Genomic DNA, 57671 nt, shown 5'->3' with positions numbered 1-57671 from the left:
GCCCGTTTCAACGCATGGCAGATACCTCTAGCGCTCACTCCCATACGTTGGGCTCGCTCGTATTGAGACGCGTCAGGGTAGGTTTCCACATCAAGAATCAACGCCGCTCGAGCTATTTTACTGGCGGGTTTATCACGTGTCAGACAAGGTTCTATTCGTTTAGCCCAGCGCATCAGACTTGCGGTCCCAATACAAAAACGTGTGGCCGTTTGGGCATATGTAAGCTTTTCTTGCTCTTTAATAGCCAATACATGTTGGCGAAATTTTAATGGATAAGTCATCTTGAAATTATACATCAATTTATACAGCCTACGCTATATCCATTGATAAGTGGTATTGAACGCTGTCAGGCTCGCACGGATCGGACGCAAAGAAATTATATTTTTTTCTCTATTGCTGCTTGGTTTGACCAGCATAAGTGTCGCCTATCGGAAAACATCACCCTTTACCAACAAAATTGGGATGTTATTAAAGGATCTATTGCTAGCCATATAAAATTGCTGTTGGTTTATCCTAGCGCTGGGTAATTTTCTACGAAACTCGTGGTCTATTGTATTCTTTGATACTCAGTCAAAAATGCGCTCAACATATACGTTCACTGCCTTTTGTTACATACAAAAAAAAGTAACTACGCTTTCTCACCCATTTTTCCTTCACCTGAGCTTCACTCACGACGATTTCGAATAGGCTCTCAAAACTAAATTAGATTAGATTAACCTGAGTTCGGGATAAGGAATTGACGTTTATTTTCTCTAATTTTTTGCTCAAGAATAGATAAGTGCCTCGTACTTCAAGATAATGATGTTTGCGGACATTATTCATCACGAAATAGCGAGACATTCATGAACGATATTACCGAACTTTATTGCTTAATGGATGATTTTTGCAAAAAATTTGGAGCCTGTCCTGAAAATTGTGTAATTGCCTATATTTAAACAATTTGTGAATAGGATATAGACAATGGTAAGAAAGAATAAATTACCGGATACCCCGCAACAATCTCAGCTACGTCAGGTAGCTCAGGCGCTGGTAAAAGACATTAAAACTGAATCTGATCTAAACAAGATACTCAATGAATTCGTTAAGATGACAGTAGAAGCGGCATTAGGTGCTGAAATGGAACATCACCTAGGTTATGCCAAAAATGCGGCTGAAGGACGTGGCAGCGGTAATAGTCGTAATGGCTATTCTGCAAAAAATATTACCTCTCAGTACGGTGAATTAGCGATAGAAACGCCCCGTGACCGTAACGGCGAGTTTTCCCCGATAATGGTTGAAAAAGGGCAAACTCGGCTGACCCATTTTGACGATCACATTTTAGCGTTTTACGCTCAAGGCATGACCACACGGGAAATTACCGAAACCTTTAAAAAAATCTATGATGCTGAGGTATCGCCAACCTTGATATCTAAAGTCACTGATGCGGTAATTGACCGAGTAACCACCTGGCGTAGTCGCCCACTGGACAATCTGTATCCGATTGTTTATCTGGATTGTATTGTCGTTAAAGTTCACCAGGATAAGCGGGTTATCAATAAATCTGTCTATATCGCGCTAGGCATCAATATGGAAGGACATAAGGAATGCCTTGGCTTGTGGATAGCGGAGACGGAAGGAGCAAAGACCTGGTTATCGATTCTGACCGAGTTAAAGAATCGGGGCTTAAATGATATATTAATTGCTTGTATGGATGGTTTAACCGGGTTTCCTGAGGCTGTCAACACGGTCTATCCTGAGACAAAAATCCAGCTTTGCATTGTCCATTTAGTCCGTAATTCGGTCAAATACGTCAGTTGGAAAGATCGACAAGCACTCTGTGCCGACCTAAAACTCATTTACCGTTCCGCTACAGAAGAAAATGCTTTGCAAGAGCTTGATAGTTTTGAAGGACGCTGGGGTGAAAAATACCCAACACTGGTACAAATTTGGCGCAGAAATTGGGATAACCTATCCACATTTTTTACTTATCCCGACGAAATTCGCAAGGTGATTTATACAACAAATGCGATAGAATCACTCAATAGTGTGATACGTAAAGCCATAAAAAAACGCAAAATATTTGCACATGATGGGTCTGCATTAAAAGTGATTTATCTGGCAATAGAATCTGCATCAGAAAAGTGGACAATGCCGATACCAAACTGGCGTCAGGCTCTCAATCACTTTATGATCGAATACCCTGAACGGTTATCAGTGTATTTATGAGGAATCGGCAGTTACACAGAATCTTGTACAGGCTCAAAATTTGAGCCACTACTCAATGCAAAGCTCCTAACGGACGGGTCCAAGCGGCGTATCCGTGCCAGTTCTCTTTCTTTGGCAGAGCTGATGACGCTATAGCGGTACAGTGTAGTTTTGATTCCACGCCGCTTGCCGTCTGTGATAACCTGCGTATTAAGCGTCATCGTGTTTTTCAAGGCTTGGCAGAACGGGGGAAAAGTTCAACCGGCTGGTTTTTTGGCTTTAAATGACATGTGCTCATTAAGCATCGGGGAGAACTACTCAGTATTCGTCTAACCCGTGGGAATGGTGACGATAGAAAACCCCTTCCTGACTTGGTCACAGGGCTTTTTGGCCAGCTTTATGCAGATAAAGGAGATATTTCTAACACATTGTTACAACAGCTGAAAGAAAAGGGAGGCGCCTTGAACACTCGAGTTCGTCGCAACATGAAGCCTTATATCTTGATTATTAGCTTTGAAAGGATAATGATCCCCAACTGATCATTGGGATGTCAGCGGTGAGTTTGAATGAAGCCTTAAGCTTTAAAGCTTGTAAGACAGATAAAACCCCGGTGACATATTCATCATCGCCTTCAAGACCGAACGGTATCTTGTGCTTCGAGCACGTATTTATAAGGATGATCTTGGCGAATTCTCTGATTTTTACTGTCATGTCTGGAGTGTATCTGATGGACAAAACCCCCGTCGGTATTGATATAGCAAAATTAAAGTTCGATGTGGCTGTCTGGATTGAAAGAAAAAAATATAAAACAAAAGTGTTTAACAATACCCCATCCGGTTTTAGCGACTTGCTGAAGTGGCTACTTCCTTACGGTGACTGCCACATTTGCCTGGAAGCAACCAGCCATTACAGTGTGCCACTGGCCACTTTTTTGGTGGATAACGGGATTGAGGTCAGTGTGGAAACCCCCGCCCGCATTCATGCCTTTGCTCAAAGTGAGCTGAGTCGTAACAAAACGGACCAAGGGGATGCGAAGATGATTGCGCGTTATTGCGCGCTTTATTCGCCAGCACGCTGGTTTCCCGCCCCGTTAAATGAACGTCAGCTTATGGCACTGATACGTCGTCTTAATCATTTAGTCGAAATGAAACAGATGGAATGTAACCGAAAAGAGGGGGCAGATGAAATAGTCCAGCCTTTTTTGACAGACAGTATCTGTGCATTAGAAAAACAAATTGTCGAGATAAAACAGAAAATTAAAGAGCATATTAATAACTCCCCCGGGCTGAAAAAGAATAAGCATCTCTTGGAGAGTATTCCTGGTATAGGCGAAATATTGAGTGCCACTTTATTGGCGTTTGTCGGTGATGTATCAAAATTTACTAGCAGCAAGCAAGTGGTCGCCTACGCAGGGCTTAATCCGAAACTGTGCGAATCAGGTGCATTTAAAGGGCGTAGCCGCCTCTCAAAAGTCGGGTGTACAGAACTCAGAAAAGCGCTATATATGCCAGCCCTTAGCTCCATCACTTACAACCCAATAATAAAATCTCAATGGAAACGATGGGTAAAACGAAATAAAGGGGGAAAAGTCGGTGTCTGTGCTGCAATGCGTAAATTACTCCAACTGGCCTATGGCGTGCTGAAATCAGGTCTCCCTTTTGATACAAAAATAGCGCTTGCAAAGACGTAATCAAGACGGTATCTGTCGAGCACACGGTGTTTGATAACGCCCTTTTGCGTAAACGGTCATTGGTTGAAACCGTTTTTGAACAACTACAAAATATGTGACAAATAGGGCAGATTCGTCACCGCCCACCACAGCATTTTATCGTCAATTTACTCGGCGGCATCGACGCTTACTGCCTTACACCATCCAAACCAAAATTAGCTCTACATTAGACCTCTTCGGAAACTCTGATTTATCTAATTTCCATGTTATAAATTGCTGCAATCAGATTAAATCGTAATCCAAAACGTTTTCGCCTGTTTCGATAACGATCTGATACGATTTTAAATCGTTTAATCATACCAAGGACATTTTCGTTTAATACACGCTGGCTTGATAACTCACGATTGTTGCGTTTATCTTCTTTTGTTAAGGGATTTTTCTTTGTCTTTTTCTTAGGCAACGCCGAGTTTGAATGGATCTTGCCAAGCCCTTGGTAACCTGTATCTGTCACTGTTTTGATTTCAGGATGTATTCGCACGCCAGACTCTTTGAACAACCTAAAATCATGACGCCTCCCATGAGTAAAGCTTGTACAGATGACTGCTTTGCTTTTTTTATCGACGATCACTTGGGTTTTTAAGGTGGGTCGTTTCTTTTTTCCTGAGTAAAACTGCTTTTGTTTTTTTGGGGACGTTCAATCGGCGTTTCTGTGGCATCAATAAGAACGAGCTCATACTCCCTATCACTTTTTAATAAAGCTTTGCGTCCAGAGAGTGCAAAATCAGGATGCTTTATTAGCGTATTTTCTATCCATTTAATCGTTTCATAGCAGGTGCTCTCACTCACCCCATCGCTTCGGCTAACATGAAAATAAGTGCGATATTCCCGTAGATACTCAAGGGCCATTAATAAGCGATCTTCTAAACCCAGCTTGGGTTTCCGACCTCCTTTCCCTTGCTTACATTTATCTGCTTCATTCAATATCTTTATCACCTTTTCAAATGTACTGCGTTTAACTCCGGTTAAGCGCCGAAATTTTTCCTCTTCCAATACCTTTATTTGTTCATATTTCATGGGGGCTCCTTGTTCAGGAGATTTTTAACAACATTCCTACATGAATGCTATAGCAGGCGCCGTATCAGTTGATTATGAAAATTAGAAATAACATATTGATATTAATTAATATTTATTAACAAAAGTGATCACGTTACATGGCGCCTGCTATAGTTTCCGAAGAGGTCTATTGTGCAAATATCGTCACATTATAAAATAATCGGCTTATCCCGAACTCAGGTTAGATTAGATTTCATTTGTAAAACCGTATTTGATAACACTATATTTTATAGCAAAAAATCGACCCGCAGGGGATTGTGATCAGAAGCTCGAGTCGCTAACACCAATGCCTCAGCCACATATAGATCACGAAAAAAAACAAAGTCTAGTGGACGCCCAAATACTCGACTGCGGTTATCAATAAGAAACTCGACTTCCTGTAACTCCATCTTGTGTGCAAATAGACGTAGTGCATTTACCCGTTGACGGCTCCATGCGTTAAAATCTCCTGCTAATATTAATGGTCCTGGATGCAGCGCGATTTGTTCACCTATTGGCCCAAGCTGTTTACTGTAAACATCCACACCCAAGCTGAAATTTACTGCATGAATATTCACTACCATCAGTAGACGTTTGTCATGAATGGGATAAACAGTGATTAGTGCAGATTTAGATAAACGTAACAGCGGCTCTCGTTCGCGTAGCGGATAACAATAGACAGGATGAGCTGCAGCTAAAGTCATTACACCAGAGGGATGATGCGGAAACTTAAAAGCAGGAACCTGATCTGCAGCCAGATAGTTAGATGTAGCGAAGCGTACCATTTCAGGTGTAGTCCGTGCTTCTTGAAGCAATATAAGTTGAGAATCCTTGCCAAATTTTTTAAGTATAGAGAGCCAATTGGTACGCTGCTGCTTAAAAATGTTCCACACCATAACACGTAAAAATTTTGATGTCCGTAAAGGCTCACCCAATGGCAACTCCCGTCCCAGCGGACGAGCCGAACCCGGAAAAATTTGTTCAACGGGTCGACCTGCCACATACCTCATTGCATAAGTTCGTTTCGGCACGCTACTTGTCTGTTCCGTTACCAATAATCGTGATCAAAACTATACCACAATCAAGACATACACTCATATCAGAGGATTGTACGACGGTAGCATAGAGTAACGGACGGTGACTCATGATCTCAGCTATCCGGGTTTGCTTTGTCGTTTACAAACAACGTCAATTCTAAACCTGGCCGTAAACTGTTTGACTGACTGACTACCGAATTCCATCGCATTACATCTTTGGCGTTGATGCCATGACGTTTGGCAATACTAGCAACTGAATCACCTCTACGAACCTGATAGGTAACGCTATTGCCACCAGTACTGTTTGCAAGCTGTAGTCTTTTTCTTACCTTCAAAGAACTGGTACTGTTTTTCGCCAACTGAGTGGACTGAACTCCTGTAAATCTAGCCTCTGCCAGTGAATTTCTAAATTGTACAGCATGGGACTTAGGCAACATAATGTAATAGGGAGAGGCTGTCACATTGCGTTTATATCCCGCGTTATAGGATTTCAGACGAGCCAGCGATAAACCTGACATCTCAGCCGCTCGAGTGAGCTTCATCTGTTGTCCAACATCAACACGGGCTAACCCATTTTTTTCACTCGTTTCCGGCAAATTGAAACCGTACTCTTTATGGTTTTTGATGATGTCACTTAGAGCAAGCATTTTGGGCACATAAACAGAGGTTTGACGAGGAAGTGATAACGCCCAAAAATTAAGCCGTTTACCCTGTGCCTTATTGGCTTTTATTGCTTGTCGAACCCGACCTTCACCACTGTTATAAGCAGCCACAGTGAGCAACCAATCACCATTAAAGGTATCGTTCAAATTCTGCATCAAATCAAGCGCAGCGTTGGTCGAAGCCAATACATCACGGCGACCATCGTACCCCTGATTTTGTTTCAAACCATAATACAACCCAGTACTAGGTACTATTTGCCATAGCCCTGCAGCATTGGCAGATGAGGTAGCCCTTGGATCAAAAGCACTCTCCACTATGGGTATCAGCACCAATTCCATTGGAATATTACGTTTCTTAATCTGCGATACAATCAGGTGCAGATAAGGCTCTGCTCGTACCATTACATCGTGGAGATCGCTCTTACTTTTTAAATATTTTTGTCTTTGCTCAAGGATCAAAGCATTGTCCTGAACTTTTATCTTCAGCTCGTTACTAATAAAGCCCCACAGATTCTTTTGCGAAAAGCTATTGTTAGCCGATCGTACCGAGCTCTCTCGGCTGGTATCTGTATATCTTCCTGCTTCATTTTCTATATTTGCTGAAGACAAACTCTGTGCATGCTGTACGGGAACCTGTTTGCCAAGCTTGGACGTTTGGCACCCTACAAGCAAGACCGAGGCGAGAAATATCGCTTTAGTCTTCATCGACGTCTTAATACCTCTATCTAGTTGGTTAAAAGGTGAGCGATAGTACTTTACTCTGACAAATAACACAACAAAAAGCTTCAAAAACGATCTTTCATGACTCGTAAGGCAGAAAAAATTGAAGAAAAGGAAGTGGAATACGGTGTAATCCCCACTTTTTTTTGTAACTCAATGTCACTACAGCGTAAAAAAACATTTATTTCACGTTCTAGCTGTAAAGTTGTCGGCAAACTGGGTTGATTTTTCGCCCGTAATTGCTCAATGTGTTGTTGATATGTTTCAATTTTTCGATCTTGAGGTAAAATTGAACGAGCAAAAGCCAGGTTTGAGAGCGTATACTCATGTGCTGAGCAGATTAGAGTATCGTCAGGCAATTGCATGATTTTTTGAATCGACGCATACATTTGATCGCAAGTGCCTTCAAATAAGCGGCCGCAACCCGCAGAAAACAGCGTATCCCCACAAAAAAGATAAGGAGCGTTATAATATGCGATATGACCTAGAGTGTGCCCTGGAACGGCGATAATCGAGAAATTCTGACTGCCAATAGTCAGGTCATCCCCTTCCTTAACCAGAACAGTCGCACCTTTATCGGCGGTTTCTTGTGGTCCGTATACTGGTAAGCCCGGAAAACGTCTAAGCAACTCGACGACACCATCAAGATGATCATAATGATGATGTGTCAGTAAAATCGCATCAGCTGTTAGCTGTTGCTCAGTTAATGCCGTGAAAACAGGCGCCGCTTCTCCCGGGTCGATAATCACACAATGTGCTTGCGTATCTGCTAATAACCAAATGTAATTGTCTTGTAATGCCGGAACACTAATAAGATCCATACGATACTCACTAACCTTTTGATAGAAGATAATAAAACATGAAGCCTGCGCAATTATGCCTGAAGATTCATGCACCCGAATCCTGGAGCGAACTCCCGTGGGGAGAATATTACCGTTCTGCTATTGAACAGAAAATGCAGCCTTGGTGGCCAAAATTTTTTGGTTTTCATTTGCTAAAAATCGGCAATCTCAGTACTGAGATCACCAGTGACCAATGCACTATCACCCATCAAGTCAGTATCGCTGAACAAGGTCGGGCTGTACAAATACTTGCCAGTCCCTATCAATTACCTTTTGCTGAAAAGTCAGTGGATGCTATTCTGCTGGCACATACTTTAAACTATTGCATTGATCCTCATAGTATTTTACGCGAGCTTGATCGTGTACTAGTCGACGATGGCTGGTTGGTAATCAGTCATTTTAACCCGTTAAGTTTATTAGGAATGGGTAAATTACTGCCGATATTACGTCAGCGTCAACCTTATACCAGCAGAATGTTTACGCAAATGCGCGTGCTTGATTGGCTTGGTTTGCTTAACTATCAGGTGATGCATCAATCCCGTTTCCACGTGTTGCCATGGCATAAACAGGGCGGAGGTTTTATCAATACTCATCTCCCCGCATTAGGTTGTGTTAGCCTGATTATTGCCCGTAAACGCAGGTTGCCACTCACATTTAATCCGATGAAATTCGCCACAGCTAAACCTTGGTTTAATCGGGCACTAGGCGCCACGAAAAGTTATCGTAATCCACCTTAATTTAGCGGCTATTCAGGTCGATAACCAATATCGTCTTCAGTTGGGGTATTGGCTGCGATCCGGGCTAGCTCATCACAGCGTTCATTTTCTAGATGACCGGCATGACCTTTTACCCATATCCAAGTCACTTGATGATGTTGAATCGCACTATCTAGCCGTTGCCATAAATCGACATTTTTTACCGCGGTACGGTTAGTCGTTCTCCAACCACGTTTTTTCCAATTATGGATCCATTGGCTGATGCCTTGACGGACATATTGACTGTCGGTACTGAGCCTCACTTCACAGGATGATGTCAACGCTTCAAGAGCGATAATGGCTGCCATCAACTCCATACGGTTGTTCGTGGTCAAATGATAACCGCCACTGAAAGTTTTTTCATACTGTTTATAACGCAAAATTGCGCCATAACCACCACGACCTGGATTACCAAGACATGAACCATCGGTAAAAATTTCTACCTGTTTACGCATTTCTGATAGACCTTGACTCTCTATTTAAACCTTAAGTCTGACATAAGTACCTACCATGAGCACCTGCAATTACCCGAAAAATTGTTTTGGATACTGAAACCATGAGTCTGAATAATTAAGTTTTGTATAAATAAGTAAAGAAATTTAATTATTTAAAAAGTTAAGACTTGTTTTATTTAATGAGCGTTTTTTAATATTGTAAAAATAAAACAAAAGATAATATTTTCGCCGGTAAAAATAATCTATTTAACCCAATTAATTATTCTTAATAATCACAAGGTAATATTTATGAATACAGGCGTTCAGAATTTCGGCCAGGTATTGAACATTTGGAAGACCCGGATAGGGAAAGAGCTATCTCCTCAAGAAAAAAAATAGCACAGGCACAAGCTACTAATACTTCATTCAGCCCTACACAAAACATTACTCGTGTAAATCCGAAGGCTCTAAAGAAATTTCAAGAAAAACTTGACGCTAGACTAGAATCCTTCACTTCGGAACCCACAAAGACAGATAAGTATGGAAGGCCCGTTCTGCCTAGGCACGAAATGGTAATCAAATCCTCAATTTCTACTGCAGCAGCCGCCAAAGGAAGAGGCCTTATTGCAAACGGAGTTGTCACACGTATTAAAGAATATCTTAATACTCTAACCGAACAAGGACGTACTCCTCATGCAAAATCAGTCGCCGAGGCAAAACAACTGGCTGAATTAGCCAATAAACATGCCAAATCAGCCGATGAACATGGTGTTCGTGCTCAAAATAGCTCCGCAAATATAGAAATAGAAAAGAAAAGATTGGTAAATGAAGAAGCGGCAGATAAAACAATGGTAGATAAATACTTAACTACTAAAGACAACATTCAAAAATATAAAAATATAATCACCAAGTCAGCTTCAAACAAAAAAGACGCAGAGAAACGCTTGAAGACAGATAGCTGCTTAAAAGCGCTTGAAGGTAATATGCAAGAACATAGAAGTAAAATCATCGAGTCAGCTTCAAACACAGGAAACGTAGAAAAAATATTGGACAAGATAGGTGAACATTTAGAGGATCTTAAAAATAATATTCAAAAAGCAGAAAGAGAGAGAGAGTGCCACCATATTCTCTGAAAAAGTTGAAAGAATCGGGGAAGAAGTTGAAAAAATCAGGAAAGAAACTGTGTCTAAAAGAACGTTCAGGTCCTCTCCCCGATACAGCAGGGGCGAGTAACCAGAAGTGAAAGTTCATTCTCCTAGTAATAGAATCAGTATCACAAAAATGGATCATACTGGTACAAAACTGGCGCATGGCATTAAATCACTTTATGATTGACACCCTGAACGCTTGACTCAATCTACGACAAACGGGCAGTTACACAGAATCGGGTATAAGCTCGATTCTTACTGTCTATTTAGAACCTTAAGTCTGACATGAGTACCTACTATGAGCACTGCCATTACGCGACAAATTGTTTTGGATACTGAAACCACGGGTTTCAATAAACTGGGAGTTCACTACAAAGGGCATCGAATTATTGAAATTGGTGCCGTTGAAATGATCAACCGGCGTTTGACAGGTAACAACTTCCATGTTTATCTAAAACCAAATCGACAGGTAGATCCTGAAGCCTATGCCATTCATGGCATCAGTGATGAGTTTCTGGCGGATAAACCTACCTTTGCTGATACAGCCAAAGAGTTCCTCGATTTTATTCGTGGTGCCGATCTCGTCATCCATAATGCAACCTTTGATATCGGCTTTATGGATTACGAATTCAGTATGTTAAAGCAGAGTATTCCAAAGGTCGAAACCTTCTGTACCATCACCGACAGTCTAGTAATGGCACGTCGTTTATTTCCCGGTAAACGTAATAATTTGGATGCCTTATGCGATCGTTATCATATCGATAACACCAAACGTACATTGCACGGGGCGTTACTCGATGCCGAAATTTTAGCAGACGTTTATCTGGCGATGACCGGTGGGCAAACATCGCTCTCTTTTTCGCTGGAAAGTGATCAGCAACCGCAGTCGCAAAATACAACAGAAGATATCAAACCGGTTATTCGCCCAACCTCGGCACTAAAAATTATTCATGCAAGTGCTGATGAATTGGCTGAACATGAAACACAACTCGATGCAGTAGCGAAAAAAGGTAAATGTTTGTGGCGTGATCCTTCATTTGATAAAGATGCTGTCAAATAAGTGAGGAGGATCTGTTTCAGTAAATAATATTCACTTGCCTAAATACAGCCGATGATATTCGCGACGAGCTTATTTTCGCTACCGATCTGCTAATTTAAAACACCGGCTGAGCAAATTGCATCAATGAAATCAAAGGTTGCGGATAGACACCCAGTAAAAGCACCGCAATGGCACAGATCAGCACTACAATTCCCGCAGCAGTGAATGCCCAGTTGTGTACAGTATCACGTTGTAATTCCTGCGGCGGACTGAGAAATAGACTGACGGTGACACGCAAATAGTAATACAAACCAATAGCACTACCCAACACGACCGCGCCAGTCAGCCACCATAAATGAGCACTGACACCCAAGATAATAATAAAAAACTTACCGATAAAACCGAGCGTTAGCGGGATGCCTGCCAGTGATAACATCATCACCGTCATCACCGCCGCCAGAATCGGCTTATGCCAAAATAAACCACGGTAACAAAATAACGACTCTGCATCCGCCCCTTTATACGGGCTGGACATCAGACTAATTACACCAAACGCTCCCAGATTGCTGAATAAGTACCCTGTCATATAGATGCCGATAATACCCGATGAGGGTTGGGGCTGCACCACCATCAATGTAATCAGTAAATATCCCAAATGTGCGATCGATGAATAACCCAGCAACCGTTTGATATTGCTCTGCGTCATCGCCATCAGATTACCGAACAAAATAGAACCAATTGCCATTATCGTTAACAATACATCCATCGCCTCATCATCAGCAGCAGGGGCATAAAGAAGCAAACGCATGACTACCACAAAGATGGCGATTTTACTGGCCGTCGCCAAAAAGGCCAAGACCGGGGCTGGTGTGCCCTGATAAACATCCGGCGTCCACAATTGAAACGGTACCAGTGAAAGTTTAAAACATAAGCCAATCAACATCATGCTCAACCCCGCCATGACCAGCGGTCGATGTATGAGACTATCGTTTAGGCTACTGCCCAATTCACTAAAAGATAAACTACCCGATTCAGCGTATAACAGCGCCATACCAAATAATAAAAATGACGATGCTGCTGCCGAGAGCAACATATATTTGATACTCGCTTCCAATGAACGATTTTGGCGATAGGCATAACCGATCAACCCAAATAAAGGCAGTGAAATCAGCTCGATACCGAGGAATAGTGTAGCTAGATGATTAGCACTCACCAACAAAATACCGCCCAACGTAGCGATCAATAACAGCAGGTAAAATTCTTCGCGATTATCAGGATAACCCGCTAACCACGGGTAAGCAAAAGTGGCACTTGCCAGACCTGCTAGCAATACCAAACCTGTGTAGAACATTGAATAGCCATCAATACGCAATAACAAGGTCACATCCAGTGGTACGATCTGCCAAACAAAATAGAGAGAAAATAACGCCACATTCAGCCCGATAACCGTCAGGGTAGCGTTAACAAAGTGATCACGGCGCCACGCAATGGACAGCATCACCACCACCACCGTTAATCCGACGATCAACAGCGGTAGCATGGCAATCAATTGTTGTAAAGTTATTGTCATCGCGAATTACGACCCTGTAGTTGAAATTAATGACGTTGAGATTAAGGGCGCTGAAAACCATCGCTGTACATCATTCATAGTGGCATAAGAGGTATCAAGAATGGGTTGTGGATAAAATCCAAGCAGCACTAATAGCACCGCCAACAGAAGGATAATTGACCATTCTCTTATCGTCATATCCGGCAATGCTTGTTTTGATTTTACTGCTCCATAATAAGTACGTTGCATCATCACCAAAGAATAAACCGCAGCAAACACGAGGCCAAAAGCCGCCACTACAGTGATCAGCGGCACTACCTGGAAGCTGCCGAACAAAATCATAAATTCACCGATAAAATTACCGGTTCCTGGCATACCGAGGGTCGCCATCGCAAAAAACAGCGATAACGCCGGCAAATATTTTATACGCGCCCATAGGCCACCCATCTGGCGCATATCGCGCGTGTGTAAACGCTCATACAATTGACCACAGATGATGAACATACCCGCAGCAGATAAACCGTGCGCAATCATTTGGATGACCGCCCCTTGATAAGCGAGTTGGCTGCCGCTATAAATCGCAATCAATACAAAACCCATATGTGACACACTGGTATAAGCGATCAAGCGCTTAATATCGGTTTGGCAAAACGCCATCCAGGCACCGTAAAAAATCCCTATCACACCAAGCCACATGGCAATAGGCGCAAAATCATGAGAAGCCTGTGGAAACAGTGGCAAACTGAAACGCAATAAACCATAGGCCGCCGTTTTTAACAGAATCCCAGCTAAATCGACAGAACCCGCAGTCGGAGCCTGACTGTGCGCATCCGGTAACCAGCCATGTAATGGCACCACCGGCATTTTTACCGCAAAAGCGATAAAAAAACCGAGCATTAACAGGTATTCTACGCTTTGCGACATCGGTGTTTGCAACAATAATGTGTAGTTGAACGTCCAGACCGCCATCGTCTGATAATGCACTAACACCAAAGCGATGATCGCAATCAACATGATCAAGCCACTGGCCTGGGTATAAATAAAAAATTTAGTCGCCGCAGTGATCCGTGTTTGACCGTTTGATGCCTTATGTCCCCATAACGCGATCAGAAAGTACATTGGCACCAACATCATTTCCCAAAAGAAAAAAAACAGGAACATGTCAATAGCAAGAAATACCCCGATCACAGCACCGAGGATCCATAACAGATTCAGATGGAAAAAACCCAGGTTGCTCTGAATTTCACGCCACGAGCAGAGAATGGCTAACAGACCAAGCAAGCCGGTTAGCATCACCATCAACAACGACAGACCGTCAAGAGCCAAATGAAACTCAATGCAAAAACTTGGGATCCAGGGTAAGGTAAATTCTGATTGCCATTGAGGCAAACCTGTCGGCTGAATCAATGTATCACCGCTTGACAAGACTTCCGACAAAAAGCGCTGTAAAAACAAATGTACTGTCAATGCCAACGTCAGCCCCATGGCGACCAACGCTATCACACGCGGCGCTTTAGTCCCAAAGCGCTCACACTGCCAGCATAGTAGGCCACCGATAAAGGGAATAAGAATTAGCCAAGGTAACAACATGGCGTTTTGTGTCCCTCAATAAGACCTTTGTCAAAATCTGATACAGTTTTGCCAGAGGTCTGTTAAATAAATAGCAGTATCAGTAATACAGCCACTGCCCCTAAACCCATCGATGCCAGGTACCAACGCATTTTGCCATTTTCACTGACAGACAGAGCACGATTAGCCAAACGAGCAAACGATGCAGAAAGATTCATCAATGAATCAAGTGGATCACGTTGCAAAATTTTTGCAATCCACAGGTAAGGCCGTACAAACAACTTATCGTATAGCCAATCAAAACCCCAGGCATGGAACCAGCAAAGGGTCAGAAATTTTCCTGATGTACTTCGCGCGATGCTGCTCACTCTTTGCCGTTTGCCCAGATACAACAGTGATGCCAGGAGAATACCGCTAATGACCAGCACCCCAGAGAAAACTTCCAACGCCATTTTGCCGCTTTCAGCAACATGGTTTTCAGGTAACACACCCGCGAGCGGCGGTGTAATGAATGCGCCGATAAAAGTGGATAACACGAGCAAAACCAGTAGAGGCAAACTGTGGCTTATCCCTTGTACAGGCTGTACATGTTTTGATGCATCATGAGCGGCCTCACCATGAAAAACGATAAAAATCATCCTAAAGGTATAAAGTGCCGTGAGAAATGCGCCGATCAGACCTGCAATCAACAAATTGATATGACCACTGGCTAACGCACCCCAGAGAATTTCATCTTTGCTGTAAAACCCCGCAGTGACGATAGGTAATGCCGCTAAGGCCGCTCCTCCCACTAAAAAACAGATATACACCAGCGGAATAGTTTTACGTAATCCACCCATTTTGAAAATATTTTGCTGATGATGACAGGCGATGATAACCGAACCGGAAGCCAAGAACAGTAACGCTTTAAAAAATGCATGGATCATCAGATGAAAAATCGCCGCATGCCACGCTTGTACTCCCAATGCGAGGAACATATAACCAATTTGACTCATCGTGGAATAAGCCAGTACACGTTTAATATCGGTTTGCACCAACGCCGCAAAACCAGCCAGTAGCAAAGTAATAGCCCCGATGATCCCTACAAGGTGTAACACTTCCGGTGCCATCAAAAACAAACCGTGGGTACGAGCAATCAGATAAACCCCCGCAGTCACCATGGTCGCAGCATGAATAAGCGCGGAAACAGGCGTAGGACCAGCCATCGCATCTGCCAGCCAGGTTTGTAACGGCAATTGTGCCGATTTACCCACTGCGCCACCCAGTAGCATCAGCGTCACCCAAGTTATGGCGTTCGAACCTGTTGCCAGTTTTTGCGGCGCTAGCACCATTAATTCATGAATATTCAGCGTCCCTAATTCCTGGTATAGGATAAACAAAGCAAAAGCTAAAAACACATCACCGATACGAGTAACGATAAAAGCTTTCATTGCTGCGGCCCCGTTGGCCGGATTGCTGTAATAGAAACCGATTAGCAAATAGCTACACAGCCCGACCCCCTCCCAGCCTAGATACAGCAATAGCAGGTTATCGGCCAATACCAACACCACCATACTGGCAATAAATAAATTGGTGTAGGCGAAAAAACGTGAGTAGCCTTCCTCAGCACGCATATACCAAGAAGCATACAGATGAATAAAGAAACCAACACCGGTCACCACAGATAACAGGGTCAGAGATAAACCATCCAGCCTCAGAGTCAACGGGATGCTAAAACTATCTACTACCATCCAATGCCATAACGTTTGGCTAACTACCTGAACCCCGGTTACCTGTTGGCTGAGAAAATCGATCGCAACATAAAGCGTGACCAATGCGGTTAAGCCCATCGACCCCACGCCGATAACGGCTGATGTATTTTCCGGGTAACGTCCAGCAGAGAACGCCAGCAACAAGAAACCCAGCAACGGCAGAAGAATAGTTAGAAATAATAGGTTCATCCACGCATCTCACTGAGGGTATCGATATTCAAGGTATGACGACGACGGTAAAGCTGTAGCAATAATGCCAAGCCAATACTGGCCTCAGCCGCTGCCAAACTGATTGCAAGAATATACATGACCTGACCATCTGGCTGATGCCAACAGCTACCCGCCACCACAAAAGCCAGTGCCGCTGCATTGATCATCACTTCCAGACTAATCAACATAAACAACAAATTGCGACGTATTAGCAAACCGGTTAGTCCGAGTACAAAGAGTACTGCCGCTAAAATTAAACCATGTTGTAGCGGAATCATTGAGAGGCCTCTTCACGACCAAGATGAAAAGCCACCACCAAACCCGCCAGCAGCAGCATTGAAGCTAACTCCACCGCTAATACGTAAGGAGCAAATAAACTGATACCTACCTGTTTGGCATCGACCACAACACCACCTATCTCACAACCAGAGACACTACGAAAAGAGATAATCAGTATGATCAGTAAGGTGAGCGACAGTAAACCAGGGCCGATCCACAAACTGGGTTTCAACCAGGCACCTTCTTGCTGCTGTACGGTGTCGCCCAGATTCAGCATCATCACCACAAACACAAAGAGCACCATAATGGCACCGGCGTACACAATGATTTCCAACGCACCGGCAAAGTAAGCACCGAGTGAAAAAAATACCGCGGCAATTGCCAACAGAGAGACAATCAAATACAGCAAAGCATGTACTGGATTGCTATGAGAAATCACCCTTAGTGTTGCCAACACTGCGACCACTGCTGCACTATAAAAGACAAATTCCATCGAAAACGCTTCCTTAAGGCATCAGACTTTTAACATCGATCGGCTTAGCTTCATTTTCGGCTTCGCCTTTTTGTTTACCTTCAATCGACATGCCCGCCATGCGGTAGAAATTGTATTGTGGGTATTTACCTGGTCCCGAAATCAATAAATCTTCTTTTTCGTAGACTAAATCCTGTCGCTTAAACTCACTCATTTCAAAATCCGGTGTCAACTGAATGGCCGTAGTCGGACAAGCCTCTTCACACAAACCGCAAAAAATGCAACGAGAGAAATTAATACGGAAAAATTCAGGATACCAACGACCGTCCTGCTTTTCAGCTTTTTGCAGCGAGATACAGGCCACCGGACACACCACCGCACATAAATTACAGGCAACACAGCGCTCTTCTCCATCAGGATCACGCGTTAACACAATACGCCCTCGGTAACGCGGCGGTAAATAAACCGGTTCTTCAGGGTACATTTTCGTCTCACGCTTATGAAAAACATGCAGAGCCATCATCCACAGGCTACGCACTTGAGTGCCGAAACCCACCACTAACTCTTTTAATGTCATAGCTATTACCCCTTTTATTGAGGGCTATATAAAATGACTGCGGCGGTCGCCAGCAGATTCAGCAGAGTCAACGGCAAGCACACTTTCCAGCCGAACGACATCACCTGGTCATAACGTGGACGTGGTAGCGCAGCACGGATCAGAATAAACATCACCATAAAAAAAGCCGTTTTCAGTGCAAACCAGATAAACGGAGGCAAAAACGGCCCTTGCCAACCACCGAAGAACAAGGTCACGATCAACGCAGAGACAGTCACAATAGCAATATATTCACCAACAAAAAATAAACCAAATTTCATACCTGAGTATTCAATATGATAACCATCCGCTAACTCTTGTTCCGCTTCTGGCTGATCAAACGGATGGCGATGACAAACCGCTACTCCGGCGATGGCAAAAGTGATAAAACCAAAAAATTGTGGGATGATGTTCCAAACATGTTGCTGGTGATTGACAATATCCTGCATATTGAAGGAACCAGTTTGTGCAACCACGCCCATCAATGACAAACCAATAAACACTTCATAACTCAGGGTTTGTGCGCAAGCGCGCATCGCACCCAATAAGGAATATTTGTTATTACTCGCCCAGCCGGCAAAAAGGACGGCATAAACCGCTAGGCCTGCCATCATCAGGAAAAATAAAATACCGATATTGAGATCCGCCACCACCCAACTCGGGCTAATCGGTACGATAGCGAAAGCCAACAATAGCGAAGTAAAAGCGATCATCGGTGCCAGCGTAAAAATGATACGATCGGAGAAATGTGGCACCCAATCTTCTTTAAAAAACATTTTAATCATATCAGCAACGAGCTGTAACGATCCTCCCCAACCAACACGGTTAGGCCCATAACGGTTTTGAAACAAACCTAATAAGCGACGTTCACCAAAGCTCATAAAAGCGCCACAGATCACCACCACCAACAAGATGACCAGCGCTTTTAAGATCGAGATTAAAATGGTACTCAAATCAGGAGTAAACCAGTTCATCATATGATCGCCTCTCGTAGATCCTCAACGCGCTCACCGAGCAAAACAGGTGGAATACCCGGTAAACCTAACGGCAAACCAACCTGCCCCTGAGCCAAATTCTCACTGTAACGTAGCGGCAACCGTAATTGTTGACCGGCGCAACTAAACTCGATGAGAGTACCTACAGCCAGTCCAAGTTGCGCGGCATCCCCAGGGTGAATCATTAAATAGGGCGTAGGCATCCGCTGTTGAATAACATCGGCACGTTGTGACATCTCTTCACTGCCAAATAAATGATAATAAGGAGCGACCAGCCAGCTACTGGATGCAGGGTGAAAAGCAACCGGTACTTGATCAAAATAAGCCAAATTTCCTGCGCTAGCTTCAATTAAACGCACACCGGGATCACCAAAACGCAAAGTACCCCCCACTTCCGCCTGAAATTTATTCCACGCTTGAGGAGAATTCCAACCCGGCGCCCAAGCGAAGGGAATTTGCTGGCAATCGGCCAACGGACCGCTATTCCCTTCCATAGAAAAGGCAAAAGACGTGTCGATATCCTGTGGCTGACGCGGCTCATGCACACTGATATCAGCACGCATCGCAGTACGACCACTGTAACGATGCGGAGAACGCGCTAATTTTTGACCATGGATACGGAAAGTGGCATCTGGTGCCGCATCAACAATACCTTGCAACTGTGGCAAAGCGGTGACACAAGCCTGAATGACATCATCAAGTTGTGTCCAATCAACCGGACGGTGGTGATAAACCGCCGTTAGGGCGTGCAGCCAACGCCAGCTTGCTTGCATTAGTGTTTTGTTATCCGGTGTATCATAGTAAGCCGGATCATAAACCTGGAAAAAACGTTGCGCACGGCCTTCTTGATTGACCACAGTACCATCACTTTCGGCAAAACTCGCCGCAGGCAGGATCAGATTGGCTTGGTCCATAATGGCAGTGTGTTGGTGATCTAACACCAACACATTTTTTACCGATGTTAATGCCGTATCCACCTTATCGGCAATAGCATGACGATACAGATCATTTTCTAGCACAATAACACTGTCTGCGATACCCTGGGTTAACTGCTCTAAAGCCTGATCCAACGAACCACCATCCATCATCGCTAAGCCAAAGCTATTCGCCTCAGTGGCAACAAAACTGATGCCAACGTCAACACCTCGACCTTGCAATGCCTTAGCAACATTAGCAGCTGCAGCAATGATCGCCTCACTGCCTGCGCTACTACCGCTAATAATCAGTGGCTTTTTTGCACCCGCCAACGCTTGCACAATAATATCAACTTTGACTTGCAAGCCATCGGCTAAATCACTGACCGCAGGGGCGGAGGCATCTAATCCATGCGCGATGGCAAAACCTAAGCGTGCTTGTTCGTCCACAGGTGCATGATAATTCCAAGCAGCAATATCATCCAGGCGAGTATTATCAACATTAGTGATAAATAAAGGATGTTTAGCGTGCTGCCCGATATTCAACACTGCGGCGATCTGCCAATCGGCGACTTTTTGCGCCGCAGCCATCGCCCGCGCTTTGCCTTTCACCGCCTGACGAACTGCCAAAGCAATACGTGCCGCTGTTTGCGTCAGATCTTCTCCCAACACCAGTACCGCATCATAACTTTCCATTTCGCGTAATGCTGGTGTATGGATCCCTGCTTCACGCAACACCTTCAGCATCAATTGCAAACGGTTCTGCTCACCAGCAGCAATACCAGTATAGAAATTTTCCACACCGACCAATTCACGTAACGCAAAATTGCTTTCCAAACTCGCCCGTGCCGAACCTATGCCGATGGTTTTTTTCGTTTGGTGCAACATATCAGCCGCAGCCTGTATCGCACGATCGGCATCCAGAGTGATCCAAGCATGAGCACGCCGTTGTTGCGGCCGACGCGGCCGATTTTTTAAATTGACATAACCGTAGCCAAAACGGCCACGATCACACATAAAATAGTGGTTGACGCTGCCATTGTAGCGGTTTTCAATGCGACGCAATTCGCCATAACGTTCGCCCGGGCTGGTATTACAACCAACACTGCATTGCTGGCAGATGCTCGGTGCAAATTGCATATCCCATTTACGGTTATAACGTTCGGAATGGGTTTTATCGGTGAAAACACCTGTTGGGCAGACTTCCACTAAATTGCCGGAAAATTCGCTCTCCAGGGTGCCACTTTCTGGACGACCGAAATAAACATTATCATGCGCGCCATAAACGCCAAAATCAGTGCCATCCGCATAATCTTTGTAATAACGCACACAGCGATAGCAAGCAATACAGCGATTCATTTCGTGGGAGATAAAAGGACCAAGCTGCTGATTTTCATGTGTCCGTTTGGTAAAACGATACCGTCTGACATTATGCCCAGTCATTACCGTCATATCTTGCAAATGACAATTTCCCCCCTCTTCGCATACCGGACAATCGTGCGGGTGATTAGTCATCAACCATTCCACCACACTGGCACGGAACTCCTTGGCTTCGTTGTCATCGATAGAAATAAAGCTGCCATCGCTAGCTGGTGTCATACAAGACATGACCAAACGGCCGCGGGTATCATCCGCATTTTGATATTGTTTCACCGCACATTGACGGCAAGCACCTACGCTCCCTAACGCCGGATGCCAGCAAAAGTAAGGAATATCCAGCCCAAGGGAAAGACAAGCCTGCAACAGGTTGTCAGCCCCGTTGACATCATATTCTTTGCCATCTACATGTATCGTCGCCATAAGCATGCTTCCAAGTCGGCTATTAGACTTCTTACAAAACCCACTGTGGTATGCATTCCGGTTACCTGGTGCTCGCAATCCTCATGTACTCGTGTGTACACTGTGGTTGCTGTGTTCCAGCCGCCTTGACTCCACACCACTCGCTATAGTTTTGCAAGAAATCTATTTTTTTATCTACCAGCGGACATTCAACAAATTGTTAGCTTGAATACCCTCGATAGCCGCTGTATTACCAAAATCAGTATCACCTCTGTTGATAACATCAGGACGGCTATAATCTTTTTTCGCTATGCCAGCGGAAAATTCGGCGCGAAAATATTTAATCGCACTTTGTAGCGGTTCAACCGCACCCGGTGCGTGAGCACAGAAAGTTTTTCCCGGTCCCAATAAACGACACAACTGTTCTAGCGTTTCAATATCGCCTGGTTGCCCCTCCCCACGTTCCAAGGCTTGCAGAATCTTCACACTCCACGGCAAACCATCACGGCAAGGGGTACACCAACCACAGGATTCACGGGCAAAAAATTCTTCCAGATTACGAGTCAGAGAAACCATACTAATTTGATGGTCAACCGCCATTGCCAACGCAGTGCCCAAACGGCTACCGGCTTTGCCAATATGTTCAAAATCCATCGGTAAATCAAGGTGTTCTGCCGTTAAAAAATCGGTGCCTGCTCCCCCTGGTTGCCACGCTTTGAATTTCAATCCATCACGCATTCCGCCCGCGTAATCTTCCAGAATTTCCCTCGCTGAAATACCAAAAGGAAGCTCCCATACCCCAGGGTTTTTTACCCGACCAGAGAATCCCATCAGCTTAGTACCTGCATCATTGCTTTTACCCGCGGTGATCCCTTGGTACCAGTCAACACCATGCTCAAGGATGGCCGGCACGTTGCACAGCGTTTCCACATTATTGACGCAAGTCGGTTTGCCCCACACACCCGATGATGCCGGAAACGGTGGTTTAGAACGTGGGTTAGCACGACGGCCTTCTAACGAGTTAATCAGTGCCGTTTCTTCACCGCAGATATAACGCCCCGCACCAGTATGAACAAACAGCTCAAAATCAAAACCACTACCCAGAATATTTTTACCCAACAGTCCCGCGTCCCTGGCTTCACTAATCGCCTGACGCAAACACACTGCCGCATCAATGTATTCGCCACGCAAGAAGATGTAACCACGGTAAGCTTTGAGTGCAAACGCGCTGATTAACATGCCTTCTATCAATAGATGAGGCAGTTGTTCCATCAACAGGCGGTCTTTGTAAGTACCCGGTTCCATTTCATCGGCGTTACACAACAGATAGCGGATGTTGATACTCTCATCTTTTGGCATCAAGCTCCACTTTAAACCGGTGGAAAATCCCGCGCCACCACGCCCTTTCAGACCCGCGTTTTTCACTAAATCGACCACATCTGACGGTGCCATGCCGGTTAACGCAATCTTTGCGCCCTGATAACCGTTTTTATTACGGTATTCATCTAACCATAGCGGTCGTTTATCATCACGCAAACGCCATGTCAGCGGGTGAGTTGCCGCAGTTACATGACGATTCATGGATATCGCTCCAATAACTGTTCGATGTCTTCAGGCTTCAGATAACTATGTGTATCTTCATCAATCATCATCGTCGGCCCTTTATCGCAATTACCTAAACAGCAAGTGGGCAACAGAGTAAAACGACCATCAGTCGTGGTTTGACCCGGTTTAATGCTAAGCTTTTTTTCAATCGCCGCCTGAAGCCCTTGATAACCGGTGATATAGCAAACCACACTGTCACAATAACGGATCACATGACGACCAACAGGTTGGCGAAAAATCTGGCTATAAAAAGTGGCGACACCTTCAACATCGCTGGCTGGAATAGCCAGCACGTCAGCGATAGCATAGATGGCACCATCCGGCACCCAACCCCGCTTCTTTTGCACAATTTTCAGTGCCTCGATTGAGGCCGCGCGCGCGTCTTCGTAATGATGTTTTTCTTGCTCAATAGCGGCATATTCTTCGGCACTCAGTACAAAAGCAGGTTTGGTAGCAAGGGAAACCACATCAAGCGGATTTTTATGATGCTGCCTCTCTTTTTGATCATTCATAATTAGCGATCCACATCAGACATAACAAAATCGATACTGCCCAAATAGACAATCAGATCAGAAACCAAACTGCCACGGATCACCGATGGGATCTGCTGCAAATGAGCGAAACTCGGAGTACGTATCCGCGTACGATAGCTCATGGTGCTGCCATCACTGATCAGATAGTAACTATTAATTCCCTTGGTCGCTTCAATCATTTGAAAAGATTCATTGTGAGGCATCACCGGCCCCCAAGAAACTTGCAAAAAGTGAGTGATAAGCGTTTCAATATGTTGCAAAGTACGTTCTTTTGGCGGTGGCGTCGTCAACGGATGATCTGCTTTAAATGGACCTTCCGGCATATTTTTATAGCATTGTTGCAAAATACGCAGACTCTGGCGGATTTCTTCAACTTTGAGCATCACCCGAGTGTAGCAATCACTATTACCATCGCCCACGGGAACATCAAAATCAAAGTTCTCGTAGCCAGAATAGGGACGCCATTTACGCACATCAAACTCAATGCCGGTAGCACGCAGGCCGGCACCGGTCACTCCCCATGCCAAGGCTTCTTCAGCATTGTAGGCAGCCACACCGATAGAACGCCCCTTTAGAATACTGTTTTTCAGCGCGACCTTAACATAGGAATCAAGGCGTTTTGGCATCCAGTTAAGAAAGTCACGTAGCAAATGCTCCCAGCCTTGTGGCAAATCATGCGCCACACCACCAATACGAAACCAGGCCGGATGCATACGAAAACCGGTGATCGCCTCAACCAGATCGTAGATTTTTTGTCGATCAGTAAAAGCAAGAAATACCGGACTCATCGCCCCCACATCTTGAATAAAGGTGCTGATATACAACAGATGACTGTTAATGCGAAACAGTTCCGATAACATCACACGAATGGTATTCACCCGATCTGGCACCACAATACCGGCCAGTTTTTCTACCGCCAGAACATAAGGCATTTCGTTAACACAACCGCCTAAATATTCGATACGGTCAGTGTAAGGGATATAGCTATGCCAAGACTGGCGTTCAGCCATCTTTTCCGCGCCGCGGTGATGATAGCCGACATCCGGCACACAATCGACAATTTCTTCACCATCTAATTGTAAAATAATGCGAAAAGCACCATGCGAAGAAGGATGATTTGGCCCCAGATTAAGGAACATAAAATCTTCATTTTTGCGCCCAAGTTTCATGCCCCAGTCTTCCGGCTTGAAAGTCAGCGATTCCATCTCCAAATCTTCTTTTTGTTTGGTTAGAACAAAGGGATCGAATTCTGTGGCACGCGCTGGATAATCTTTACGTAACGGATGCCCTTGCCAACTCTGTGGCATCATAATACGCGTCAGGTGGGGATGACCATCAAAGGTAATACCGAACATTTCCCAGGTTTCACGTTCATACCAATTAGCATTAGGAAAAATGCCGCAAACACTAGGAAGCCACAAATCCTCCTCAGACAACGCCACTTTCAGGATGATATCGCGATTACGTTTAATGGAGAGTAAATGGTAGAAAACAGAAAAATCCGCAGCAGGCAATTTCTCGCGATGAGAACGTTGACGTTCATCAACACCATGTAGATCAAACAACATTACGTAAGGCTGTGGCTGTTTTTTTAACCACGACATCAAATCGAGTAATTGCTCTCGTTTTACCCATAATACCGGCATACCCATACGGGTTGCTTGCAAGACAAAAGCCCCGGAGCCCAAAAAGCACGACAAGGGTTCAATTATCGGATCATCCAAATGATCACAGGTATGATATGCTGGCCGGGTGCTGCCGAACGCCGTCAAATCTGTCATAATTTTTAAGCTCTAAATTTTATCAGGCGTACGTAGATTAGTCACCGCAATACGTTCACCCCGCTTGCGCTCTCTTTCTGACTGCATATTAGCACGATAAACCCCCTGATCACCCACCGCCCAGGAGAGGGGACGACGTTCTTTACCAATGGATTCTTGCAATAACAGTAAGGCCTGCATATAAGCTTCTGGGCGGGGTGGACAACCAGGAATATAAACATCAACTGGCAAAAATTTATCAACGCCCTGCACCACCGAGTAAATGTCGTACATGCCACCCGAATTGGCACAGGCTCCCATCGAAATCACCCATTTCGGCTCAAGCATCTGCTCATATAAACGCTGAATAACAGGTGCCATTTTGGTAAAACAAGTACCCGCCACCACCATAAAATCAGCCTGACGTGGTGAAGCGCGCAACACCTCAGCACCGAAACGCGCCACATCATGCACCGCAGTGAACGACGTCACCATTTCGACATAACAACAGGAAAGACCAAAATTGTACGGCCACAAAGAATTTTTACGCCCCCAATTCACCATGCCATGCAACGCATTTTCCAGCTTTCCCATGTAAACACTACGATGAACATGCTGCTCAAGAGGATCGCCGCTGATGGTTTCTTGAGATTGCAGGGGATAACGGTCGTTTTCACCGTTCGGCTCTACCCGTGTGAGAGTATAATCCATGTTAGTACCTCGCTACAGTTTCTGAAGAGATCTACTGCTAATAGTAGTGATGGTACCTGGTTTCACTCGACGATGAGATTGCCCCGGTGTCCAATCCAAAGCACCGATACGTACCAGATAAATCAATCCAGCCAATAGCACAAAAATAAAAATGCTGGCTTCGATAAAACCTATCCAGCCACTTTCACGAATAGAAATTGACCATGCATACAAATACAGTGCTTCAACATCGAAGATAACGAAAAACATGGCGACCAGATAGAATTTAGCAGACAGCCGCATGCGCGCCGAGCCAACAGAGTCGATACCAGATTCATAGGGAATATTTTTAGCACGGGCACGGGCTTTGCCACCGAGAAAAAACGCCGACAGCAGCATTAAACTACACAGCCCCATCGCTCCAATACAAAATACCGCGAACGCCCAATGATGAGCGATAACTCCAGTCGTTATTGGCATATTATTTACTTATCAAAAGTAGTTTCGAACAGTAGACTTCTAGCGAAACCGGCCAGGTAACACAAGCCTGTGTTGCCCACAAAATGTATTGATACCTATCGTTAATAACTTATACCGTACAATGTATAAACAAATATTATATCTTCCGCCCTACTATAGCATTCTCTTGGAAAAAATCGGGGACTTCTGCTTCCAGCCAAACGTATTTTTTGATCTAGGACACATTTTTACTACTCTTTGAGCAGGTTAGAGAGAGCAGAATCAGGTATACGGGAATTTTTTTATTTTTTTCACAGCAAGAGGCCAACCTTACCGGTCAGCACATGGACTTTATCACATTAAACTATGCCAGATAAGGCTATTATTGGTCATAAAGACTTCATGAATACGATCTTTTTCCCGGGGAGCACGGAGCACTGGGGTAAAAAACAATCGCAGATATCATCTCCTATCAATACCTGCGATTGTCCAACATCAGAAGCTTGTCCAGTAGTGATAACAAACCCCAACGGCATTCCGAAAACATCAACACTTCCATGAATTTTTGAAGAGAACCCACCACAACATCTACCTAATCCTTCTTTTTACCTCCTCTTACTCCTGCTATATGCCGATAACCTGGAAATACAGCCTAACAAGCGACAAGTAAAGTATTTAATACTCTATTCGCGCTAAGCTTTGGATCGAAAGGAGCGATTTTTTCATCGCTCGTCCAATTGTGGACCCTTGTAATTAATGAATCAATCACGCTAGCTTCTTGCTGCTTGAAATCATCGCTAATAAGCGATTTCTCTTGATTAAGATTGTATTTAAGGCGGCAACAACTCACCCACTTGCCATTCACGTCGTATGTTTCTTCAACACTCTGCTGCGGTACGCAGTTAGAAGTATAATCAGTACGATAGAACATTTTGCCAGCAACGCTGCGAACCATTTTTATACTGTACAGCAGAGTGCCTTGTGTGCCGCCATTAGCAACAGTTTGATAGCCAAATTCATTAACTTTACGAATAATAAATTCGCCATCAGCGGTGTATCGAGAATAAACCTGGCTATTACTTGTTACCTGCCCTTTAGTGTCATATTCGTATTTATTATGAATGCCCTTAAACACCTTGCCATTCATATCGAAGAAAAACTTACTGCTACTAACAGTTTGATTCTCAGCGTTAGATTCAACAACGACCACGGTCTTATCATGCAAATCTGATGAGTTGTTTTCCGCTTTAGATCCATTAGCATCATTTACGAAGATCCTTATACCCTTTTTATCGTGGCTTAATGGATCAGCTGTATATTGGTAATGCCTAGCTATTGTAGATTCGTGTGAACTGACCGACAGATCGTACATCTGTGCTACTGAAGCTTCATTAGATGCGGCATCAAGGGTACTACCTGTATGAGTTAACGATTCACTTACTAACTCACCATTGGCATTATAATTGGAGACGCTTTCTTGACACAATTTGCCATCAGCATCATAGCTAAAAAAAGTGGAGCTTTTACCCAGGAGTTCTCCTTGCGGATCATATTCTGAGGTATTTTTATTGCGTAAAAGATTATCGGTGTCATAGTGGCTACTGATTTTAATATAGCGATCTGGCTTGCCATGAGCATCGTAATTTATCACGCTTTCCATGAGCAAACGGCCGTCTACATCGTAATCAAACTCGCTATTGCTTTGACTAACCTCTTTTCCATCAGAATTACATTCTGACTCAACACGGTAAATCAATCGTCCCATAGCATTATAATATTTTTTACTACTGCTTATCAGCAATCCCTTTGTATCGAAGGTAGATTCTTCACGGCGATGTACCTGACCATTTTCATGATATTTATTTTTTATTTCATTGTGGATAATGAAATTACCGTCGATATAATTAAATGTGATCGTGCTGATTACTTTATCACCGTTATATTCCTTTACCTGAATGTTTTTATTACCTTGTTTATCAACAAGATAATGCACTCTTATTTCACCAAATTCGCCAAAAATAAATGAACCATCGTTAGCACGCTTAGGGACCTCTTCTTGTAAACAAGAAAACGGGAAAATTATTGAAGATTTATTTGTACTATTTAACAGACCAGTTAGAAAATCATTTACTTTCATAACTGAACTTTGATCCCTAACATAGTGAGTTGACACATATTTTTCGTTTTGGAATGAATTTGGAAATGAAGATGTATTCATATTAAATATCTCACCTTTTAATTAATAAATAAAACCGTATACTACCAAACGCCAATAATAAATTATTATGGATATAGTTTATTAATAACAAAGTAATACAGAAAATTATTTTTGCGTCACTAACGTGTATTCATTACTACAACTATGAAATATAGATAACTTTAATTTTAATGCAAGAAAATTGTTAGAATTTTTGCGAGTGGTTTTAGTTCAATCCCTCCGTTACCGATTTTTTAAAGAGTATCCTGATACAATACGCTCTTATCGGCTTGCTAATTAACCAACTCAAATTTACGGTAGATATCCATCAATATTTCATCAAAATTATAGGTCTATCCACTACCATGATTAGCGTTAATAGTTAGAAAAAGAAAAGTCCTGAATTACACTTTATAATTAGGCAGTGGAATAATGACATGACCATCAGTCGTTTCATTACCCACAGTATGAATATAATAATCTTTCATTTCTTGGATTGAAATAATCTGTTTAATAGCATGATCATGTAATAAAATATGGCTTTTATAGTTGAATATTAATTTTAATTCATGATGGAGAATATCGCCTTTAATTTTAGATTGCGAACGTTCGAAAACGTCATCAATGACCAGCAATTTATTTTCAATAAAGACAAAAAGTGCATCATAATTTCGCGAAATATTAATATTTTCTGGCATTACGTCAATTGGAAGAGAACAATGTAATGAGCCATTACCAACATGAGAAAGGTAAATCACTGGGTAGTTAAATAACTCTATCTCAAAAGTAAAGGCCATATCTTCTATCTGATCAAGCGATGTTGTTATCAATAAGGCAGATACATCAGCATCGATATGTTCATCAGGAGCTAATGTTGTCAACCGCCCGCTGTTTAGGATCAGTACTTCATTCCGGCGTTGATAAAGAGCACCCAAATTGTTTATACGTCCCACCTCACCTCCGCGGTTAACCTTGATTAAATCTTGCTTGTTACTGATAAAATAAGCTTCTTCTTTATTACTATTAAAACCAAGATAGTTTTCCAAACTATTTAAGGTACTAGACATAAACAATATTTTTTTCATCGGCTGATACCAAGCCTGTAGATTATTCTTTAAGCCAATCTGAATTATTTCAGCACAAATACATTGATGACACAAATGCTCAATAGCATTTGTTAAGCTGTTAACATTTAAATAAGTGGTATCACTATAGTGATCCTGAGAAAAGGCCGTGGTGACACCTATTAGTGTTACTGTAAATATATCATCATCTGTCCTGCCAATATTTAGATGAATACCATTATTTGTTAAACCTTCTATATTCCCTTGAATTAACATAACGTTCACAAAATCTGTGCCTAATGCTTCATTTAATACCAGCGTACTTATTTTTGGTATTTTATTTTCATCGTGTAGAACACCACCAGTAAAAATATTTCCGAGAAGAAAGGTATTGATTTTTGCTACGTAGCCCAATTTGCTATTATTTAAGATCCAGGCACCTTGATTATCGCTAGACATCCCTAAATTAATCATATTTTGACCAAGATCCATTTTACAAATAATAAATTGTTCACTGTTAATATCATACCAAGCAGACAAAGGAAGAGGCGGATTTTCATCGCCATATAATAAGCCCCATATGCTAACATGAATAGCTATTTCAATGGCTTTGGTTTGTCCAGGCTCCAATAAGGAAGCATCGGCTAACTTGTTACGTAGTTGACCAATATACGTTGTTAAAGAAAGAGCCCAATCAGGATTGCCTATAATAAACGCATTTTCTACCGCGAATAATGTTAGTTTTTTATCATCAGAAAGGCGATAAATAAACCCTTTTTCGGTGGTAATCAAAGCATTCCTTATGTTTACCACATCATGGTTATTTAACCCGAACTCACGTAAATTCATTACTTTAGCATCATCCCCCTCTTCTTGAACGTAAAGTCTATAAAGCCAATTATTACCATTTTGTTTATATTGCCGTGGAGTCACACTCCAAAAAAAATAGTTATCATCTCCAGCTTTCATTCCCTTAACTATTCCAGCTGGACTAATCAAAAAATCAGAATCTTTAAGGATATTGGTATACATTCTGGCCGAAATATGTCCCTTAACATCAATACTATTTTTCAGGGGCCATATCAGTCTGTCTCCTATTAGTATCGTCGTATCAGTTTTAAAGTTGATCAATCCTTTGATGTTTTTACCCGACATTTCCCACGGATTAATACCACTTGGCGTAAGTACCTGCTGGCTCCTGTTTTTTATAAAAGCGGCCAGGCCAGTTAAGTGACGTTTTTCAATTAATTGACTCTTTACCTCGGCCGGTAAACCATAGAGTTCTGTGAGCGCTAATGCCTGGTACGGATCCAAAGTATCAATCATATATTTTAGCCTTATCTTTTCGCTGCCATAGTGGTATTCCTGCTCAAAAGTGATAGCTTGAGCAAGCACATTGACATTGTTAAGTGTTGATAGCGATGTATAACTTTGACGGCCATTTTCCATCATACTTGGTAAATGTGCGAGGGGGAGATAAACCTGTAAAAGGTTGCTCGTTCTGATCTCTGATACCCAAATTATTTTTTCGTATTTAAACAGAATACGTGCATACTTTGGCATGGGTACCATAGGTATAATAAGATCTCCCTGATACCAAGCATATTCTTTCGAGAGAAAGAGTAGCTGGACATTTTCACGCCGAGTTTTTCTAAACAGTGTGTCTTGATGATTAGCCGTATAGAGAAAGGTCTCGTGACTACAAAGATAAAAACAGAATTCACTCTGTTCGTTAGGATCGGGGCTAAATTTATTAATGCGGAGATATTTAATCGTTTGTCCTACATTTTTAAGATGCTGAGTGATATAGCGCTTCACGGCATTAACTTCATCACCTCGCTGGTTAATATTGGGTATGCTGCTAGCATCAATAAACAACGGAATCAAACGAGGTGACTCCCAATTTAATTGGGCCGTAAAAACACCCTCTGGTAATTGAACCGTCAATGTAGTAGTAGAAAAATGAGGGATAGTGAGAGTTATTCTATCTTCAATCGATTGAGTCACTTTTATTCCATTTGAAATATATTCTGAATTGGCGCTTTTGACAAAACGATGAAAATGGAGCCGAATAAATATATTATAATCAAGCCGCATAAATCTATTATCCTGCGGTTCGTCATGAATAACATCGAAAGAGGTCGTGATCCCAGACAAATGACGAGCATCAATAATCCACTGTACTGCTGAGTTTTTGCAATTAATGGTCATATCTGCTTGTGCTTTATTCAATATTAATACCACATCTGCCTTTCCGGTTATCGGGGCATAAAATGTATAATTAAGATATTTTTTATAAGTATAGTTGGTAAGTAACTGAGTTTCACTCACCCCTGGTGCAATTAGATTATATTTGGCATTCCCTAAAAAAATTTCCACACTAGTATATTTATAATCAAATTTTAAACCCGTCATTGCTCTATAATAAGCATCGTCCTGAATCGGTATCTGCTGTCCATAAATATTTTCATATTTCCCTATACCAGAAAATACAAACCCAGCATCAAGTTGTTTTTCAAACCAGCGCACAGTATCAAATTCAGCATCGCCTCTCAGACGAATGAAGGGAACAAAATCATATATTGGCTCTATTTGGGCTCTCGGTGTAATAGGTAAAATCAAGGTGGTTGATTGAGTACCGTTTTGCAACGCGATACTATGTTTCCTAACGCTGTCACCATTCATTTCACGTAGATTAATATAGGCTTCAGGTTCCATCTGAGTGTAAGTATCGTGCATTTTACGCATTTGTTGCCCATATCGATCGAAGGTAACAACGGTTTGCTGAGGATCTGTAAAATTTATTTCGCTAATAACTGTTCCCTGACAAGGGATCAAGGTATCTTTAATAATCAGGATCCCACCTTGATCCCAACCTTTTTTCATGCTATTAAAATAACGTCCAATAGCTTTAGCTTTTTCTATATTTTCAAGCATGTTCATCACTTCATCTGAAACACAATTACTTGCAACAGCCAGTGCAATACCGACGACAAACATCGCCACCACAGTAAAGGGTGAAGAGAATATTAAACCCACTATTCCTAAAGAAATGCTCACCAGATCTAAAGCGATTTTTACTACGATAATACTACGTTGCATTTCATTTCTTTCTTGAATCAATTGCAACGTATTCAACCCAAGACTAATGAATCCCAGTAAAACTCCTCCCTTTGCTAAACGAGTATTAAATTTTCCTACAGCATTCAGTGCCTGTCTAATACTGCCAGTTTTTAGATGTTTACACACTCTATGTAAATAAAATTCGGTAATTGTACCTTTTGTATTTATTACATTATGAAAATCTGCTAACAGGGATAAATAAATATGTGCCTGTATCGTTTTAGCGAGTATAGAATTACCTTTTACCTGATTAACACCATATTGTAGAAAATCATATAAAGATAAAACTGAATCAAAAACGCTTCCCATGCCTCCTGCTTTACCAACTAATTTAATCTGACTCTGTCCAGAGAAAAATTTAGGATAATGACTATCTATTTGCAATTGTCTCCATAAATATTGACGTAATTCTTCAAAAATTTTATCAGTACTCTCTAGTTCTTTGACAAGGGTAAAGTCGTTCATATTAAGAAGCCGGATTTTATATTTGCCACTGTTCGAATCGTATTTTAAGCTGGTCAATAGAGGTAACCATTCATCCACATTAATTGAGTGATCGGCTGCTGCCATTACACGTCGATATTCCTGTTCATTATTATAACTACTCACAACCATAAAAGTGGAATGTGGCATCGACCCAGAAAAATTTAATTGTTCAATGCGCTGCATGTAATTAATATCTAAATGATTTTCTATTATCAGTTCAGTACCTTGACTGCTACTAGATTGCTGTAAATGGTTTGATCCATGTGTAAAACTTAACAAAGAATAATAGTAAATGGGGATTGTTCTATAGTATCCGCTTAAAATATTAAAGGTAGTATTAAGCTGTTCAATAGTAATCGTAGACGGCTTAACCTTGATTTTATTTTCTGCATCAGCAAGTAAAAAACGATCTATATTACCCAAATAAATAGCCTTAATCTTTTCTTTACTGTACTTACCGAGAAAAATAGTCTGCGCACTATTATATTCACTCAAACTAAGGCGATAAAAACTAAATAAATTGCGTATGATTCGTTTCTTCAAGCGCTGAAAACCTGCTTCAACATCACCAACAATTTGCGGGATCAACGCCTGTAGCTGCAGCTTTCCACAAGTACAATCTAGCCCATCAAACCAGCTCTGATATGAATTTTTCTCTAGCACCTGTTGCAATACTTTTATCAGCATAGTAACGCCAACATCGTTCGCATCGACTATCAAAATTTCATTTGTACTATTATACATACCTACTATTAATGCCATGCTATCAGCATTAATCAATACGGCTCCCCGCAAAATAGCCTCTTTGAGGCCGGTAGCCATATTTGCATCTATCCATCCGTCTAATTTTTCAGGATTAGGAAGACGTTCAGGAAGTATTTCGTTATTAACCAGACGGGACTGCAATATATCACCCAGGCTAAACTGGTTTTTATCAAACTCAGTGACCACACGGATACGTACAGCGAGATCTTGCTCAATCGGCTGATATTCACGTTTTACTACCGTATTGCGGAGGGTAAATTTGATCTTTTTATCACAGTTACTCGCTACGACCCAGTTTATTTTTTGTCTAAATCCCTGACGCACAGCCTTCGGCTTACCAAGCCATCGCTGTCCCATGGCATCAATAGTGAACAGGTTTTCCTGAACAAGAATATGATTAATGAAAATATGATTGCTCTCTAAAAAGAGATATAAGCGTTCAATAAAATCGATGGCAAATACGTTACGCGAATCAAGTGTCTCACTAAGTTCGTAATTCCTATCTGCTGTAGAACATTCTGCTTTAATTCTACCCCACTCATCACGGTTTCTTAACAAGTCTATTGCTGATTGCATTAAACCACAGCCAATAAATATGAGCTGTTCCCTTTCTACATTCTCATTTCCCCATTTTATAGAATGTTGTACCAATAATTGAGTGACATCCTGCACTGAAAAGTTTATTGGGCTACCGTCACCCACCAACAGAATACGGGTTTCTTTTTTAAGGTGAAGATCAGGTGCTTCCTTTACTTTTATAAGCTCTTGAGTTCTCTTATTATACTTATACCAAGCATTCAATTCCGTGTTTGTGTGATAGAGAAATTTAGCGGTTTCCTCACAAAGCAGATCATTATGAGAAAGTTGTATAATGCACTGAGCATAATATTGCGGGCAACAAGTAAAAACCTCGTGATAGCGCATTTTCCCTAGGAGGCGAGACTGTTCGGATTGCTCAGTGATCCAGGAAACACTAATAAAAGAAGAAAAAGTAAATTGTTGAAATTTATATTTATTTTCTACTACCGGTATCGCATTAATCTGCAACAATTGATAAAAATAAAGATTATCATAAGCACGAATGCCCGCCAGTCCAGAGGTCACGCGATCATACCGTGCCATAGCCGTATGCCGATAACCAATAAGCGCTTCAATATCAACAATAACATTTTGATTGGCAAGCTGTTGTTCGAGCGCTGGATTGACCTTCTCCGGTAAAAGTAGGATCTCGGAAAGGCCGTTAATGTTGTGTTCCGGATTATCAATAATTTTATGAATGCATTGCAAATTTTCTAATATCTGATCGATAAAATGGCTTTTTTCCTCTGCTTTTGCTTTTGCTAGAACCACACCATCACCGTAGAGGGTATAGCTAAACTGAAAATAAGGGTCTACCTTCAGCTCTTCAAGTGGCATGAACAACGGTGTGCCACTTTTTTGTGCTAATGCGACCAGTTGCTTAATGACCCGCTCAATTTTGGGATCGATGCTCGCCAACTGGTAGCTTTCCAGCAAGGTTTCTCGCGTTGGCATCATATCCTGCTCCATCAATTCATCAAGAATGACTCTAAGAATAATAGCTTGGCTTTTTATACCTTCTGGATCGCTAAGCGTTCTTTCAATTATATCGGCAAATAATTCCTTATTAACAGCAGGCAATAGATCGGGATTAATGCATACGCCACCGTATTGTCTTAATACTAAAAGACGAAAAATATCGGTAGCCGCATCAAAATTTCCACGTAGTGCCAATTCTTTAATATACAGTTTTCGTTCTTCCTGTATATTATCCAGTTCGTCTATATTTTTTATAGCGATAACAATATCAGGGTTATCTTTTTTTAATTTAGCCAAGGCATCCGTAAAACTTTTGTGATTATCGTTCCAAATAGTTAGCAATTCTTCTGGATCACCCAATGTATGTCTAATCAAAAAATTTTTAGCTGCCATATCGAAAGAAATGTGAGTATTTTCTTGCATATATTGATAGATTTCGTTTTGCAATCCAATAACATTGCTCTTAAAGAATGTATAAAAATCATTGTTATCTGTATTGGTATCATCAAACGTCTCTTGGCTCGCTTTTTTTTGTATACGTACAAATATCTCACGTGATAAATAAGTATTGTTGTCCGTCCAAATTTTTATTTTATAATGAGAGTGTTGTTGTATCCACAGATTAATATATTCCCTTTGAATATTTTCTATCTTACCCAGGATAATAAAGTGTAGGGTCTCACTAACCGTTTCCATCATGGTTTTTTTACGTGATAAAAGTAAATTTAAGGTTAATTATATATTGAGGAGTTGTTCATCTTTATCAACAACAATCACGCCATCTTTAATACATCTCATCATTCTCAATAAAAGTTCCATTTCCTTTTTTGGATCCGTCGAAGGAATCATCTTAACGTATTCTTCTTTACTATCAAAAAAAGTTTTATATAGAAAATTTTTCTTGTAATAGTTTTCGTTTTTATTGATGTTTTTTAATTTCTCAACAATATCTAAACGTTCCATAGGATTTACCACCTGATAAAAAATTTATTAAAATATTTTAAGCGTTGCCAAATAGCAATCTTGAATTTATGCCAATCTCCGAGCAAGCGTAGCTTTCACCAATAATATATTTCCTTTGTCTAATATAGTTTTTTTAATTTGCTTAAATTATTCTATAACCTGATCGTGCTCCGCTCCTGGAATAGCCATCCGATCCGCCCACATTTTCTTAAATAAGAAGATCCTTTTTTTGTAAGATAAACAATAGTCCCCCGATTAGATACTACCAGCACCAAGTGTAGGATCCCTTAAATTCAACAAAATATGCAGCATTTCATGCAGGTAAATTCGGATCGCAGAAAAATTTTCAGGTTGCCCGGGTAGACTAAGATACTGAGGTATTAATAGCATGGTACATACATCAGGAAATTTTATAACCTTTCCAACAAAATCAGAATAAGGTTGAATTGTCGATGCAATTTTAATTTTATGTTTTTCAGTTAGAGAAGGGACAGCATAATTAAACAAACGCCTAAAAGTAGGACTTCGACGATATATATTATGATAACTGTGTATTAGAATAACAGTTTTTTTCCCTGTTTCTAGTATTAAAGTAAATAAAAAATTAAACAGCTAATCAAACTGAGGAGAAAGCGTGGTATCTGTTACCTTACGTAACAAATCAGATACTTCTCTGACAGTGATCCTATAGCGGTACGGTGTAATTTTGATTACATAATGAATACTATTCAGTATAAATATACGACACGATTCATCTTTATGCTGTAATTATAATAGAATCGTTCTGCTATATGCTCTAAATTCGGGAAGTAGCTGTCTAAATAGAAAGATTGCATACCGTCTTCAATACTCAATTCCCCTTTGCCTCCCTTTAAATTCACTTTAGTGTAATATTTTTCTCCTGCTTTATGGGTAATCATTCTGGCATAATTTGGTTCTGTTGTGTGCCAATCAATTTCATAGCCCCCTCCACTGTTTTTAACCGGCATTACACGATCCTCATTGATGACATAAACGACAGAATAACCTTTCCATTTTATATTTTTCGCTCCCTGGCACCCTTGCACGCGGCAATGCCAGATTATGAGGATTAGACTTAACGGTAAATGCATCATATTATCTATCCAAGATGTAATCGGTAAATCCGTCGTTTTGCCAGCCACCTGCATCACTGCTGTAATAATTTTTTTGTCACGTTTTTGTGAGGTAGCAAAATGTGGTCCAGCTTCGTTCATACCATTTTTTAATCCATTAAAAAATAAGCTCGCCGCATCAAAACCAAGCGCAATCGTGCCAAACAGTGTTTGTATCCATTCATGGTGGCGGATACCTTCCTCTATGTTTATAATCTGCACCAACCACAGGTATTAGGGTTAATCAACTCTTCAAATACGCTGACAACATCAAATTGTGTGACCGTACTAAATTTCAAACGACACTGTTCTTGCATACAATCTGCACGCAGTTTGGTTATGTATTCAATAGATTATTCAAGTATTAAAAGTAATATTCCCTCTCAATGAATGTCTCAATAATCTTATCGTGCATTTTTTCAGATTTTGAGTAGCCTATCGTTTTACGATTCAATCGGTTAAGTCTCGTTCTCAGTGTTAAATTTTCTCTTTCTATCCTTTGTGTATAAAGCTTGCCAACGATGTGATTTGCGGAAGGTAAGATCGAATAAGCCGTAAAATTATCTGTACAGAAGAAGGCAACGTGAAAAGGGGCTAACAGCTCAAGGAGGCTCTGAAGCGTTGGGATACCTCTCCTCCCAAAAACATGGGCTATGATCCGCTTAAATCGAAGTTCCCTGAAGCCTTGGTCAAAGATGTTGAGCTTTATCCAGATGCTTACCAACGGGAACACGCGGCCCCTTTTAAGGTGTGCACGAAATCCATTTGGCAAGCCTTGAAAAAATGGGGCATCACCTATAAAAAAAACCTGCGTCATCCCAGGGCAGACGAAGACGTACGGTGTACCTTCCAGGAAAAGAGAGACGGCTATAAAGAGCAGGGAAAATCGTTGGGTTATCTTGACGAAAGCGGTTTCGCAAAAGATATGCCACGAACCCATGGATATTCTCCGCGAGGTCAACGCTGTTCTGGCCTCCAAAATGGGCAGGCCAAGAGGCGAACGAATGTTATCGGTGCGTTATTGGGCACGGTGTTGATGGCGATTGTCCTGTTTTCCAGCCCGGTTAACAGTGATGTCTTTTACGCCTGGGTCACACAGCTTCTCCAGCCTTCTCTCCCTCCTCATTGTGTCATCGTCATGGACAACGCCAGTTTTCACAAGCGTCAGGACATTCAACTCGCGATTATCAACGCCGGGCATCTGATTCAATACCTGCTTCCTTACCCTCCTGACCTCAATCCCATTGAACATAAATGGGCACAGGCTAAAAGTAAGAGAAGAGACCTCAATTGTGACATCAATACCTTATTTTCAGAATATATGATGTGATTATTATGTCGTTCATATATAGTACATCGGTATCTAAACACACTACACCCTGTTTTTTTAATATTAGCAAGCGCAGAATATCATTTGCAGCGATGATATTCCCACGCAGAGCAAGTTCTTTAATATACAACTGAGGTTCTTTTTGCCTATTATGGATCTGATCTATATTCCCAACATAAATAAAAGTATGAGGATTATCTTTTTTTAATTGAGTTAAAGCAGCTTGAAAGCTATAATAATTATTATCCCAGATCTCTGATAATTATTTTGACTGGCCTAAATGATGCTCGATTAAAAAATTTCTGACTGCCATATCAAAAACCATTCGATTATTTTATTGTATGTACCGGTAGATTTTATTTTGCCATTTCATTATTTGGCTTTCAAAAAGTGCATAAAAATTATCCTGGACAATAGAAGTACTCTCAAGCACTTCCTTGGTGGCTTTTTTTGTATACGTATAAACAGCTCTCGTGCCAGATAAGCATTGTTGTCTATCAAAGTTTTATTTGATAATGAGGATTTTGTTGTATTCATAAATTAATGTTTTCTCGTTGAATATCTTCTATTTTATTTAAACAGATAAAATGTAATATTTCATCGACTGATTCCATAATAGTTTTCTTACGGAATAACAGTAAATTTTGTAGCACATAATTATTCTGTCGCTGCCCATTTTTATTGGTCAAAACATCGGATAAAAAGTACTGTTAATCATCCCTAATAATAACGCCATTTTTTGTTGTGCACTCATTTTTTGGGACATGAGCTGGTATTTGTTCTTGGTATCGATAAATTTTCTATAAATAAAATTTACATTACAATAATTATTATTCTTGATAACACTGACTAATTTTTTAATAATTATTGAGCGTTCCATAGTATTTATTTATCTGTTATTTTTTTGCTATTGCTATCGGAGTCTTATCAGAATAATAGTTTAAATTCAGGTTACATTTTAATTAACAAAGAATATTTTTTAAAAACATCTAATTTTATGAAGATAATTTGGGGAGAGGAATAATGACATGTCCATCTTTTGTGTTCTCATCTGCTTGCTCAATATAATATTTTGTTAATTTTTCAACGGTAATAAAAACATCAAAAAGAAGCGTATCTCTATCCGTTATAACATCACCTGGAATCACAGAATAATGATTAGAAAAATTTGATGCCGGTTTTATAATACCTTTGAATAATAATTGTAGACGTGAGCTAGAGTGATTACCGGTAGCTCTAAAAGAATGATTAATGATAAATAAATTATTTCTTACAAATAGGCAGAGAAAATTAAATTTTCTCGAGATCAATACAGTCTCAGGTATGGCATCAGGCATTATACATCGCATACTCCCTTCGTTTGCATGCTCAAGATATATCACTGGATAATTGAATTTATCTTGCGTAACTGGCGTAGTTATCAGTAAAGCAGGCACGTGAATATTAACATATTCATTATTAGCAAGGGTGGAAACACGCCCACTATTTAAAATAAGCAGAGCATCCGTACGTTCGTAAAGCAGCTCTTGGTTAGAAATAATTTCAGGTTCTTTTATTGCACCATTCTGCTGATCATTTTGATACATTTTAATTAAAACAGATTGATGATTACTATTACTAATAAAGTATGCGCAGTGGGTTTGCTGATTAAAACCAAGATACTGATTTAAATTATAGATATTCTTGATAGTCGCTTCATTTTTTTTAATCGGCATAAACAGTATATTTATTTTTGGATAATACCAACCTTGCTGATCATTAGATAACATAATTTTTATTATTTCGGGGTAAGTATAAACTTTATTTAGTTCGGAAAGTTCATTTTTCATACCTGATAAATTATTAACATAATGATCAGTAAACGCCGGTGTAACTGCTAATAATATGATTTTAAAGGTTCTGTTTTCTCTACTAATTTGCAATAACAGACCATCGGTGGTAGTCCCTTTTATATATCCATTATTTTCTGCATTGACCTGTGTAAAGTAGAGAACAGTACCTCGCTCCCTTTTTGAAATGACTTTGATCAAATCCGGTATTACCGCCATTTTTCTTAAGACTGTTTTATGAAAAGAGTGCATCACTTCATCGCTTGTCATAGTATTGATATAACCAATTTCTTTACTTTTATCTTCCCTAATATTCATTAGCCAGGCACCTTTTTGGCTGTTTCTATCTATTCCTAGGTAGCTTAACTGTTGGTTGTTATCACGTTGACAAATAATAAAGCTCTTACTGTCTCTGTCATACCAAACGGCCAATAATCCTGCCTCATCATTCTGTTGTAAACCAGAGAGAGTAAGATAAGAGGAAATTTTAATCGTCTTTGTTTGTCCGATTGATAATGGAACCAAACCTTCCATTTTATTTGTCAGCTCATCGATGTATTCTCTAAAATAAACCCACCAATCAGCGTGTTCTCTTAACCAATTTTTACCCATGCCAACAAATGAGAGACTCTGATCATCATATAAAGCATATAACAGACCATCAGTCGTGGTAATAATCGTTTCTTTTATGCTTAACACCTGATCATTCTGAATATTAAAATCAATCAATAACATTTCTGTCGCAGTATCATCATCCTGTTGAACATACAATTTTTCAAATTTTTGTTCCCTATCAGTAGTACTCCAAAAATGGTAGTAACGGCGATTAGTAGGTTGATTAACAAAATTATTTTCATGTATTTCTACCATCGTTGTGCCAGCATAGTGAATGTTATCAGTGTGGCCACTCAGAATAAGAGGAATACGCTCAATAATATACCCCTTCTTATGAATACTGTTCTTTAATGGCCATATAAATCGCCTTTTTATCGAAATAATTGTATCTGTTATCCCATTGAATAACGGCTTTATATTCTTTCCAGCACGCGTCCAAGGATCAATTTTTCTGAGAAACTCAGGTATTTTATAAAAATCAGAATGCGATTGTGCTTGCATAAAACGACTGAAAGCCTCTACGCTAATTGTCTCAATTATTTCATTTTTTATCTTTGCCGGTAAGCTACGCGCCTCAATCAGTGTCAATCCTTTTTCAGGATATTGGCTATCAATACAATATTGCAGAAAAAAACATTCATCAATATCACGTCGCTTATAAGTATAGCTTTGTTCTAAAAAAATAAATCTATTTTCGTCTTTCAGTTTAGTGATTATTTTTAACTTTGCTGGAGAAGAAAATTTTATCGTCCCATCAGGATTAAGAATATCAGGCAGATAACCGATTGGAAAATAAATCTGTACTAATTCTTTATTTTCCGCTTCTGACATCCAAATAATATTTCGATAAGCATAAATATATTTTATGCCATTTACATCAATAGGTATCAGCAAATCCCCCTTAAACCAGGCATAACGTTCACTGAAGAGAAGTAACTGGACATTCTGACGTTTGGTATTATAAAAAAATGTACCTATTTTATTTTCTGTCCGAACAAAATCATTTGTATAAGAATAATAATAAACATGGCAACTCTCTTCGTCACCTTTTAAAGTAAAATTTTGTATGCGAGTATATTGTGCTACTTGCCGACTCTTTGCTTTCGGGATCATAGCGGCAAGATCGGCTTTTATTATTCCTTCCGTATTCATATAATTTATCGATCGTGAAGCCGGTCTTAGTTCTTCCAATACCTTTTGTGCATTAAGCTCCCTAACAATTAATCGGCCATGGAGATCCGTGGTCGCAACCCCCATATACAAATGGAAAGTAGCCTGTGTCCTGGCTAAATTGGTAATATTTAATACAATACTGTCTTTTTCACCCTGCTTAGCAGGCACATTTTCAATAAATTTATAACCCGCTAGGGTTTTTTGCAATCTCATATCACGTAGATATTTATGATTGGCACTGATGATCCAGGTAACATCCATATTATTACATTCAAGGGTGATATCGGCCTGCCCCCGGCTTAATACTAAAAAAATTATCGCTTTTCCTTCTTTAGGTGCATGTAAAATATAGTGTAGGTATTTTCTGTATACAGAATCCTCTATTTTTTGATCTTCCTTAATTCCTGGTGCAATCAAATTGTATTCTTCTCTACCGAGATAAATATTCACATCCGTTTTTTCATAGCGACACTTTAGTTCGGTGAGTGCCATCCAATCTAGACCGATAAATTTTTCAATAGAGTCCGTCAGAAATCCCGTTTTTTTATAAAAATTAAAAATAAAATGAGGATCTTTTTTAGCAAAATAGCGCATCGCATAAAATTCAGCATCATCTCTCCATTTTATAAAATCGGTTTTAGCATAAACGGGATCAATTTTTGTCCTAGGGGATCTGGGTAGAATCAGTGTATTCACCGCAGGCTGATCGGCAGCAGGCAAATCTGTTATAGCGATGACTTGATCTTTTTTCATGCCACTTAGATGATAGAGATTGATGTAGGCTTTTGGATTTTCAGTATTATTAATGAGATTTTTTCCTTGGGTCGTTTTTTTGCGTATTTGTACACCTGTCTCATCAAATATCACAGTAGGTGCTCTGCTGTCCTCCAGATTAATAGTTTTTATAACCGCACCTTCTAAAGGCTGTAGCGCTTTATTTATTATCGTAAATCCACCCTGCTCAAGACTTTTTTTGAGATGATTAAAACACATGCCGCACAATCGTGCTTTAGTTGTATTGTTAATCGTACCTTCTATCTTGGCACTAATTTTTTCACTCACTTTAGATAAACCATAGCCTACCAAAATGACTGCCAGCATCGGAGGAAGTGTCCATGTCGATTCCATAACTGACAAGCTCCCTATACTAAAAGTCAGTCCTACACCATCAAAAACCATTCTGGTTAATGCTAGGTTACGTTGACGATCATTTTCAGCTTCATAATATTCATAAGCATTGAGCAAAAAACCAGTGAAACCCAAGGTTAACCCCAGCTCTGTTGTAGATTTTCCTATCCTTTTCATAATTGGAGATTCATTGATATGATGACTATAATTCCACAAATAATTAATTGGCTCTCTTAATCGTTTAAAAAGCCAACCGATATTAATGATAGATTCCGCGAATCGATAGCTGCCTTCTGTTAGAGTCGATGCGGCACTGACTACATTATTAAAATCTGAAACCAGGGAAACCCAGACATGAAATTTCATGGTAGCAGAAAGAGGATCATCTTCCCCTTCGGAAGAGGTAATCAGTTGTTTAAAAGAATGGTATAAAGAAACTATTGAATCATCAAAACTACCTATGCCCCCCGCTCCCCCCATATGACCAATAGATCGCGCGAGCACTTGCTTTTTTCTGGTTAACGAATAATTTTTTCTAATCAGTTGAGCACGCTTATCAAGATACAATGTCATGTCAGCAAACATAGAATTTTTGCTACTGACCTCAGTAATACTACGACTGCGGAGATTAAGATAACTGACAGTGTAAGTAGCATCTATCGGATCATATTTTAGCTGCGATAATAACTCTAACCATTCCCCCTGAGCCAGCACGCGATTTTTTTGCCTTAATGCTTGATGTTCACGTATCCATGCTTGTGCATGGCTATATTGATCCGCGTTAATCAAGCTGGGATGAAATCCTTTGCTCCAGGTTAATTGCCCCACTCTCTGTATATATTGACTATTAGCATAATTTTTTTGCAAAAAAATCATGTTTTGCTGTTCCAAACTCACATTAGCGTTAGGATCCCATAAAGAATAACTGTAAAGTGTGAGTGGAGGAGGGTTACTTTGATCTGCATTTTTTTCGATTAAAATTTTAAAATTGCTTTCAAGTATTTTAATCGTGCGGGCAACTTCCGTAATCTGAAACTGTTCATCGTCATTTATTGCAATGTTACGTAATAGCTGCCTTTCAATATCTCCCAAGAAAATGGCTTTAATGACAGAGTCGCTTTTCATTCCTTGCAATATATGCCTGGCCGCACCTTCTTTATCCAGATTAAGATTAAAAAACGTAAAGCGATTAGCACGTACCCTCGATTGAAGACGTTTAAAAGCTTGCTCAAGCGTATTGGGTGTTTTGAAAAGCGTGTTGACAAGACGTTCAAACTGTTTTTTTCCATAACTTAAATTGAGGCTTTCAAGCCAATCTACGTAACTTTCAGCCTCTAAACTTCGTTTTAGTGCCTTCATAAGGGCAATGATTCTGTCAAGATTAGGATCATTGATAATCAGTTCATGTGTGAGTTTCCCCATCGCCACGGCCAGTGCCATGCTTTCGGCAGGTATAATAACAACGCCTTCTCTCAGATTTTTCAGTAGCCCTTCAGCTACCGTTAAATCTATCCATCCATCGAGATTTTCCAGATTATTCATCCATGCTACACGTTTCTCAGGGTGAAAGTTTAACGTTTCCATTACAGAACCCAATCCAAACGCTGTGTTATTAAATTCAGTAATAACGTTATTGTGCATCAACATGCTGCTGCCAAGAGACTGAGTTGTATAGGAAAGCGCTAGCCCAGTGGAACATCTGCTAGCCATGATTTCAGTGTCATTATCTGTTACGTCGCACCAGTGGATACCCGCAGCTAGCGGTACATCGGCATTAAACTCAGGCAGATTGCCTTTCCATCGACGCCCCATTACATCGACAGTGAATAAGCTTTTCTGGCTGATGATATATGCAACTTTGATTTTGGGAATACTCTGTTCAAAAGCGTTGTAAAGCGTGCTAATAAATAGGTTTTTATCACCAGATATCACAGTAGCAGACTGACAAGCTAATAGGCTCACTCGTGTTCTATAATGAGGACTGGCGGGCTGGAGAATTTTCTTTAGTTGCTCTACTATCCGTAGAGCATAAAGAAAAGTCATCGCACTGCTATTGCCAACTAAAATGATGTTCTTTCCCTGCTGTATTTTAGCTTCTGTATTCTCATCCTCTGTAGCCATCCGATAGATCAAGCGATCATTTTTTCCATCATAAAGATACCAATCACTCATATCTCTGTGTTGATTGTACAAAAATAATGCGATCTTAGTGCTCTGCGCATCATCATTGGCTTGTATGATGTATTGACCACCGTATTGTGGACGGTTGGTCAGTGGTTCAAGATAACGGTTGGATCCCCTCAGACTGGATTGCGTGGCTTCTTCGGTTAGGAAGGTTGCAGCTTTGAAAGAAAAAGTAATTTTTTGTTGAAAAAAGTAGGGATCGGTTGGTGACACTTCATTGCCATTTTCATCCAGTATTTTATTAAATATTTTATTTAGTAACTGAGAATAAGCAAAATCATAGGCAGGCATACCCAAAATCTCAGGAGTAGCCTGTTCATATTGATTCAATATATCCAATCGATAATGAAAGATCGCTTTAATATTTATTTTCAACCCTGCATTTTTAATAGCCGTTTGGATTTTAGGGATCATTTCTTTCTGTAAGAATATGAGAGTTGGATCCTGATTCGACGCTAATATCAATAATTTCCTGACTTCTTTAGACGTATGGATATCGTATTTGAATATAATATCGTATGTCTGTTTTAGGTTTGCCTGCATTTGAATAATAAATGGATTGCCTTTTACAACATCACCCTTTTTCGCTACCATCGCTTTGACATCATCAGCACTATACAAAAACTGAAAATAAGGATCGACTTTAATGTTTCCCAATCCGACAAACAGCGGGATATTTTTTTGTTTTGCCTCTTCTAGCCTTTCCTGTATAGCGGCTTTCTTTTTCGAATCCATACCATCAATCGGTTTTTTTGTTCTCCCTAGCATTTTTCCATCTTGCACCAATTCGTTTAAAATAAACTTTATAATAATTGCTTGATTTTGTATTCCTTCTGGATCTTCCGACGTTTTATCAATTAAATATCTGAATAAATTTTCATTAATAGCAGGCAGTAAATCAGTACTTAAATAAACACCACCATATTCATTTAATATTTCTAAGCATATAATATTACTCGCAGAAATCAGATTACCTCGTAAAATCAATTCTACTAGGTAATATCGATAAAAGTCATAGTCAGGATTTTTATTTATGATATAGATATTGCTCTTTGGATTGGCTGAATTCAGTTCTGTCCTAGTCGTTAACAAATTATTTTCATTATTTATAATAATTTTTTCCAGTTCTTCTTCTTCTCCTAATTGATATTTTTTACAAAAATCAATAATACCGTCATCAATGCTATTGCCACCTTTTATCATTTTTATATGCTTATAACTTTTATCTTGCCAATGTAGAAAAACACGAGCAAAAACATTTTTTTCCAAGTATAAAAAGTATTCTTAATGATGTGCACTTCATCTGGCTTGAATAATTCCATATTGTCAAAATTAAGTATAAATTCATCAATAATGCTTTTAGCTCTTGTATTAAAACTGAATTCTATTTCTAGTTCATACTTCTCGAAAATCACTGTTTCTTTTTTTCTTCGGTAAACTGGTTAGAATGATTGATATAACCGGTAAAAGCAACCTGCATAAAATCCATCAATCTGGTTATTGTATCTTGAAAAATTTTTTCTTTTTTAATAAGGGTAATACCATTAGGAGTAATAAAATTTTCATGCCATTGCCATTTTGCCTTTCTCTCAGGGTCCCAGGTGGTTAGATCTTGTTGTATTCCACTAGCGATTGCTTCTTCTATCATTTTCCTATCAATAATGAATTTTCTAATAATCTGAAGATAATTTTTTATAATCCTGTCGAAAGCAATATTTAAATTTTTCTCGTAGAAGTATGTTTTGAAAAAATCAACCGCTATTTTTTCCTGCGTAGCCAATTCCTGATGTGATGAATAATCTTTGAAATAAACTTTTAAGAAAGATGTTAGCATTTTTTTAAAATCATCAAAATTGATATTTGCATAAATGAGTGCCTGCTTACTTGCTTTTTTTTGTATACGTATAGCGAGTTCTTGCGCAAGTAACGCATTTTCGTCCATCCAGATATTGATTTCATAATCTGGATTGTTTTGTATCCAAAGATCGATGTAGTCTCTCTGTATGTCGGTTATCTTACAAAGACAGACAAAATGTAGAATTTTAGGCACGTTTTCCATTAAAGAATCTTTACGTGCAGAGAGTCTTTGGGATAAAAAAGGATTATAACGTCTTTCTCCCCTTCTATTATTGATAACAATCCATTTAGTAAGACAGTTTATCATTTTTAATAACAGTCTGGTTTCTCTTGATGGTAATAGAGGCTCGGTGGGATATAAATACTCATTACGGGCTGTGATAAATTCATAATAATGGCCTTTTTTGTTATATTCTGTTTGATCTATTGTAATGTTTTTAAGTTGTTTAATAATCTCTTCGTGTTGCATTATCGGTGATCCTTTTTCATTGACCTTCGGTACCGGTCATAAAATAATAGGATTCGGATTGGTAACTAAACTTTTGAAAAATACTTAATATTTTTGGTGGCTCGACAGTCAAAATACCATATTTTAACGTAGGTGGAAACAGAGAAAATTTTAAAGTATGTGCTATAAAAATATTGATTTTAATACTACGTGCAGCCATATATTATCTCCTAATAGATAATTTAAATGATGGGGGAAGTTATCAATAAGAAACAGAGCCGACAAAATATTTACCCTACGAATTGAAAGGCATAATTTAAATTTAATAACGCAGATTAAAAGGCCAGTAAGAAAAACTGGCTTTATACTGAATGTAAAATCCAATTATTGAGAACAAAATCTGAATAATTTCATTAACTCTTTCGTATACAAGAAAAACCAATAGAACGGAAAATACTTTTTTCACTATCCATTCACTGTACTCCTGTTTTATGCAAAAAACAATGTCAACGAAAAAATCACACTTTGAATTTTCTATATATTTTAAATTTCTATCTGTGTGCCTAACTCAATCACCCGATTCGGTGGTATTTCAAATTGATCGGATACACGTAACGAATTACGTCTAAGTACAATAAATAATTTGCCACGAAAAAAAAGATACCACGGCCGTTTAGTTAAAATGAGAGATTCATACGACATAAAAAATGAGGTTTCTATCATCTGGAATGGTAGTCCTTCCAAACCACAGAGATGGAAAATTTCTTCAACATTGGGCGTCTCTTTAAAACCATAACTGGCCCTAACCTGCCAAAAAGTTGACGAAAGTTGTTTGATTGTTACTCGCTGAACATTATGTATGTAAGGGACATCTTCTGTGCGCAAAGTCAGCAATAGTACCCTTTCATGCAATACCTTGTTATGTTTAAGATTATGTAGCAGTGCGAAAGGGATAACATTAACGGCTCGTGACATATAAACCGCTGTACCTGGCACTTTGATCGGGGGTGAATTTTCCAACGAAGTTATCATTGCTTTTAGCGAATTGCCGTGTTCATGCATACGGCGCAATAAACGAAAATGTTCGCTCTTCCAGGTGGTCATAATAATAAACATCAGCAAACCGAGGGTCAGTGGCAACCAACCACCGGAAAACAGTTTTAATGCATTGGCCAAGAATAGTGGAATATCAATGAATAATAAAGCTAGCAATACGGTGGCAACAAAAAAGCGATTCCAGTGCCAATTTTTCAGTGTTACCGTGCAAAATAGCACGCTAGTTATCACCATGGTACCCGTTACCGCGATACCGTAGGCACTGGCCAGATTACTCGAGTGTTTAAAACCGATAATCACCAAAACAACAGAGATATACAAAATCCAGTTAATAACTGGAATATAAATTTGCCCTGATTCCATTTCGGAAGTATTAACAATGCGCATGGGCGGTAAATAACCTAAACGCACCGCCTGACGAGTCAACGAAAAAACCCCGGAAATAACCGCCTGTGAGGCGATAACTGTTGCCAAGGTTGCCAGTATCAGCAAAGGTGTCATTGCCCAATCAGGAGCAAGTAAAAAAAAGGGGTTTTTAATAGCGTCAGGATTTTTCAATAACAATGCCCCCTGACCAAAATAATTAAGTACCAAAGAAGGCAACACCAAAATAAACCAGGCCAGGCGAATAGAAAATTTACCAAAATGTCCCATATCGGCATACAAGGCTTCTACACCAGTCACCGCCAATACCAAGGAACCCAAGGCAAAAAAGGAAACCATTCTATGCTCAGTAAAGAAGGCGATCGCCCATTTGGGATGAAACGCAGCTAACACCTCAGGATTAGCGATAATGCTACGTAACCCCAACAGTCCCAGCGTCAAAAACCAAATCAACATCACAGGCGCAAAAAGCTTGGCTACACTGCCTGTGCCATGTTTTTGAATCGAAAAGAGTAAAGTTAACACCACAATCGAGCAAGGTACGATGTAATGATCCAATGACGGTGAGCTAATTCTTAACCCTTCAATCGCTGACATCACGGAAATAGCAGGCGTGATCACCACTTCACCATAGAAAAAACTAGCACCAATCAAACCCATCATGACCAGTGTTGAAGTAGTACGAGCCGAAGTGTTACGTCCGGCCAATAACATCAGCGTTAAAATGCCTCCTTCGCCGGCATTATCTGCTCGCATAACAAAGGTGAGGTATTTCAGTGAAACGACCAGAATCAACAGCCAAAAAATCAGTGATAAAAACCCAAACACCACACCAGGACGAACATCAAAACCATAATTCCCCGAAAAACACTCTCGCAATGTATAGAGAGGACTCGTACCAATATCACCATAAGCCACACCTATTGCTGCCAAGGTTACTGCCGATAAAGATTGTTTATGTTCTGTACTCATAATTTATTTCTTTTTTCCTGAACATCCACAAACTAGTATTTATTGTTTAAAAACGGGTTAAAAATTTGCGGCACCATGAGACCTCTTACATAACCTGCTTAACATAATGGTAAACTTAACAACATGCTGAACATTGTATCACCGATACCTTGTTGCATTATCGAACATTACTGTATTATCGAACATGAATACCATCGTTCGCCAGAAATCATCGGTACCAACCGTAGCTTGTCCAGTATGCATTAATTAGAATGATTGCCTAGCCTAAATCTAGCAGCAAAAACGACAGTAAATGGCAGTAGAACTATCCTTAAGGTTAGAAAAATTCTATTAATCAGCAAACTATGTACTTAGAAAGAGGGTTTGTTTTTTATTCTCAAGTAAAAATTGTTTACACAATAGACTTATTACAAAATCAGAGAGTGGTGTGAAGTCAAGGCGCACGGCGTGCAGCAACCGCAGTGTACAAACGAGCACAAGAGATTTCGAACAGGTTCTAATGAAATAGACAGAATAATTATGCAAAAATCATCTCAATTAGTGGAAAGAATATCACGTCTAAGCAATGCGCTTGAAAGGGGACTCTACGAAAGACAAGAGGCCATCCGTTTATGTCTATTAGCAGCATTAAGTGGAGAAAGTGTATTTTTGCTCGGGCCACCAGGGATAGCAAAAAGTTTGATCGCCCGCCGTCTGAAATTTGCCTTCCGCGATGCGCGTGCTTTCGAATACCTGATGACCCGCTTTTCAACCCCAGAGGAAGTATTTGGTCCATTATCCATCCAAGCCCTGAAAGAAGAAGGACGCTACCAACGCCTAACCAAGGGCTATTTACCTGAGGCTGAAATCGTCTTTCTTGATGAAATATGGAAAGCAGGACCTGCTATTCTCAATACCTTGTTGACCGCGATTAACGAACGTCGTTTTAGGAATGGCGACCATGAAGACGAAATTCCGATGCGTTTACTGATCACGGCTTCCAATGAATTACCGGATGCCGATAGCAGCCTGGAAGCACTCTATGATCGCATGTTAGTCCGCTTGTGGTTAGATAAAGTTCAAGATAAACAAAATTTCCATGCACTACTGCTTAATCGTCAGGATGATCATCACAATCCGGTAGCCGAAAATCTCAGTATCAACGATGAAGAATTTCGTCAATGGCAACCATTAATCGATAAAATCGACTTGCCGGATCACTGTTTTGAGCTTATTTTTCTGCTACGTCAACGGCTAAATACCCTGGATCAAGCCCCTTATATTTCTGATCGACGCTGGAAAAAATCACTCAGGTTACTTCAAGCCAGTGCCTTTTTTAGTGGTCGTAAAACCATTGCTCCCATTGATCTTATTTTGCTGAAAAATTGCCTGTGGCATGATCTTGACTCGCAAAAATTGTTGCAACAACAACTCGAGCAACTGTTATGTGAGCAAGCGTATCAACAACAGCGATTGTTAATGCAACTCCAACATATTCATCGCCGATGGCTGCAATTTCAACAACAACAACACGATCAACAGGCATTAACTTTGGTGAAAAAAAGTAGCGGTTTTAGTCGCAAGATCCACTACTTTTTGCCAGAAACACTGCTTGAAACAACACTCACGTTGTTACTGCAAAAACCACTCTATTTGCATGATATCCAGGTTAATTACCTACAAATCGATAAAGAAACTTTATCTCTCTGGATCAACAAAGGAGGAAAGTTACACACTAAATTAAATGGCATCGGTTTTACTCAACCCATTGATGCGGAGATTAACCAGCAAGGTCAAATCGTCGTACTGGACATCAGCCGTCAAACCTCCGCATTATCATTGCCCAAAGCATTGATAGAAAATCCACCACCAGAATTACTGACAGAAAAAGCTGATGTAGCCACTCACCTATCAGAACAACGAAAATTTTTCAACCAACAGCAAGCTTGCCTTTTTATTCCCTCTTCCTGGCGAGTAAAAATCGAAGCCAGTCTGCTTCACGTCGCTGAAGAATTAAAACTCACCTGCAACAAAGACGGTACGGATCATCATCGATGTTAAGCCTAGCGACACTGGATATGCTGCTTTCTATCAGCGAAGGAACCTTGGTAGAAGAAATAGTGATTGGCGTACTGGCAACACCGCAACTGGCGACATTGTTTGCAAAATTTCCGCGTATTAAACGCGCATTGACTAAAGATATCCCCAGATGGAAACAGAATTTTCAACAACGCATCCAGGAAGCCAGGGTACCATCAAATTTAGCAGAAGAATTTTTTTTATATCAGCATAGTCAACAGGAAAACAGTACTCTTTTTTATCAACATTTGACAGCGATTGTCGATGAGCTAACGACGCTCAATTCACCTTTTTTAACTCAGGCAAAAAATATAATCGATGCGTCTGATTTCGAACAAAATCCACCATCAGGAGAAAGTTTACAATGCTTATTTCTCCAACGCTGGCGTCTTAGCTTAACCCTGCAAACCTTGAACATTCACCACACATTATTAGAACAGGAAAAAGAGAAATTACTGGCAGAATTACAACAGCGGCTAGCATTAAGCGGTGCTCTCGAACCTTTACTAGCGGATAACGACACCGCAGCGGGTCGACTTTGGGATATGAGCCACGGCCAACTACAACAAAACGACTACCAACTACTCCAGCAATACACTGATTTTCTACAGCAACAAACAGAATTGCAACAAATAGCCGAGCAATTAGGTCGTAGTAAAACAGCGAAAACACAACCGAACGCAGAGACCCATGTTGGATCCTATACCCTAATGGTACGGCAACCCGATACCTTTCCCGAAGAAGTCAGTGGGATCCAGCAAAGCAATGATATTTTACGTTTACTGCCAACTGAATTAATGCTATTGGGGATCAATGAACTAGAATTTGAATTTTATCGCCGTTTACTCGAACGACGCTTATTAACGTACCGTTTACAAGGAGATCACTGGCAAAAACAACAATGGCAACGAACGGTCAACCAACAAGGCGGTGAACAGCAGCCACGCGGCCCCTTTATCGTATGTGTCGATACATCAGGGTCGATGGGACAATTCAGTGAACAATGTGCCAAAGCATTCTGTTTGGCGTTATTACGTATTGCGCTAGCAGATAGCCGACGCTGTTACGTTATGCTATTTGCCACTGAAGTCGTCCATTATGAACTCTCAGCAGACAACGGTATCGAACAGGCAATACGTTTCCTCGGCCAACGCTTTCGCGGTGGAACAGATCTGGCAGCCTGTCTGGCGAATACTTTAGCAAAAATGGAAGAACAGCAGTGGATTGATACCGATGCCATCATCATTTCAGATTTTATTGCCCAGCGCTTACCACAAGATCTGATCAAAAAAATAAAAACACAACAGCAAATTCATCAACATCGATTTCATGCTATAGCAATGTCATCCTATGGTAAGCCTGGGATCATGCAGATCTTCGATCATATCTGGCGTTTTGATAACGGATTAAAAAGTCGCTTACTCCGTCGTTGGCGACACTAAAATAATAAACACCACACTTTATCCCCAAGGCTGCCTCCTAAGGTCGGCGACGTGAAGTAGTCTGTTATCTCTTGATTTTTTTGAAGAAACGGTGTTATCTATTAGCCGGTCCCGTTACTCGTTCAGCTAAGGTGTTATGCCTAAAAATATCTGTCACTCACATCAAACAGCGCATACCAAAATGGTGAAGCAGACCTTGAAAGAGGTTGCTAAAGCCTTAGCCATGCCTTATCAGAAAACGCATCAGGCCTTTACTGGCGGAGATAATCTTTTCATTACAGAGACGTTTTGGGAAATATTCTGGGCTCGCTTTCCCGCAGAGTCTGCAATGAATGCGGTCTATTTTTGCCCGGAGTGTCGGTCGTTTGATCTAGAACACCCGTGATGCTTGAGCTGAAAGATGAACCGTAAACTGCGTCATCCTTTTCAGGTCGGTCATGCGTGGTGGAATTACTATTGTGCTCATGCGGATAAAATACGGCCGGTGGTGGTCGATAATCTGATTAAACTGTTTTCCTGCGGAACATCGGCGCTGGGGTTTGCCAGCTGGCGCTGTCAAAAGGCAGGCTGTACGCACACCAAACGGATTTGCTTTACCTGCCACAGCCGTTCATGCCCTTCCTGTGGTAAGAAAGCCACAGAGCGGTGGGTGGCCAAACAGCGCACGGTGCTTCCCATCACAAAATGGCAACACATTACGTTCACTTTTCCCCGTGAGTTCTGGCCGTTGTTTGAGCTAAATCGTGCGCTGTTAACGCATCTCAGTCGTCTCGCTGCCAAGGTTATTTTAGATTTTTGCCAGCCAAAAAACCTATTGCCTGGCCTATTCACGGCGTTGCATACGCATGGGCGAGCGCTGAATTGGCATCCTCATGTGCATCTTTCGGTGACCTGTGGCGGACTCGATGACAATGCCGAAAAATGGAAAAAAATCACGTTTAGCGGAAAAACGTTGATGAAACAGTGGCGTTATCAGATTATCACACTACTTCGTCAACAGTGGGATACCTTGCAATTACCACCGGAGTTATCACAAACCCTCACGAGGCTGGGTCAACGGGAGCAGTTTCTGGATTTCCATTACCAACGGCATTGGAATATCGACCTGGCAAAGCCGACAGACAATGCCCAGCAAACGCTCAATTATTTAGGCCGTTATTTAAAAAAGCCTCCGGTGTCGTTATCCCGGCTGGAACATTATAACGGCCAGGAAGTGACCTATCGCTACCTCAGTCATAAAACCCGAGAGCAAGAAAAACTTAACCTCAGTATGGACGAGTTTATTCAGCGTTTTATTAGCCACATTCCGGATAAACATTTTAGGATGGTCCGCTATTATGGTTTTTTAGCGCCCCGCCGTCGGACTACACTGCTGCCGATTATAGATGCTTTGTTGGGGCAGGAAAAAGAAAAAACCGTCAACATCACTTATGCGGCAATGTTAAAACGCCTAAGTCGTATTGACCCTCATGAGTGCATCCTGTGTGGCTCTCGTTTGGTGCTAAGCGGTATCACATCAGGCTTGCCGTGGCATCAGTTAATGCTTCACCATGAATCTCTGGCAAAAATGAAGGGGATTTAGCCTCTGCAGGGAAGGGGCGCCTCGCGTTCGAAAATGCTGGTTTTTTAAACGAAAATGACCCTATTATCACCCGGGACTCTCTACGTTAAGGAGAATAACCCTAAAGTTTGAAAATAATATCGTTTATTTTTTGATCCAATTCTGTTTTTGACAATAAAACCAAATTATTAAAATTCCTATCTATGAACAATTGCCATTATCCCCATATTATCCACAGGTAGATCCCAGTCAATTCACAGCGTACAATGGCAACTTTTCTTCTCTTTAACTGGGTCTTTTATGTCTCACATTACCTTGATCAGTGGCAGTACACTTGGCAATGCCGAAGATGTCGCTGAATGTTTATCTGAACAATTAAACGCTTCTGGTTTTACCACCGAAGTGATGCATGGCCCTAAACTAAATGAACTAGTACTCAACGGCGAATGGCTAGTTATCACGTCTACCCACGGTGCAGGTGAGTTACCGGACAATCTTCAGCCCTTATTAGAGCAAATTGAACAACAGAAACCCGATCTATCACAGATCCGTTTCGGCGCAATAGGTCTCGGCGATTCGAGTTACGATCATTTTTGTGGTGCCATCAAAAAACTGGATCAAGAGTTACTCAGGCGAGGAGCCAAAAGGATCGGCCAAATACTTGAAATCAATGTCCTCAAGTGTAGCGTACCAGAAGATCCCGCAGAAGAATGGTTAGTTGATTGGATCAAATTACACACAACAGAGTAAACATTACGCGATCAAAAATGTATAAACCTGTGCAAAAGCAATGGAAAACCCGTAGTTATCCATAGGATAACTTTATAACGGCGAAACCCTGTGGATAACACGCCATTTAGATCCCAGCTTATACAAAACAAGATCACCGATCATTCACAGCAAATTAGCATCATTAATTATATGATTTTATTTATAAATAATAACTTATCCACAGATAATCGCGATCCTAATAATAGATCTAATAAAAAGATCTAATAAAAGATCTAAAATAATTAAAGGCAAGATCAAACCTGATCCTAAGCCACTTGGCTGATCGATTAAATTTGCGTAGAATCAGCGATACTTGGAACCTATCCGAAATCGTTATCAATTCCTGGATCACACGACGATCACCTGCATTAAGCGAGGCACAGGCAACATGCTTTATTCTGATCAATTTGACGTCATCATCATCGGAGGGGGCCATGCAGGCACTGAAGCTGCTATGGCTAGCGCCCGTATAGGACGTCAAACCCTGTTGCTAACCCATAACATCGATACTTTAGGACAGATGTCCTGTAACCCAGCAATCGGTGGTATTGGCAAAGGACATCTGGTAAAAGAAATCGACGCTTTAGGTGGCCTAATGGCAAAGGCGATAGACAAAGCCGGTATCCAATTCAGGATCCTCAATTCCAGCAAAGGACCTGCTGTCAGAGCCACTCGCGCTCAAGCCGATCGGATCCTTTATCGTCAAGCAATACGTACTGCATTAGAAAGACAACCTAATCTGATGATCTTCCAACAACCCGTTGAAGACCTAATGATCGAAAACGATCGGATCGTCGGTGTTGTAACGCAGATGGGAATAAAATTCCGTGCTA

Annotated in this window: 41 protein-coding genes and 4 pseudogenes (2 of these 45 cut by a window edge); 16 read left to right on the top strand and 29 right to left on the bottom strand. The window is 40.8% G+C overall.

Annotated features, from left to right (window positions below; translation table 11 throughout):
• Positions 1 to 281, bottom strand: partial view of an IS630 transposase-related protein gene (locus tag AAHH42_RS14580; protein WP_119797707.1) — the 5' portion only. Its footprint begins 88 nt before the window's first position; the window shows 281 of its 369 coding nt (coding positions 1-281); it begins with the start codon at positions 279 to 281; the stop codon falls past the left edge of the window.
• A 51-nt stretch (positions 282 to 332) separates the two neighbouring features.
• On the opposite strand from AAHH42_RS14580, the pseudogene AAHH42_RS15000 reads away from it, so the two are divergent.
• From AAHH42_RS15000 to AAHH42_RS14995, 5 genes and pseudogenes are all read left to right on the top strand, one after another.
• Positions 333 to 527, top strand: a pseudogene (locus AAHH42_RS15000) (IS701 family transposase); the annotation flags it as partial.
• Between the two features lie 433 nt (positions 528 to 960).
• The gene (locus AAHH42_RS14575) at positions 961 to 2205 is read left to right on the top strand and encodes an IS256 family transposase (protein WP_342221106.1); all 1245 of its coding nucleotides are present in this window, start codon (positions 961 to 963) and stop codon (positions 2203 to 2205) included.
• A 3-nt stretch (positions 2206 to 2208) separates the two neighbouring features.
• Positions 2209 to 2678: pseudogene (locus AAHH42_RS14570) on the top strand (transposase); the annotation flags it as partial.
• Between the two features lie 188 nt (positions 2679 to 2866).
• On the top strand, positions 2867 to 3874 hold the full coding sequence (locus AAHH42_RS14565; RefSeq protein WP_083429630.1) for an IS110 family transposase: 1008 nt from the start codon (positions 2867 to 2869) through the stop codon (positions 3872 to 3874).
• A gap of 14 nt (positions 3875 to 3888) precedes the next feature.
• Positions 3889 to 4083, top strand: a pseudogene (locus tag AAHH42_RS14995) (transposase); the annotation flags it as partial.
• Positions 4084 to 4103: 20 nt separating this feature from the next.
• Here the strand turns inward: AAHH42_RS14995 and AAHH42_RS14560 are convergent.
• The 4 genes from AAHH42_RS14560 to gloB form a co-directional block, all read right to left on the bottom strand.
• Positions 4104 to 4927, bottom strand: a protein-coding gene (locus AAHH42_RS14560) for an IS5 family transposase (protein ID WP_240313862.1) whose coding sequence is annotated in 2 segments (ribosomal slippage) — positions 4104 to 4540 and positions 4540 to 4927 — 825 coding nt in all. Because the reading frame shifts where the segments join, the coding sequence is not laid out codon by codon here.
• A 266-nt stretch (positions 4928 to 5193) separates the two neighbouring features.
• Complete coding sequence (locus tag AAHH42_RS14555) at positions 5194 to 5955, bottom strand: endonuclease/exonuclease/phosphatase family protein (protein ID WP_240313921.1); 762 nt, start codon at positions 5953 to 5955, stop codon at positions 5194 to 5196.
• Positions 5956 to 6095: 140 nt separating this feature from the next.
• Positions 6096 to 7349 carry a murein transglycosylase D gene (gene mltD / locus AAHH42_RS14550; RefSeq protein ID WP_342221438.1) on the bottom strand — a complete coding sequence of 418 codons (1254 nt, stop codon included), beginning with the start codon at positions 7347 to 7349 and terminating at the stop codon, positions 6096 to 6098.
• A gap of 80 nt (positions 7350 to 7429) precedes the next feature.
• Positions 7430 to 8185 (bottom strand): hydroxyacylglutathione hydrolase, encoded by a 756-nt coding sequence (gene gloB, locus AAHH42_RS14545; RefSeq protein WP_072550778.1) that lies wholly within the window; start codon positions 8183 to 8185, stop codon positions 7430 to 7432.
• 38 nt (positions 8186 to 8223) lie between these two features.
• Between gloB and AAHH42_RS14540 the strand changes: the two genes are divergently transcribed.
• Positions 8224 to 8943, top strand: a complete 720-nt coding sequence (locus tag AAHH42_RS14540; RefSeq protein ID WP_342221437.1) for a class I SAM-dependent methyltransferase — start codon at positions 8224 to 8226, stop codon at positions 8941 to 8943.
• An 8-nt stretch (positions 8944 to 8951) separates the two neighbouring features.
• Here AAHH42_RS14540 and rnhA read toward each other — a convergent pair whose 3' ends face one another.
• Positions 8952 to 9416, bottom strand: coding sequence for a ribonuclease HI (rnhA, locus tag AAHH42_RS14535; RefSeq protein ID WP_342221436.1), 465 nt, complete (start codon positions 9414 to 9416; stop codon positions 8952 to 8954).
• A gap of 329 nt (positions 9417 to 9745) precedes the next feature.
• Between rnhA and AAHH42_RS14530 the strand changes: the two genes are divergently transcribed.
• Both AAHH42_RS14530 and dnaQ read left to right on the top strand, forming a co-directional pair.
• Positions 9746 to 10528, top strand: coding sequence for a hypothetical protein (locus AAHH42_RS14530; protein WP_342221435.1), 783 nt, complete (start codon positions 9746 to 9748; stop codon positions 10526 to 10528).
• A 313-nt stretch (positions 10529 to 10841) separates the two neighbouring features.
• Positions 10842 to 11603: a DNA polymerase III subunit epsilon gene (dnaQ, locus tag AAHH42_RS14525; RefSeq protein ID WP_342221434.1), complete on the top strand. Its 762-nt coding sequence runs from the start codon at positions 10842 to 10844 to the stop codon at positions 11601 to 11603.
• Positions 11604 to 11697: 94 nt separating this feature from the next.
• On the opposite strand, the gene nuoN is transcribed toward dnaQ, so the two are convergent.
• The 18 genes and pseudogenes from nuoN to AAHH42_RS14435 all read right to left on the bottom strand — a co-directional run.
• Positions 11698 to 13152: an NADH-quinone oxidoreductase subunit NuoN gene (nuoN, locus tag AAHH42_RS14520; RefSeq protein ID WP_072550773.1), complete on the bottom strand. Its 1455-nt coding sequence runs from the start codon at positions 13150 to 13152 to the stop codon at positions 11698 to 11700.
• Between the two features lie 6 nt (positions 13153 to 13158).
• The gene (gene nuoM, locus AAHH42_RS14515; RefSeq protein WP_342221433.1) at positions 13159 to 14721 is read right to left on the bottom strand and encodes an NADH-quinone oxidoreductase subunit M; all 1563 of its coding nucleotides are present in this window, start codon (positions 14719 to 14721) and stop codon (positions 13159 to 13161) included.
• Between the two features lie 62 nt (positions 14722 to 14783).
• Positions 14784 to 16640: an NADH-quinone oxidoreductase subunit L gene (gene nuoL, locus AAHH42_RS14510; protein WP_072550771.1), complete on the bottom strand. Its 1857-nt coding sequence runs from the start codon at positions 16638 to 16640 to the stop codon at positions 14784 to 14786.
• Positions 16637 to 16939: an NADH-quinone oxidoreductase subunit NuoK gene (nuoK, locus tag AAHH42_RS14505; protein ID WP_072550770.1), complete on the bottom strand. Its 303-nt coding sequence runs from the start codon at positions 16937 to 16939 to the stop codon at positions 16637 to 16639. The genes nuoL and nuoK overlap by 4 nt, the downstream gene beginning before the upstream one ends.
• Positions 16936 to 17433: an NADH-quinone oxidoreductase subunit J gene (gene nuoJ / locus AAHH42_RS14500; protein WP_072550769.1), complete on the bottom strand. Its 498-nt coding sequence runs from the start codon at positions 17431 to 17433 to the stop codon at positions 16936 to 16938. Before nuoJ ends, nuoK begins: the two co-directional genes overlap by 4 nt.
• A gap of 13 nt (positions 17434 to 17446) precedes the next feature.
• Positions 17447 to 17989 (bottom strand): NADH-quinone oxidoreductase subunit NuoI, encoded by a 543-nt coding sequence (gene nuoI / locus AAHH42_RS14495; protein ID WP_342221432.1) that lies wholly within the window; start codon positions 17987 to 17989, stop codon positions 17447 to 17449.
• Positions 17990 to 18003: 14 nt separating this feature from the next.
• Positions 18004 to 18981, bottom strand: a complete 978-nt coding sequence (nuoH, locus tag AAHH42_RS14490; RefSeq protein WP_072550781.1) for an NADH-quinone oxidoreductase subunit NuoH — start codon at positions 18979 to 18981, stop codon at positions 18004 to 18006.
• Positions 18981 to 21716, bottom strand: coding sequence for an NADH-quinone oxidoreductase subunit NuoG (gene nuoG, locus AAHH42_RS14485; RefSeq protein ID WP_342221431.1), 2736 nt, complete (start codon positions 21714 to 21716; stop codon positions 18981 to 18983). The genes nuoH and nuoG overlap by 1 nt, the downstream gene beginning before the upstream one ends.
• Before the next feature lie 174 nt (positions 21717 to 21890).
• Positions 21891 to 23276, bottom strand: a complete 1386-nt coding sequence (nuoF, locus tag AAHH42_RS14480) for an NADH-quinone oxidoreductase subunit NuoF (RefSeq protein ID WP_342221430.1) — start codon at positions 23274 to 23276, stop codon at positions 21891 to 21893.
• Positions 23273 to 23812: an NADH-quinone oxidoreductase subunit NuoE gene (gene nuoE / locus AAHH42_RS14475; RefSeq protein ID WP_072550765.1), complete on the bottom strand. Its 540-nt coding sequence runs from the start codon at positions 23810 to 23812 to the stop codon at positions 23273 to 23275. The genes nuoF and nuoE overlap by 4 nt, the downstream gene beginning before the upstream one ends.
• A 2-nt stretch (positions 23813 to 23814) precedes the next feature.
• A complete protein-coding gene (nuoC, locus tag AAHH42_RS14470) occupies positions 23815 to 25614 on the bottom strand; it encodes an NADH-quinone oxidoreductase subunit C/D (protein WP_342221429.1) in 1800 nt (599 codons plus the stop codon).
• Between the two features lie 12 nt (positions 25615 to 25626).
• Complete coding sequence (locus AAHH42_RS14465; protein WP_072550763.1) at positions 25627 to 26304, bottom strand: NuoB/complex I 20 kDa subunit family protein; 678 nt, start codon at positions 26302 to 26304, stop codon at positions 25627 to 25629.
• A 12-nt stretch (positions 26305 to 26316) separates the two neighbouring features.
• Positions 26317 to 26763: an NADH-quinone oxidoreductase subunit A gene (locus tag AAHH42_RS14460; RefSeq protein WP_072550762.1), complete on the bottom strand. Its 447-nt coding sequence runs from the start codon at positions 26761 to 26763 to the stop codon at positions 26317 to 26319.
• Between the two features lie 631 nt (positions 26764 to 27394).
• A complete protein-coding gene (locus AAHH42_RS14455; RefSeq protein WP_342221428.1) occupies positions 27395 to 28960 on the bottom strand; it encodes a hypothetical protein in 1566 nt (521 codons plus the stop codon).
• 383 nt (positions 28961 to 29343) lie between these two features.
• The gene (locus AAHH42_RS14450; RefSeq protein ID WP_342221427.1) at positions 29344 to 36633 is read right to left on the bottom strand and encodes a TcdA/TcdB catalytic glycosyltransferase domain-containing protein; all 7290 of its coding nucleotides are present in this window, start codon (positions 36631 to 36633) and stop codon (positions 29344 to 29346) included.
• Positions 36634 to 36669: 36 nt separating this feature from the next.
• On the bottom strand, positions 36670 to 36897 hold the full coding sequence (locus AAHH42_RS14445; protein WP_342221426.1) for a hypothetical protein: 228 nt from the start codon (positions 36895 to 36897) through the stop codon (positions 36670 to 36672).
• 728 nt (positions 36898 to 37625) lie between these two features.
• A complete protein-coding gene (locus AAHH42_RS14440) occupies positions 37626 to 38255 on the bottom strand; it encodes a hypothetical protein (RefSeq protein ID WP_342221425.1) in 630 nt (209 codons plus the stop codon).
• Between the two features lie 139 nt (positions 38256 to 38394).
• A pseudogene (locus AAHH42_RS14435) lies at positions 38395 to 38706 on the bottom strand (IS1 family transposase); the annotation flags it as partial.
• On the opposite strand from AAHH42_RS14435, the gene AAHH42_RS14430 reads away from it, so the two are divergent.
• Positions 38677 to 39360 carry an IS630 family transposase gene (locus tag AAHH42_RS14430; RefSeq protein ID WP_342221424.1) on the top strand — a complete coding sequence of 228 codons (684 nt, stop codon included), beginning with the start codon at positions 38677 to 38679 and terminating at the stop codon, positions 39358 to 39360. The pseudogene AAHH42_RS14435 and the gene AAHH42_RS14430 sit on opposite strands and share 30 nt — an antisense overlap.
• Here AAHH42_RS14430 and AAHH42_RS14990 read toward each other — a convergent pair.
• From AAHH42_RS14990 to AAHH42_RS14415, 4 genes are all read right to left on the bottom strand, one after another.
• A complete protein-coding gene (locus tag AAHH42_RS14990; protein WP_425286340.1) occupies positions 39329 to 39517 on the bottom strand; it encodes a TcdA/TcdB catalytic glycosyltransferase domain-containing protein in 189 nt (62 codons plus the stop codon). The two genes, AAHH42_RS14430 and AAHH42_RS14990, sit on opposite strands and share 32 nt — an antisense overlap.
• 838 nt (positions 39518 to 40355) lie before the next feature.
• Positions 40356 to 47558, bottom strand: a complete 7203-nt coding sequence (locus AAHH42_RS14425; protein WP_342221423.1) for a TcdA/TcdB catalytic glycosyltransferase domain-containing protein — start codon at positions 47556 to 47558, stop codon at positions 40356 to 40358.
• Between the two features lie 142 nt (positions 47559 to 47700).
• Positions 47701 to 48615: a TcdA/TcdB catalytic glycosyltransferase domain-containing protein gene (locus AAHH42_RS14420; RefSeq protein WP_342221422.1), complete on the bottom strand. Its 915-nt coding sequence runs from the start codon at positions 48613 to 48615 to the stop codon at positions 47701 to 47703.
• Positions 48616 to 48631: 16 nt separating this feature from the next.
• Entirely contained in the window at positions 48632 to 48814 is a 183-nt protein-coding gene (locus AAHH42_RS14415; protein ID WP_072549791.1) for a hypothetical protein, read from the bottom strand.
• A gap of 45 nt (positions 48815 to 48859) precedes the next feature.
• On the opposite strand from AAHH42_RS14415, the gene AAHH42_RS14985 reads away from it, so the two are divergent.
• A complete protein-coding gene (locus AAHH42_RS14985; protein WP_083429572.1) occupies positions 48860 to 48985 on the top strand; it encodes an IS1 family transposase in 126 nt (41 codons plus the stop codon).
• A 152-nt stretch (positions 48986 to 49137) separates the two neighbouring features.
• Here the strand turns inward: AAHH42_RS14985 and kup are convergent, their stop codons facing one another.
• Positions 49138 to 51006 (bottom strand): low affinity potassium transporter Kup, encoded by a 1869-nt coding sequence (kup, locus tag AAHH42_RS14410; RefSeq protein WP_342221421.1) that lies wholly within the window; start codon positions 51004 to 51006, stop codon positions 49138 to 49140.
• A 519-nt stretch (positions 51007 to 51525) separates the two neighbouring features.
• Between kup and ravA the strand changes: the two genes are divergently transcribed.
• The 6 genes from ravA to mnmG all read left to right on the top strand — a co-directional run.
• Positions 51526 to 53046, top strand: coding sequence for an ATPase RavA (ravA, locus tag AAHH42_RS14405; protein ID WP_342221420.1), 1521 nt, complete (start codon positions 51526 to 51528; stop codon positions 53044 to 53046).
• On the top strand, positions 53040 to 54506 hold the full coding sequence (gene viaA / locus AAHH42_RS14400) for an ATPase RavA stimulator ViaA (RefSeq protein WP_072549794.1): 1467 nt from the start codon (positions 53040 to 53042) through the stop codon (positions 54504 to 54506). The genes ravA and viaA overlap by 7 nt, the downstream gene beginning before the upstream one ends.
• Positions 54507 to 54642: 136 nt before the next feature.
• Positions 54643 to 54891, top strand: a complete 249-nt coding sequence (locus AAHH42_RS14395) for a hypothetical protein (protein ID WP_342220947.1) — start codon at positions 54643 to 54645, stop codon at positions 54889 to 54891.
• A gap of 15 nt (positions 54892 to 54906) precedes the next feature.
• The gene (locus tag AAHH42_RS14390) at positions 54907 to 56088 is read left to right on the top strand and encodes an IS91 family transposase (protein ID WP_342221419.1); all 1182 of its coding nucleotides are present in this window, start codon (positions 54907 to 54909) and stop codon (positions 56086 to 56088) included.
• A 279-nt stretch (positions 56089 to 56367) separates the two neighbouring features.
• Positions 56368 to 56817: an FMN-binding protein MioC gene (mioC, locus tag AAHH42_RS14385; RefSeq protein ID WP_072549795.1), complete on the top strand. Its 450-nt coding sequence runs from the start codon at positions 56368 to 56370 to the stop codon at positions 56815 to 56817.
• 409 nt (positions 56818 to 57226) lie between these two features.
• On the top strand, positions 57227 to 57671 hold the start of the coding sequence (mnmG, locus tag AAHH42_RS14380) for a tRNA uridine-5-carboxymethylaminomethyl(34) synthesis enzyme MnmG (RefSeq protein WP_072549796.1). The gene runs 1445 nt beyond the window's last position; 445 of the gene's 1890 nt are visible here — the first part of the coding sequence; its start codon is at positions 57227 to 57229; its stop codon lies off the right edge, out of view.

It is taken from the genome of Candidatus Fukatsuia endosymbiont of Tuberolachnus salignus, from assembly GCF_964030845.1.
Lineage (GTDB): Bacteria > Pseudomonadota > Gammaproteobacteria > Enterobacterales > Enterobacteriaceae > Fukatsuia > Fukatsuia symbiotica.
The sequence above is the reverse complement of the archived record's forward strand: the minus strand, read 5'-3'. Positions and strand labels throughout refer to the sequence as shown.

Bases quoted from the DNA above. Each gene is read 5' to 3' on its own strand.
- nuoL (WP_072550771.1), bottom strand. From the start codon at position 16,640: ATGAACCTATTATTTCTAACTATTCTTCTGCCGTTGCTGGGTTTCTTG.
- AAHH42_RS14430 (WP_342221424.1), top strand. From the start codon at position 38,677: ATGGGCTATGATCCGCTTAAATCGAAGTTCCCTGAAGCCTTGGTCAAA.
- nuoJ (WP_072550769.1), bottom strand. From the start codon at position 17,433: ATGGAATTTGTCTTTTATAGTGCAGCAGTGGTCGCAGTGTTGGCAACA.
- AAHH42_RS14395 (WP_342220947.1), top strand. From the start codon at position 54,643: ATGCCTAAAAATATCTGTCACTCACATCAAACAGCGCATACCAAAATG.
- AAHH42_RS14390 (WP_342221419.1), top strand. From the start codon at position 54,907: ATGAACCGTAAACTGCGTCATCCTTTTCAGGTCGGTCATGCGTGGTGG.
- ravA (WP_342221420.1), top strand. From the start codon at position 51,526: ATGCAAAAATCATCTCAATTAGTGGAAAGAATATCACGTCTAAGCAAT.
- AAHH42_RS14420 (WP_342221422.1), bottom strand. From the start codon at position 48,615: ATGCAACACGAAGAGATTATTAAACAACTTAAAAACATTACAATAGAT.
- AAHH42_RS14450 (WP_342221427.1), bottom strand. From the start codon at position 36,633: ATGATGGAAACGGTTAGTGAGACCCTACACTTTATTATCCTGGGTAAG.
- dnaQ (WP_342221434.1), top strand. From the start codon at position 10,842: ATGAGCACTGCCATTACGCGACAAATTGTTTTGGATACTGAAACCACG.
- viaA (WP_072549794.1), top strand. From the start codon at position 53,040: ATGTTAAGCCTAGCGACACTGGATATGCTGCTTTCTATCAGCGAAGGA.
- nuoM (WP_342221433.1), bottom strand. From the start codon at position 14,721: ATGTTGTTACCTTGGCTAATTCTTATTCCCTTTATCGGTGGCCTACTA.
- gloB (WP_072550778.1), bottom strand. From the start codon at position 8,185: ATGGATCTTATTAGTGTTCCGGCATTACAAGACAATTACATTTGGTTA.
- nuoI (WP_342221432.1), bottom strand. From the start codon at position 17,989: ATGACATTAAAAGAGTTAGTGGTGGGTTTCGGCACTCAAGTGCGTAGC.
- nuoK (WP_072550770.1), bottom strand. From the start codon at position 16,939: ATGATTCCGCTACAACATGGTTTAATTTTAGCGGCAGTACTCTTTGTA.
- kup (WP_342221421.1), bottom strand. From the start codon at position 51,006: ATGAGTACAGAACATAAACAATCTTTATCGGCAGTAACCTTGGCAGCA.
- nuoE (WP_072550765.1), bottom strand. From the start codon at position 23,812: ATGAATGATCAAAAAGAGAGGCAGCATCATAAAAATCCGCTTGATGTG.
- nuoH (WP_072550781.1), bottom strand. From the start codon at position 18,981: ATGAACTGGTTTACTCCTGATTTGAGTACCATTTTAATCTCGATCTTA.
- AAHH42_RS14455 (WP_342221428.1), bottom strand. From the start codon at position 28,960: ATGAATACATCTTCATTTCCAAATTCATTCCAAAACGAAAAATATGTG.
- nuoG (WP_342221431.1), bottom strand. From the start codon at position 21,716: ATGGCGACGATACATGTAGATGGCAAAGAATATGATGTCAACGGGGCT.
- AAHH42_RS14465 (WP_072550763.1), bottom strand. From the start codon at position 26,304: ATGGATTATACTCTCACACGGGTAGAGCCGAACGGTGAAAACGACCGT.
- mltD (WP_342221438.1), bottom strand. From the start codon at position 7,349: ATGAAGACTAAAGCGATATTTCTCGCCTCGGTCTTGCTTGTAGGGTGC.
- AAHH42_RS14575 (WP_342221106.1), top strand. From the start codon at position 961: ATGGTAAGAAAGAATAAATTACCGGATACCCCGCAACAATCTCAGCTA.
- AAHH42_RS14555 (WP_240313921.1), bottom strand. From the start codon at position 5,955: ATGAGGTATGTGGCAGGTCGACCCGTTGAACAAATTTTTCCGGGTTCG.
- AAHH42_RS14445 (WP_342221426.1), bottom strand. From the start codon at position 36,897: ATGGAACGTTTAGATATTGTTGAGAAATTAAAAAACATCAATAAAAAC.
- AAHH42_RS14415 (WP_072549791.1), bottom strand. From the start codon at position 48,814: ATGGCTGCACGTAGTATTAAAATCAATATTTTTATAGCACATACTTTA.
- AAHH42_RS14540 (WP_342221437.1), top strand. From the start codon at position 8,224: ATGAAGCCTGCGCAATTATGCCTGAAGATTCATGCACCCGAATCCTGG.
- nuoF (WP_342221430.1), bottom strand. From the start codon at position 23,276: ATGAATCGTCATGTAACTGCGGCAACTCACCCGCTGACATGGCGTTTG.
- AAHH42_RS14460 (WP_072550762.1), bottom strand. From the start codon at position 26,763: ATGCCAATAACGACTGGAGTTATCGCTCATCATTGGGCGTTCGCGGTA.
- nuoN (WP_072550773.1), bottom strand. From the start codon at position 13,152: ATGACAATAACTTTACAACAATTGATTGCCATGCTACCGCTGTTGATC.
- mioC (WP_072549795.1), top strand. From the start codon at position 56,368: ATGTCTCACATTACCTTGATCAGTGGCAGTACACTTGGCAATGCCGAA.
- rnhA (WP_342221436.1), bottom strand. From the start codon at position 9,416: ATGCGTAAACAGGTAGAAATTTTTACCGATGGTTCATGTCTTGGTAAT.
- nuoC (WP_342221429.1), bottom strand. From the start codon at position 25,614: ATGACAGATTTGACGGCGTTCGGCAGCACCCGGCCAGCATATCATACC.